The sequence below is a fragment of the Cupriavidus sp. FW305-46 genome, from assembly GCF_058787075.1.
This window is the reverse complement of the sequence record NZ_JBYSZI010000004.1, coordinates 28,121-83,706: the sequence shown is the minus strand read 5'-3', so window position 1 is coordinate 83,706 and position 55,586 is coordinate 28,121. Positions and strand designations below refer to the sequence as shown.

The following is a 55,586-nucleotide window of genomic DNA, read 5'->3' as shown; positions in this document are numbered from 1 at the left end:
GGGCCGACTTCGGGTCGCCGAAGAAGGCGTCCTTGCCGGTATCCTCGACGATGGCGCCGCCATCCATGAAAATTACGCGGCTGGCGACCTTCTTCGCGAACCCCATTTCATGGGTGACGCAGATCATCGTCATGCCCTCGCGTGCCAGTTCGACCATGACGTCCAGCACCTCATTGATCATTTCGGGATCGAGCGCCGATGTCGGTTCGTCGAACAGCATGGCGATCGGATCCATCGACAGCGCGCGTGCAATGGCAACGCGCTGTTGCTGCCCGCCCGAAAGCTGCCCGGGGTATTTCCGCGCATGCGCTTTCAGGCCGACGCGCTCGAGCAGGCGCATGCCGTTCTCCTGTGCTTCCTCTTTGCGGCGTTTCAACACTTTGACCTGCGCCAGGGACAGGTTGTCGAGAATGGACAGATGCGGGAACAGCTCAAAATGCTGAAACACCATGCCAACCCGCGCACGCAACTGGGCGAGCTTGATCTTCGGATCACCGACCATTACCCCGTCCACACTGATCCGGCCCTGCTGAAACGGCTCGAGGCCGTTGACCGTTTTGATCAGCGTGGATTTTCCTGATCCGGAAGGGCCGCAGATGACCACGACCTCGCCTTTTTCTACCTGGGTGCTGCACGCATCAAGCACCTTGAACTGACCGTACCACTTCGATACGCCTTCGAGCGCGATCATCGTTTTGTCTCCTACTTGCAGATTGCATTCTTCGGGTTTCCGACCCGTTAGATCAACGCGTCACAGGCAGTGTCAGACGCGCCTCGAGGCGTCGCTGTGCCCATGACAATCCGGTGCTGAACAGCCAGTAGATCGCTGCTACCGACAGATACAAGGGAAGCGGTTGGAACGTTGATGCGATGATTTCCTGGGACGACCTGAGCAACTCGGTCACGGTGATGACTGACACTAGCGACGTATCCTTGATCAGGCTGATGAGCGTGTTGCCGAGGCTTGGCACGGCGAGCCGCAGGGCCTGCGGGCAGACGATGTAACGCAGCGTCTGCAGATGGCCCAGCCCGAGGCTGTGCGCGGCGCTCCATTGCCCTCTGCCGATACCGAGAATCGCGCCGCGCATGCTTTCCGACAGGTACGCGCCGGCATTGGCCGTGAGGGTAAGAATGCCGGCGCTGGTGGGGTCCAGGGAAATGCCGAGGTCTGGCAGGCCATAGTAGACGACGAACATCTGGACCAGCAGCGGCGTCCCGCGCATGACACTGACATAGGCGCGCGCAATGCCGCCGAGGATTGGACTGGTGCTGATACCCATGATGGCGACCACGATCCCGACCAGCAGGCCGAAGACCATCGACGCCAGGGCAAATTTCACGGTGATCACTGCTCCGTGCAGGAGTACCGGCGATGCATGAATGACTAGATCAAGAGATTCCATGATTCGATCCGTAGAAGTGGCCGCGTGGCCGGCCAGGCCGAGGCCTGCAGCGATGGAAGGAGCCGGCCGGCGTGGCAGCGATTACTGGGCGACGGGTCTGCTGGCGTCGGTACCCAACCACTGGATGGACAGCTTGCGCAACGTGCCATCCTGCTGCAACGCGTTCAGTGCGTCGTCAATGGCTTTGGCAAACTTGGGATTGCCCTTGCGGAACGGGATTCCCATCTCAAGCTTCGTGCCAGCGAGCAGCGCGCCGGTGCGTAGCGGCATCTTGGAGTTCTTGATCAGGTATGGCAGCATCAGGCGGTCATTGAGGGCCGCATCGATGCGCCCGGCCGCCAGGTCACGCAGGTTTTCCGACGTACCCGGATAGGTCTGCACCAGGATACCCGGCACGGATTTCGCCAGTTCGGCATAGTTGCTGCCCAGCGTGACGCCGACGGATTTTCCCTTCAGCTCTTCAAGCGAATTGAACTCGCGCTTGTCATTGTTGCGCTGAAGTACCTGGACCGCGGAATAGACGTATGGCTGGGTAAAATCCAGAGCCTGGCGGCGCGCCGGCGTGATGCCCACCTGGTTGACGATGACGTCGAACTTGCCGGCTTGCAGGCCGGCAATGATGCCACTCCACTCGGTGGTGATGAACTGGACCTTGAGCCCCATCTTGTCGGCCACGGCTTTGGCTACGGCCACGTCAAAGCCGTCGAGCTGACCGTCGCCATTGCGATAGCCAAAGGGTGGGTAAGTGCCCTCCATGCCGACTTTCAGGACACCGCTGACTTTGACCGAATCCAGCAGATCTTCAGCGTGCACGGCGGGCGCCGTGACAATCAGGAGGGTCGCGATGCACGCGCTTTGCAACAGCAGCTTCAGGGATTTCATGTCTTGTCTCCAATGTAGGAATAGGTATTTTTTTGAGGGCACTGCTACTGCACGGCAAGTCTGCGGAACGCGGCTTCCAGGTCGGCGATCAAATCCTCCTTGGCCTCCAGGCCCACGTGCAATCGAAATGCCTGGCCGGCATACGGCCAGGCGGCTGCGGGGCGCTCCTCCCTGGGATCGAAGGGCATCACCAGACTCTCGAATCCGCCCCAGGAAAAGCCCAGGCGGAACAGCTTCAGGTCGTCGATGAAGGCACGGAACGCCTCACGCCCATATCCGGGCTTGAGCACGACGCTGAACAATCCTGAAGCCCCCGTGAAATCCCGACGCCAAAGGGCGTGGCCCGGCGCACCAGGGAGCCCGGGGTGCAATACCCGGGCCACCTCCGGGCGGCACGCCAGCCAATCGGCAATTGCCAGTCCGCTACGCTGATGCCGCTCAAGGCGCACGGCCATCGTCCGCAAGCCCCGCTGCGCGAGATAGACGTCGTCCGGGCCCGCGTGCTGGCCAGTGGCGAAGACATAGTCGCGCACCGTGTTCCATGACTCACGGTTGGTCGTGATCACACCCATCAAGGCGTCCGAATGCCCAACGATGTATTTCGTCCCCGCATGCACGGAGACGTCCACGCCGTGCTCGAATGGCTTGAAGAACAAGGGCGTGGCCCACGTGTTGTCGATGACGACGACCGCGCCATGCCGGTGTGCGACCTTCGCAATGGCAGGAATGTCCTGCATTTCGAACGTCTGCGAACCCGGTGACTCGGCGAACACGAGCGTCGTGGTCGGACGGAACAAGGCCGCGATGTCGGACCCAAGCGTGGGGTTGTAGAACGTCGCTGACACGTTGCAGCGGGCCAGTACCGTTTCGACGTAGTGGCGCGTCGGGCCATAGACGCTGTCGCTCACCAGAATGTGATCGCCGGCTTTGACGAATGCCATGATGGCGCTCGTACACGCCGCCAGGCCGGACGACACTAACAGCGAACGGTGCCCGCCTTCGAGCTGCGCGAGTGCGTTCTGCAACGCGAAGGTGGTCGGCGTGCCTTTGCGGCCGTACCACATGACATCCGTGTCGGCGCCCGACATGGCACGCCCGCGCGCTTCCATGTCGTCGAGATTGCGAAACGTCACCGTCGACGCATGGAAAACCGGCGGATTGACGACGCCGCCGAAATCGTCCGGATCGATCACGCCGTGCGAGAGGTAGGTATCGGGAGACATCCGGATTACCCTCGCCTCTCGCTGTTGACCATGTCGCCCAGGCGCTCCAGTCCCATGCGGAGATTGGGCTCGGGCGGGCCGAACGAAAAGCGCACCCAGCTTGCATCGATGTATTCGGTCGCGCGCTGGTTGCCCGGATTGACGTCGAAGAACCTGCCGGGCACGGTCATGACCATGCGCTTGAGACCCTCCGTAAAGAAGGTGTCCGCGGTGTTCAGCGGCGCGGGCAGCCGATGCACCCGGCCCCAGAGATAGAACGTGCCGTTGCCAGCGCATGGGATCTCGACACCCATGTCGGTCAGCGCGTCCAGCATGATGCGGCGCTTCCTGGCGAACATCTTCCGCAATGCGGACGTTTCCTGATCCGCACGGTCGCGTTGCAGTGCTTGCACGGCAAGCCGTTGCACGATCGTCGGCGGGCCGCCGTCGATGGCGCTTGCGGCACGGCTGATCATGTCGATCACCTCGGTCGGCCCCACCACCCAGCCCACGCGCAGGCCGGGGTAACGGTGATTCTTCGTCAAGCCGTCGACGATGACGACCGGGTCCGTTTCCACGTCCTCGACGAACTCGGCGGCAGATACCGGCTTGTCCGCGGGGGCATGGCCATCTTCGAACACGAAGTGCGAATAGAACTCGTCGAGCAGCATCCAGCAGCCCGTGTTGCGCGCCGCCGCCACATACTGTGCCAGTGCTTCCCCACGTACCACGGCCCCGGTGGGGTTGTTGGGATTGCTCCACAGCAGCGCGTCCAGCTCTTCCCTTGCGATCAGTCCTTCGAGCGCCTGCGCCGGGATGGCAAAGCCGTCTTCGGGCCCCACGGGCAGCGTGACCGGCGTGAAGCGATGACGGTGGTAAGCGATCAGATCTTCGTAGGCGGTGTAGTCGGGCACGACGTGGCCCAGACGAATTTCGCCCAGGGTGGCGAGCAGGCGCGACAGCGCAAGCCGCCCGCCGGACGCAATCGCGACATTGTCCTTCGTGTACTGCGATGCTTTGCCGCGACGATAGCGACGGTTGTAATCGTCCGCGACCGCCTGACGCAGCGCATCGATGCCGCCGACCGGCCCGTAGGCGCAATCTGCCACGTCGAACTGCAGTGAAGCCAGCCGTTCCGGCGCGCCTGCCATGGGCCCGATTTCAGGCTGCCCCTGGCCGAGGTTGCACCAGTCAGGATGACCGTTGCGGAAGCCGAGCTTGACGGCTTCGTGAACGACGTGGATCACGCCCATATAGGGGACCGGGCGTAGCAGGGAAGACGCTAGTGAGCTTGTCATGTTGTTGTCGAAGGGGGGCTTGTTTATCGGTGACGCGACGCCACGCGGTTGCGATGGGTGACCATGCGCTCATGCAGCCGGGAGATCGTGTTGCTGCCTGTGGCGACGAAGAGAAAAGGCAGCATGCCGTGCACGAGCGCCGCGATCGATGCGAACAGCATCGACGCGCCAAATGAAAACGACGACAACATATGCTGCAGATAGCTCTCGCCAACCGATGCCGGGTGCTCTTGGAAGAGCCGGAATATTGTTCTCATGGTGGGGGCGTCATCCGGTATTGCGCATCGTCCGATCCTGGATTGGAAAGCCGGCTTCGCGCTGTTTGTGAGAGAAATCATAGTGTTCGATTCCCGCAAAATGCTTCCATAAAAACCCGCCATATCGCTTCTAATTAGAAGAATTTTCTACTGGGATGGTGCAATGTAGAAATGCAGGCTCCGGCGTACTTTCCAGGTATCGCTGCGCGTCGAGCGCGGCCATGCAGCCCGTGCCGGCGCTGGTGATCGCCTGCCGATAGATGTGGTCCTGCACGTCGCCTGCCGCGAACACGCCCGGCACACTCGTGCCCGTGGCGTTGCCCGAGAGGCCGCCGTTGGTGACGATGTAGCCGTTCGTCATCTCGAGCTGGCCTCTGAAGAGATCGGTGTTCGGCTTGTGGCCGATGGCGATGAAAACGCCTTGGAGTGCGAGTTCGGTGGTCTCGCCGGTTTGCGCATGCCTGATGCGCAGGCCGGTCACGCCGGCCCCGTCGCCATTCACTTCGTCGAGCACGTGGTTCCATTTGATCTCGACAACACCTTGCTTCGCCTTCTCGAGCAGACGGTCGACCAGGATCGGCTCGGCGCGGAACTTGTCGCGGCGGTGGATCACCGTGACCTTCTTCGCGATGCCAGCCAGATACAGCGCTTCCTCGACCGCCGTATTGCCGCCGCCAACCACGGCTACATGCTGCTGCTGGTAAAAGAAGCCGTCGCAGGTCGCGCAAGCGGACACGCCGCGGCCCATGAAGGATTCCTCGGACGGCAGGCCGAGATACTGTGCGGACGCGCCTGTCGCGATGATCAGCGCGTCGCAGGTGTACTCGCCGGATTCGCCGATCAGGCGAATCGGCTTCCCGTCGAGCTTTGCCGTGTGGATGTGGTCGAACACGATCTCGGTGTTGAAGCGCTCCGCGTGATCGAGAAAGCGCTGCATCAGCTCTGGGCCCTGCACCCCTGTTGCATCCGCCGGCCAGTTTTCGACATCGGTCGTGGTCATCAACTGGCCGCCTTGCGCCAGGCCCGTGACGAGCACCGGCGACAAGTTGGCGCGCGCTGCATAGACGGCGGCGGTATAGCCGGCAGGGCCGGAACCGAGAATCAGGACCTTGGCGTGCTTGGGTGAAGACATTGGAGAATCCATAGCTTATTCAAGAGACTTCTGGCGATTGCCTGAAGCGATTGCTGAGCAGGTTCGAAGTCGAGGCCCGCCACGCATGGGCACCGCCAAGGTTGCGGCAGGCGATGCCGCCAATCGCAATGGTTGCGATCGGCGCGCGGGGCTGCATGGAAGGCCTCTTCACGCATGAGCCGGGCTGGCCTGTAGTCAGGAGGCGGGATGCGCCACACCGTACTGCGACGACAGGTATCGACGGATATGGTCGGGCGAATCGATAAAACGCGTCGGGCCGCTTACGTGAATCTCCACGCCGTCATCGACCGGCGCGCGCCCGGCGCCGAGCACCAGGACGGGGGCGGACTGGTTCGCCTCGCCGATCAGTTCGACAATTGCCATGCGAGGGCGGGACGCATCGATGTATTCGACATCCACTTCATTGCGCAACTGCGGGAAGAAGCCGAGCAGGCCTTCAACGGCAACGGAATCTCCACAATAGAACGGACCTTCCGAGCCTGAAAAAAAGCCGGGGCGAAGCATGAATAGTTTGTCTTTCACTTTCACTCTCTCTGCGGGTTGAAATTGCTGGCGGACGCGCGTCGCTTGCCGTATCGCGAACCACCGGCCACAGGATATGCAGCGCAAATTGAACCCACCAGTGGCACGAACGACAATTTGCGTAAAGATCGTGCCAACTTGATGGGAGTGGCTGCGATCAGGATCGCAGCCCACGCAACAGACATGGGGGAGAGTCTTGCGAGACGTAGAGCGGATGGGGCAAAATCAATCGCTGGTGGCATCAATGCCGGTTTCCGTCCTTATCGTGCCAAAGACCAAATCACAATCGTCTGCCAACGCAGGACTGGTTGCCGTCGTCGTGTATGACGGCCTGAGCCTCTTTGAATATGGCTGCGCCGTTGAAGTGTTCGGTCTGCCAAGACCTGAAATGGGTGACAGCTGGTATCGCTTCACGACCTGTTCCGCCGAATCGGGGAGGTTGCGCGGTTCGGGGGGCATCCAGGTACAGGCTGACGGTGGCCTCGAACTCCTGGCCAAAGCGAAGACCATCATCATTCCGGGGTGGCGCGGTATCGAAGCGGAGGTCCCGCCGGAACTTTGCCGCGCGTTGAGGAAGGCAAACAAACGCGGGGCGCGCGTCATGTCAATCTGCACGGGCGCCTTTGTCCTGGCGGCAGCGGGGTTGCTCGATGGAAAGCGTGCGACTACGCACTGGCGCCATGCCGCAGCACTCGCGGCGCGATATCCGGACGTCCACGTGGAAGCGGACGTGCTCTATGTCGATGCCGGCGATGTCCTCACGTCTGCCGGCAGTGCGGCGGGAATCGACTTGTGCCTCCACCTGATTCGCCGGGATCTTGGCCCGCGCGCTGCCAATCAGGTCGCACGCCGACTGGTCATGCCACCCCACCGCGAAGGCGGGCAGGCCCAGTATATCGACGAGCCGGTCTCAAAGCGTAGCGGCTCGTCGCTGGCACCCCTGGTGGACGCGGTGCGCGCAACATTGGACGAAGGCTGGTCGATTGTCAGAATGGCAAGGCAAACGGCGATGAGTGCCCGGACCTTTCAGCGGCACTTTGTCAGTACGATGGGGATGCCGCCAGGGGAGTGGCTGCTTACCGAGCGCCTGGGCCGGGCCAGGACGTTGCTCGAAGAGACCGATTTATCCGTGGATGAAATCGCGGTGCAAGTCGGCTTTGGTGCTGCAGCCACGTTGCGCAATCATTTCCGGACTCGGCTTGGAACCAGCCCGGGTTACTACAGGCGACGGTTCAGCGCATCCGAGGCACGCTGACTGGACTTTCTGATTGAGCAGCGCGAACAGCTTGCGCATGAGAGTCGAGGCAGCCGGACCCTTTAGCGCGATTTCGTTGGCACGTCAGCTGGCAGTATCTCGCGGGCGCGCAGAATTGCCGACATTGCGTTTGGCCATCCTGGTCGGCGGAGCGCGGACAGGGCGCTGGGCTGTCGCGGTGGCTTTCGCTGGCTATCGCCGGCCAGCGGAACAGGTTTGCGGTAGAAGTGGCGGTAGAACCCTGGGGCCGAATTAATGCCCTCCCGTTTTCAAGGGCAGCGAACGCCCGTCGATTTCCATTGATGGCAGCCCCAGGAGCGCGCGCGCCTGGGCCACTGTCGCCACGGGGCGCCCATATTCCTCGCACAAGGCTGCTACCTGGCTGACCAGCGCAGCGTTGGAGGGCGCCAGTGTCTGCTTGTCGAGCCGCACATTGTCTTCCAGGCCGGTGCGGCAATGGCCGCCCAGTTCGAGCGACCAGCGCGCCATCGTCAACTGGTCCCGGCCGATGCCAGCGCCGGTCCAGGTCGCATCGGGTGCCAGGCGCCGCAGGGTGTGCACGTAGAAGGCGAGCACCTCGCGATCGACCGGCATCGCATTTTTGATCCCCATCACGAACTGGATATGCAGCGCGCCGCCGATCTTGCCGGCCTGTTGCATGGCCACCGCCTGGAAGATCATCGACAGGTCGAAGGCCTCTATCTCGGGCTTGACGGCGTAGGCCTTCATTTCCGCGGCGAGCCAGTCCACCAGGTCTGGCGGATTGTCATAGACGCGGGTCGGGAAATTGACCGAGCCGGTGGCAAGCGATGCCATGTCCGGCCGCAGCGACAGCATCCCCCCTCGCTCCCTTCCCGCGCCGGAGCGGCCGCCGGTGGAGACCTGCGTGATGATTCCCGGCGCATGTTTGCGGATGCCCTCCAGCACGCGGGCAAAGCGGTCCGGCTCGGAGGAGGGCGTCTCGTCGTCATTGCGCACGTGCAGGTGGACTAGCGTGGCGCCCGCCTCGAAGGCGGCCTGGGTGGATTCGATCTGCTCGCTGACCGTGATCGGCACGGCAGGGTTGTCACGCTTGCGCGGCAGCGAGCCGGTGATGGCGACGGAGATGATGCAGGGCTGGGTCATGTCGGCTCCGGTAAGGATGTATGGCATCACGCCTGTGACAGGAAGCGGATCACCGCGTGCGAAAACGCCTCGGGCAACTCCCAGTTGGACAAATGCGCGGCGTTGAGCGCGAGGTATTCGGCGTCGGCAATGCCTTGCGCCAGCTCGCGGCCCTGTTCCGGCGTAGTGGCGGCATCCTGCACGCCCGCGATCACCAGCACGCGCGAGCGGATGCCTGGCAGCAGGCCGCGCAGGTCGGCATCGCGTACGGCGGCGCAGTTGGCGATATAGCCGTCGGGATCCGTGGGGGCGAGCATGGCGAGCACGGGCGCGATGTGCGCCGGATCGCCTGCCAGCGCGGCCGGCGTGAACCAGCGGGCCAGCACACCCTCGGCAATCGCCGCCATGCCCTCGTTGCGGACGCGCTCGATGCGCGTGTTCCAGCCGGACGCCGGGCCGATCAGCGCCGCGGTATTCGCCAGCACGAAGCGGCCGAAGCGTTCGGGATGATGGCGTGCCAGCCAGATGCCGGTCATGCCCCCCATCGACAGGCCGCAGAAGTGGGCGTGCTCGACACCGGCGTGGTCCATCACCGCCAGCACGTCGGCACCGAGCTCGGCCATGCCGAACGGCGCTGTCGGCACGCCGGAGGCGCCATGGCCGCGCGTGTCGTAGCGCAGCACGCGGAAGCGCTCCAGCAGCGCCGGCATCTGCGGGTCCCACATCGGCAGGGTGGTTCCCAGTGAGTTGGACAGGACCAGCACCGGCGCGCCGGCCGGACCGTGGAGTTCATAGTGAAGGCGAAGCCCGTCGCGGGTGGCAAAGCGCATGACGTGGGCTCCCTCAGCGGATCGATGAAGGATGCGGCGCCAGCGGCGTGACGGCGATCTTCATGTACGGGAACAGCGGCAGCCCCGACAGCAGCGTGTGCAGTGCCTCGTTGGACTCGACGTCGAACACGCTGTAGTTGGCATACTCGCCGACCACGCGATAGAGCTGCTGCCACTTGCCCTGGCGCTGCAGGTCCTGCGCATAGGTTTTCTCGCGCGCCTTGATGTCCTCCGCCTGCGCGGTGGGCATGTCGTGCGGCAGGTTTACGTCCATTCGTACCAGATACAGCATTGGTGTCTCCTCGCCTCGATTCTGATGGGGTCTGATTGCAGGGATTCAGGCGCGGTCGCGCCGGTAGTGGGCGAGCTTGTCCTCGTCCAGCGCCATGCCCAGGCCAGGGCCCTGCGGCAGGTGCAACGCGAAGTCGCGGTAGACGGGGCGCTCGGCCACGATGTCGTCCTTCAGCAGCAGCGGGCCGAACAGTTCGGTGCCCCACGCCAGTTGCGGCAGGGTCGCAAAGCCGTGGGCGGCGGCTATGGTGCCGATGCTGCCTTCGAGCATGGTGCCGCCATACAGCGCGATGCCGGCCGCATCGCCCACCGCGGCCGTGCGCAGCATGCCGAAGATGCCGCCCGACTTGGCGATCTTCAGTGCGAACACGTCGGCGCCGCCGATGCGGGCCAGTTCCATCGCATCCTCGGGCCCGCACACGGCTTCGTCGGCCATGATGGGCACGACGAAGCGCGCCGCCAGACGCGCCAGCGCGGCGCGTTGTTCGCGAGGCGTGGGCTGCTCGATCAGATCGATGCCGGCGGACTCCAGCATGGCAATGCCGGTGGCGGCATCCGCTTCGTTCCAGGCCTGGTTGACGTCCACCGTGACGCGCGCCCGCTCGCCCAGCGCGCGCTTGATCGCGGATACGTGCGCCACGTCCTCGCGCACGCTGCGCCGGCCGATCTTGAGCTTGAAGGTGTCGTGGCGGCGCTCGGCAAGCAGGCGCTCCGCCTCGTCGATGTCCCGCGCGGTGTCGCCGCTGGCCAGCGTCCACAGCACCGGCAGGGTGTCGCGTACGGCGCCGCCCAGCAGTGTCGCCAGCGGCACGCCGAGACGCTTGCCCTGCGCGTCCAGCAGCGCGGTCTCGAGCGCCGACTTGGCGAAGCGGTTACCGCGTGCGACCTTGCCGAGGCGCGCCATGGCGCCATGCACGTTGGCCGCATCCTGGCCCAGCAGCGCTGGTGCAAGGTAGCTGTCGATGGTCAGCTTGATGCCTTCGGGGCTCTCGTCGCCGTAGGAAAGACCACCGATGGTGGTCGCCTCGCCGAGGCCTTCGACGCCGTCGGCACAGCGCAGCCGGACGATCACCAGCGTCTGCCGCTGCATGGTCGCCATGGCGAGCTGGTGCGGCCGGATGGTCGGAAGATCGACCAGGATGGCCTCGATGGACTCGATGGCCGTGGTGCTTTGCTGCGTCGCCACTTTCATACCTTCCTGATGCAGTTGAACGTTGCACCGGAGTATGGAGGGCTATTTTTTGGGTGTCCAACACCGTTGGCGTCTGATTCCATACCTTCAGAGTATGGACCGCCCGTTGATCCCTAATCCTTCGGCGGCGGCAGGTAGGCCATGCCCTCATCCTCGTAGAGCTGGTAGATCATGTCCCGCAGCGAGCGCAGGTCGGCCGACTCGTCCAGCATGCGCGTGCTCATGATAATGGGCGACACCAGCTTGGGATCGTCCAGTTCCTTGTAGGTCACGTCGCCCCGCTTGAGCCCGTAGACGCTGCTCGGGACCACCGAGATGCCTTCGCCCATCGCCACCAGCCCGAGTGCGATCTGCAGCTCGCGCACCTCGTGCAGGCGGCGCGGCTTCAGGGCGCGGTCGTGGAAGGCGGCCAGCACCTGGTCGGCAAAGCTCGGGCGCGGCGCCTTGGGGAAGATGATGAGCGGCTCGCCGACCAGGTCGTGCAGCGCGAGCTCGGGCTTGGCGTCAGCCAGCGGATGGCCGACCGGAAGCGCCACGATCATGCGCTCCTCGCGCAGCACCACGCGCCGCACCGACGGGTCTTCGTGGCGAATGCGCCCGAAGCCCACGTCGATGCGCCCCTCCTTGAGCGCCTTGATCTGGTCCATGGTCGACATCTCGTGCAGGCTCAGTTCGAGATCGGCGTGCATCTGCCGGAAGCGCCGGATGATCCGCGGCAGCATCCCGTACAGCGTGGAGCCGACAAAGCCGACCGACATCTTGTGCTCGATCTTGCCGACCCGCTTGGTCATCGCCTGCAGTTCCGCGGTCTGGGCCAGCAGTTGCAGCGCGTGGGTATAGAAGAAGCGCCCGGTGTCGGTCAGTTTCAGCGGGCGCGAGTGGCGCTCGAAGAGTTGCACACCCAGGTCGTCCTCCAGTTGCTGGATCTGGCGCGACAGCGGCGGCTGTGCGATATGCAGCCGCTCGGCCGCCCGGGTGAAGTTGCGTTCCTCTGCCACGGCCACGAAGTAACGCAGGTGCCGCAATTCCACGACTATACCTCCTGAGTATCAAGCGGATACTAAATCAGTGTTGGACTGCTAAAACTGGCGTTGACTATGCTCCATCCATACCCGGAAGACAAGCTCAATACCTGCAAAGCATGGTCCGGGACCCAACCACAACTATGGAGACCCCCATGACTCACTCGGAAATCGACGCCCTGGTCCACAGCTTTATCGTCGCCACCGGCACGCAAGGCACCCCCGACCCGCGCGTGCAGCAGGTGGTAGTCCGCCTGACCGCGGACCTGTTCAAGGCAATCGAGGACCTCGACCTGAGCGCCAGCGAAGTCTGGAAGGGCATCGAGTACTTCGCCGAGGCGGGCGCCACCCAGGAGTTGGGCCTGCTCGCCGCCGGCCTGGGGCTGGAACGCTTCCTCGACGTCCGCGCCGACGAGGCCGAAGCCCGCGCCGGCCTGACCGGCGGCACGCCGCGCACCATCGAAGGCCCGCTCTACGTGGCCGGCGCCCCGGAAAGCACCGGCTTCGCCCGGCTCGACGACGGTAGCGACGACGGCAAGGGCGAGGTCCTGTTCATGCAAGGCACGGTGTTCGGCGCCGACGGCAAGCCGCTGCCCGGCGCCAGGGTCGAGGTGTGGCACGCCAACCTGATGGGCAACTACTCGTTCTTCGACAAGACCCAGTCGCACTTCAACCTGCGCCGCACCATCGTCACCGACGCCAATGGCCGCTACCAGTTCCGCAGCAACGTGCCCAACGGCTACGGCTGCCCGCCGCAAGGCACCACCCAGGGCCTGCTGGACCAGCTCGCGCGCCACGGACGGCGCCCGGCCCACATCCACTTCTTCGTGTCGGCGGACGGCCACCGCAAGCTGACCACGCAGATCAACATCGACGGCGACGAATACCTGTGGGATGACTTCGCCTTCGCCAGCCGCGAGGGGCTGGTGCCGGCGGTGACCCGCGTCACCGAAGCCGCAGCGCTCGACAAACACGGCGTGGACAAGCCGTTTGCCTCGATCGACTTCGATTTCCGGCTGCTGCCGGAGCAGGCCGGCGCCCCCGCCGCCGAGGTGGAGCGCCAGCGCGCCGCCGCCTGATTTTCCGTAGTGCCGCCCGCCGCGCGGGCCGGCAGATCCAGTCCGGGCGGCAGCGCCATGCGCAGGGCCGTCCAGCAGACAAGACATCGGCAGGAGACAACTCCATGATCCCCATCTATCCGGAGGGCAAGGCCCCCGTTCGCCCCAGCGCCGGGCGCCTCGACCTCGACGCCTTCCTGGTGGAAGACAAGGCAAGCGGCGACCACCGGCTGCACCGCGCGGCCTTCACCGACGAAGACCTGTTCGAACTCGAGATGAAGCACATCTTCGAGGGCAACTGGATCTACCTGGCGCACGAAAGCCAGATCCCGAACAACAACGATTACTACACCACCCATATTGGCCGCCAGCCGGTGGTGATCGCGCGCAACCGCCAGGGCGAAGTGAACGCTTTCATCAATGCCTGCAGCCACCGCGGCGCCATGCTGTGCCGCCACAAGCGCGGCAACAAGGCCACTTATACCTGCCCGTTCCACGGCTGGACCTTCAACAACAGCGGCAAGCTGCTGAAGGTGAAGGATCCCGAGAACGCCGGCTATCCCGACTGCTTCAACAAGGAAGGCTCGCACGACCTGAAGAAGGTGGCGCGCTTCGAGAACTACCGCGGCTTCCTGTTCGGCAGCCTGAACGCGGACGTGCCGCCGCTGCAGGACTTCCTCGGCGAAGCGGCGCGCGTCATCGACATGATCGTCGACCAGTCGGCCGACGGGCTTGAGGTGCTGCGCGGCTCGTCCACCTACACGTTCGAGGGCAACTGGAAGCTGCAGGCCGAGAACGGCGCCGATGGCTACCATGTGTCGGCGGTGCACTGGAACTACGCCGCGACCACCAGCCAGCGCAAGCAGAAGAATGCGCAGGAAGACAAGATCCGCGCCATGGACGCCGGCAAGTGGGGGCAGCAGGGCGGCGGCTTCTACGCCTTCGAGCATGGCCACATGCTGCTGTGGACGCGCTGGGCCAATCCGGAGGACCGCCCCAACTTCAGCCGCCGCGAGGAATTCGCCGAGCGCTGCGGCGCGGAGACCGCGGACTGGATGATCCAGAACTCGCGCAACCTGTGCCTCTATCCCAACGTCTACCTGATGGACCAGTTCGGCTCGCAGATCCGCCTGCTGCGTCCGCTGGCCGTCGACAAGACCGAGGTCACCATCTACTGCATCGCGCCAAAGGGCGAGTCCGACGAGGCGCGCGCGCGCCGCATCCGCCAGTACGAGGACTTCTTCAACGTCAGCGGCATGGCCACCCCGGACGACCTCGAGGAATTCCGCGCCTGCCAGCAGGGCTACGCCGGGCAGGCGTTGGCCTGGAACGACATGTGCCGTGGCGCGAAGCACTGGATCGACGGTGCCGACGAAGCCGCGCAGCGCATCGGACTCAAGCCCGTGATGAGCGGGGTGCGTACCGAGGACGAGGGCCTCTACACGGTGCAGCACCGCTATTGGCTGGATGTGATGAAGAAGGCCGTGGCAGAGCAATCCGCCGAAGCCGCGAATGAAGCCACCGACGCCGCCGCAGGGAGCGCAGCATGAGCGCCGCCGACACCACCCTCGACAAACCGGTCGACCTTGCCGCCATCCAGTCCTTCCTGTACCGCGAGGCACGGCTGCTGGATGACGAAGAGTGGGACGCATGGCTTGCGTGCTACCACCCCGACGCAAAGTTCTGGATGCCCTGCTGGGATGACGACGGCAAGCTGATCACCGACCCGCAGCGCGAGGTCTCGCTGATCTATTACCCGACCCGACAGGGCCTGGAGGATCGCGTGTTCCGCATCAAGACCGAGCGCTCCAGCGCCACCATTCCGGACACGCGCACCAGCCACAACCTGAGCAACGTCGAAGTGCTCGGGGTGGCGGGCGACACCTGCACCGTGCGTTTCAACTGGCACACGCTGAGCCATCGCTACCAGACCACTTACAGCTACTTCGGCATGTCGCGCTACACCCTCGACCTCTCCGGCGGGCAGCCGTGCATCCTGGACAAGTATGTCGTGCTCAAGAACGACTACATCAACCAGGTCATCGACATCTATCACATCTGATCCAGGCTGGAGGAACGCGCCATGGAACACACCATTGCCCTGCAATTCGAAGACGGCGTCACCAGGTTCATCACCTGCGGCGAGCACGAGACCTTGTCCGATGCCGCCTATCGCCAGCAGATCAATATCCCGCTGGACTGCCGCGACGGCGCCTGCGGCACCTGCCGCGGGCTGTGCGAGTCGGGCAGCTATGACCTGCCGGCGTCGAGCTATATCGAGGATGCACTGACCGCGGAGGAAGCTGCCGAGGGCTACGTGCTGGCCTGCCAGACCCGTCCGCGATCGGACTGCGTGATCCGCGTGCCCGCCTCGTCAGCCGCGTGCAAGACCGGCGTCACCACCTACCAGGGGACGCTGGCCGAGCTCGAACAGCTCTCCGATTCGACCATCGGCTTTTCCATCGACCTGGACGAGGCCGCTGGCCTGGACTTCCTGCCCGGCCAGTATGTCAATGTCGAGATCCCGGGCACCGGCCAGACGCGCTCCTATTCCTTCAGCTCCGCGCCCGGCAGCGCGCGCACCGGCTTCGTGGTGCGCAACGTGCCGGAAGGCCGGATGAGCACGTGGCTGACCAGCCGGGCCAGATCAGGCGAGCGCGTGGCGTTTTCGGGCCCCTACGGCAGCTTCTACCTGCGCGAGGTGGCGCGGCCGGTGCTGTTCCTGGCCGGCGGCACCGGCATCGCTCCCTTCCTGTCGATGCTCGATGTGCTGGCCGCCAGCGGCTGTGCGCAGCCGGTGCGCATGGTCTACGGGGTCACCAACGACATCGACCTGGTGGCGCTGTCGCGCATCAATGCGGCCCAGGGTGCCTTGCCCGGCTTCGAATACCGTACCTGCGTGGCTGACGCTGCCAGCAACCACGCCCGCAAGGGCTATGTCACAGCCCATGTGGAGCCGGAATGGCTCAACGGCGGTGATGTCGACATCTACCTGTGTGGCCCCGTGGCCATGGTGGAGGCCGTGCGCGGCTGGCTGCAGCAGAGCGGCATCACGCCCGCCGGCTTCTACTATGAGAAGTTCTCGGCCAGCAACGCGGCATGAGCGAGGAGCACGACAACATGAGAACTGCTACACGCTTTGCCGGCAAAGCCATGATCGTGACCGGGGCCGCACAAGGCATCGGCCGCGGCGTCGCACTGGCCGCCGCCGCCGAGGGCGCCTCGGTGGCGCTGGTCGACCGCTCGGCGCTGGTCGATGAAGTCGCGGCGCAGATCGTCGCCGCAGGCGGGCAGGCCATCGCAGTGCACGCCGACCTGGAGCGCTATGCCGGCGCCACGCAAATGGCGCAGGCGGCCGAAGCAGCCTTCGGCCGCATCGACATCCTCGTCAACAACGTGGGCGGCACAATCTGGGCCAAGCCCTTCCAGGCCTATGAGGAGGACCAGATCGAAGCCGAGATCCGGCGCTCGCTGTTCCCCACGCTGTGGTGCTGCCGGGCGGTGCTGCCCGGCATGGTCGCGCGCCGGCAGGGCGTCATCGTCAACGTGTCGTCGATTGCCACGCGCAGCATCCACCGTGTGCCCTACGCGGCGGCCAAGGGCGGCGTCAACGCACTGACGGCCAGCCTCGCCTTCGAGCATGCGCACGAAGGCGTGCGCGTCAACGCAGTGGCCACCGGCGGCACCGAGGCACCGCCGCGCAGGATCCCGCGCAACATGGCAGCGCAGAGCGAGCAGGAGGCCATCTGGTACCAGGCCATCGTCGACCAGACCAGGGCCTCGAGCCTGATGCACCGCTATGGCACGATCGACGAGCAGGTCCATGCCATCCTGTTTCTCGCATCGGACGAGGCTTCTTACATTACCGGCACGGTCTTGCCAGTTGGCGGCGGGGATCAGGGCTGACGGTGGCATCGATTGGAGCGCAGTCCAACCGCCGAGGGACTGCAGCGTGTTGCATTGTTCGGCTTACAGCTTACATTGGCAGATAGGAGTCAGATCATGAGCAAGCCCTCGATCATTCTGGTGCACGGCTTCTGGGGAGGTGCCGCGCATTGGGGAAAGGTCATCGTTGAACTGGCGCGAAAGGGGTATACGAACGTCCGCGCCGTTGAAATGCCGCTGACATCGCTTGCTGACGATGTCGAGCGTACCCGCAAGATGATTGCCCAGCAAAAAGGGCCAGTCCTTCTGGTGGGGCATTCGTACGGTGGTGCGGTGATTACCCAGGCGGGTGACCAGCCCAATGTGGTGGGGCTTGTGTATATCGCGGCGTTTGCGCCAGAAGCGGGGGAGAGTCCCGGTGGCATTACTCAGCAGCATCTTCCGGTTGCGGCTCCCAATCTCGAACCCGACAGCGACGGCTACTTGTGGCTCAAGTCCGATATGTTCCATGAGAGCTTCTGCCAGGATCTTTCGCCCGACGACGCGCTGGTGATGGCGGTGACGCAGAAGGCGCCGCTTGCAAGCACCTTCGGCGGCGTCATCACGGCGCCGGCCTGGAGAAAGAAGCCGTCCTGGTACCAGATTTCCAGCGAAGACAGAATGATCGCCCCCGAAAACCAGCTGAAGATGTCAGTCCGGCTCAATCCCCGGAAGGTCATGACTCTGGCGGCAAGCCATGCTTCGCTGGCTTCGAAGCCAGTCGAGGTTGCAGCGTTGATCGACGAAGCCGCGACCGACTCGGTCAAGGGATAACTCCCTGAACGCCGGCGCCCGCCGGGCCAGGCTGGGCAGTGCGCCGAACAGCGGAAAGCTGCGCGGGAATCAAGGGGAGCCCCCCGGCTACAGCATCGCTGAATGCAAATGATGCGGATTGTCGAGCGTCTCCGCGATGATCCGCAGCGACTCCTCGATCTCATCACGCTCGCCCGGGCCGCCCAGGCAGACGCGGATCGCATCGGGCGGGTTGCCGTCGGTCGAGAAAGCGGCGGCCGATACCGCGCCGATGCCGCGCGAGCGCAGATGCAGCGCCAGTTCCGACGGGCTCCACGCTGAAGCTGCCGGGATCGGCAGCCACAGGTGAAAGCCTTCCGGGTCTGCGTCATAGGCCAGGCCCTCAAGCACATGGCGCGCAATCAACTGCCGCGCCGCGCTTTCGGCGCGGATGGCCTTGAGCATGTCGTCTACCGTTCCGTCCTTGATCCAGGATGTAGCGAGCAGTGTGTTGATGGGGCTCGCCATCACCGTCGTTGCCCGCAGGGTGCCAGCAAGGCGCTGCGCCTGCCGGGCGGTGGGGGCGTGCAGGAACGCTATGCGCAACCCGGCGCCCAGGCATTTGGACAGGCCGGTGACGTAATACGTGAGTTCCGGGGCGAGCGCGGCAAACGTCCGCGGTGCCCGCAGCGGCAGCATGCCGTAGGCATCGTCCTCGATGATCGGCACGCTGTAGCGCAGCGCGACTTCGGCGAGCTGCTCGCGGCGTGCCTGCGGCATGGTGCGCGTGCTCGGGTTCTGGATGGTCGGGTTGCAATAGAGCGCCGCCGGCTTCTGTGTCTTGCACATGGCTTCGAAGGCGTGGGCGAACGGGCCATCCTCGTCGCCGGGCAGCGCCTGTAGCTGGATATTGAGCTGCGCGGCGATGGCCTTGATGCCGGGGTAGGCCAGCGCGTCGGCACAGATGGTCTGCGCCGGGCGCGCGAGCTGCGACAGCAGTGCGACCAGCGCGCTGTGGATGCCGGGCGTGACCAGCACGGTGTCCGCGCTGCATGCCGGCACCCAGCTGCGCAGCCATTTCGCGGCGACGGAGCGATCGGCCGGGGATCCGCCAAAGTCCTGGTAGCGCAGCAGCGAGTAGGGGTCGGCGGCCTCCAGCAGTTGCGCCATGGCGTCACGAAGCCGCCCCGTCATCGCGGGCGGCTCCGGCGGCATGTTCATGGCCATCTCCGCACCCGTGCCGCCGCGCAGCGGCATCGCGGGCGCACGTCCGCGCACGTAAGTGCCACTTCCTGTCTTGGTGTCGATCAATCCCCGCTTCCTCGCTTCGCTGTAGGCGCGCGCCACGGTGGTGTAGTTCAGTTGCAGCGCTTCGGCCAGGTCGCGCAGCGCCGGCAACCGGTCGCGTGAGCGCAGCTGGCCATCGGCCAGCGCCTCCTCGATCAGGTCCGGAATCAGCAGATAGGCAGGCTTGGCACTACCGGCGATACGTTTTAACCAATGGCTGGTCAGGTTGGACACCATGGTCTCCCGCTGCGCGATGCGATGGAATTCAGTGCCCTGAGGATAGCACTCGAATGATCGCTTACCAAGCCACGCAGGCGATCGCATCTGAAGTTCTCAATGATGGTGCGATATCAACGCTCATGCACCACGTGTGCGCACCCGGGCGGCTTGCTCCCGTTCAAAAACGTGCATTGTGGCAAAGCCGTCATGGCGTGCGCTGTGCGCCTTTGGTGGCATCCATGGCCAAAGCCGTTGCGATCATTGGGCCGATCATTTGGTCGCCATCGCTTTGATTGGAGATTGATCGCATGACTGCGGACATTGCGTGGCACATCGGTTGCGGATGTTGGCGTGTTCGGCCTGGCGCCGAACGGTCGATCGGCATGGGATCGATCGACCGCACTGCCTCATCAACGCAACGGAGAGAAGCATGCCTGCTGTCAGCAAACCGGCCCACAAGAAGGGCGATTTCCTGGTCGACTATGAAGAGAAGGTATTCGAGGACGTAAAGGCAGAAGCCGGCGAGAAGGCGCTGGTGACATTCCACACCGTCGCCTTCGAAGGCTCGATCGGCTTCGTCAATATGCTGCAAGCCACGCGGCTGCTGCGCAAGGGCTTCGAGACCTCGATTCTGCTGTATGGCCCCGGCGTCAACCTCGGCGTTCAGCGCGGCTTCCCGACGCTCGGCGATGAGGCGTTTCCGGGCCACATGAACTTCAACAAGCAGCTCACCAAGTTCATGGAAGAGGGCGGCAAGGTCTACGCCTGCCGCTTCGCCCTGCAGGCCCTGTACGGCCACGGCGAAGCCTCGCTGATCGAGGGCATTCGCCCGATCAGTCCGCTCGATGTGCTCGACCTCAAGCTGCTGCATCGCAAGGAGAACGCGCTGATCATCGACACCTGGACGGTCTGAGCAAAAGGGCAGGTGCCACCATGTCACAGAAACCCATTGTGCGCGCGGCCGCGGTTCAGATCGCGCCCGACCTCGAGAGCGGCGAAGGCACGCTGGCCAAGGTCTGCGAGGCGATCGACGAGGCCGCCGGGAAAGGCGTGCAGCTGATCGTCTTCCCGGAGACCTTCGTGCCGTACTACCCGTACTTCTCCTTCGTACGGCCGCCGGTGCACTCCGGCAGCGACCACATGCGGCTGTACGAGCAGGCCGTGGTGGTGCCCGGCCCGGTTACCGATGCCGTCGCCGGGCGCGCACGCCGGCACGGCATGGTCGTGGTGCTCGGCGTGAACGAGCGCGACCACGGCAGCCTGTACAACACGCAGCTTATCTTCGACACCGAGGGCAATCTCGCGGTCAAGCGCCGCAAGATCACGCCCACCTTCCACGAACGGATGATCTGGGGGCAGGGCGATGCGGCCGGCCTGAAGGTCGCGGACACGGCAATCGGCCGCGTCGGCGCGCTGGCGTGCTGGGAGCACTACAACCCGCTGGCCCGCTATGCGCTGATGACCCAGCACGAGGAAATCCACTGCAGCCAGTTCCCAGGCTCGCTGGTCGGGCCGATCTTTGCCGAGCAGATCGAAGTCACGATCCGGCACCACGCGCTGGAATCCGGCTGCTTCGTCGTCAACGCCACCGGCTGGCTGACCGAAGCGCAGATCGCCTCTGTGACCACCGATCCGGCGCTGCAGAAGGCGCTGCGCGGCGGCTGCAACACCGCAATCATCTCGCCGGAGGGGCAGCACCTGGCGCCGCCGTTGCGCGAGGGTGAGGGCATGGTCATTGCCGACCTTGACATGTCGCTCATCACCAAGCGCAAGCGAATGATGGATTCGGTGGGCCACTACGCGCGCCCGGAACTGCTAAGCCTGGCCATCAATGAGCGGCCGGCGGTGACGGCAGTGCCGATGGCAGGCGCCTTCTCAAACTTCCATGGGAGCATCCGCGATGACATCCAGCGCGACCGTGCCGGCTTCGAGCCGGCAATTGATGACTGAGCTGCAGTCCGTCGGGCTGCGCCTGGAAGACCCGAATGCCGGCGCGGCCAGCCGCCGCGGCGGGGCGGGTCCGTCCGACCACAAGGCGGTCACCATCGACGGCGTGACCATCATGGTGCCGGTGCATACCAGCACGGCGTGGCACTCGCCGTTCGTGGCGCAGGCGCCCGACGGAACGGGGCGCAGCGCGCTGATGCGCGGAACCATCCCGATTGCCAGCATCAGCTTTCCGAAGGCGCCGCGTTTCCATGCGCTGCAGACCCTGGAGGGCATTCCGTACTCGCATATCGCCACGCTGCATGGCGCCGACGTGCTGGCCACGACCGTCCTGCAGACCTGCATCCGGTACGAGAGCCGCAAGAAGACCTGCAAGTTCTGCTCGATCGGCCAGTCGCTGGCGGCAGGCCGTACGGTGGCGCGCAAGACGCCCGAGCAACTGGCCGAAGTGGCACGCGCCGCGGTGCTGCTCGATGGCGTCAGGCATATGGTGCTGACCACCGGCACGCCGCCGACGCCGGACCGGGGTGCGGCTATTCTTTGCGAGAGCGCCTTCGCCATCAAGGCGGCGGTCGACCTGCCGATCCAGGCGCAGTGCGAGCCGCCCGACGACGACCGCTGGTTCGAGCGCATGAAGGCCGCCGGCATCGACGCGCTCGGCATGCACCTCGAGGTCGTCACGCCGGCGCTGCGCGAACGCATCATGCCGGGCAAGGCGTCGGTGCCGCTGAGCCGCTACATGGAAGCCTTCAAGGCTGCCGTTGCCGTGTTCGGCAGGGGGCAGGTCAGCACCTACATCCTCGCGGGACTCGGCGACACCGCGGAAGCCATCCTGGCGATCTCGCGCGAGCTGATCGAACTCGGGGTGTATCCGTTCGTGGTGCCTTTCGTGCCGATCTCCGGCACGCCGCTGGAGGACCACCCGGCTCCCTCGCCGGCCTTCATGCAGTCGATCCTGCAGCCGCTCGGCGCCATGTTGGGCGCCGCCGGCATGCGCTCGTCCGATATCAAGGCGGGTTGCGGCAAGTGCGGCGCGTGCTCGTCGCTGGCCACCTACGAGCGCGAGGCGGCACTGGCGAGCGACGGAGCAACATTATGAAAGGCAATCTCTGCGTCGAGGTGCCGGGCATCCCGATGTTCCGCATCCGCTGGGCGGAGCACGTCTGGGAGGCGGAGCAGGCCTATCGCTTGCGCCAGGCCGTGTTCTGCGAGGAGCAGGGCATCTTCGCTGGCGACGACCGGGACGCGGTGGACGACGTGGCGCAACTGCTGGTGGCGGTGCGCTTCGAGCCGGAGTTGCCGGGCCATCCCGGCACCGTGGTCGGCACCGTGCGCATCCATGAAAGCGAGCCGGGCGTGTGGCTCGGCTCGCGCCTGGCGGTGGATGCGGCATACCGCAGCCAGGGCAAGATCGGCGCGACGCTGATCCGCCTGGCGGTGAGCAGCGCCCACGCGATCGGATGCCGGCGCTTCCTTGCGCACGTGCAGAGTCAGAACGTGCCCTTGTTCAGGCGCTTGCATTGGCACGTCCTGGCAGAGGAGACGCTGCTCGGGCGGCCGCACCACCTGATGCAGGCAGATCTGAACCATTACCCGCCTTGCCATACCCCGCACGCGGGCCTGATTACCGAAGGCAGGGCCATGCGATGAACCTCGATGATCTCGTACACACGCTGCGCAGCAGCCGCGGCTTTGCGCATAAGACCGATATCCCGGCCATGTTGTCGCCGCTTGGCGCCGCGGCCGCCGGACGCAACGCAGCCATGGCTGTCGATGTCGGGGACGACTGCGCGGCATGGCGGGATGGCGACGGCTACCTGCTGTTCGCCATCGAAGGACTGGTCAGCGATTTCATCCGCACGATGCCGTGGTTCGCCGGCTACAGCGCGGTCATGGTGAACGTCAGCGATATCTATGCGATGGGCGGCAGGCCGACGGCCGTGGTCGATGCGCTATGGAGCCATGGCGCCGCCGACGCCGCCGAAGTGCTCAAGGGTATGGCCGCGGCGTCCGTCGCCTATGGCGTGCCGATCGTCGGCGGTCACAGCAACGCGCGCAGCGAGCAAAGCCAGCTTGCGGTGGCCATCCTCGGCCGTGCGCGCAAGCTGCTGTCGAGCTTCGCCGCGCGTCCCGGCCAGCGCCTGTTGATGGCGGTGGACCTGCGCGGCGCATTCGCGGAGCCGTACCCGTTCTGGAACGCGTCGACGGGCGCACCGGGCGAACGACTGCGCGCGGATCTCGAACTCTTGCCGGTGCTGGCCGAAGACGGCCTTTGCGCGGCGGCCAAGGACATCAGCATGGCGGGTGCGCTCGGCACCACGCTGATGCTGCTCGAATGCTCCGGGGTGGGCGCCAGCATCGCGCTGAAGCGCATTCCCAGGCCCGCTGGCGTGCCGCTGGAGCGGTGGCTGACGGCATTCCCCAGCTATGGCTTCCTGCTGGCCGTCGATGACGACGAGGCGCAGGCGGTCGAACGCCGCTTCCTCGATCGCGGCATTGCCTGCGCCCAGATCGGCGCCATCGACGATTCCCGTGTCGCCACGCTCACGCACGCAGGCGAACGGGCCACGTTGTGGGACTTCCGCGAGGCGGGGTTCATCCTGCCGACGCGCCTGGCCACGCCGATCGATTCCCCAACCTGAGACCTGCCATGCCGGTTACCCATTTCCGCATCCGCTGGCCTGACCAGACCGAGATGGCCTGCTATTCCCCATCCTCCATCGTCACGAAGCATTTTGCCGCCGGGACGGCGTACCCGCTGGACGAGTTCGTCGAGCGCGCGCGTACCGCGCTGGGCGCCGCTTCCGAGCGGGTGTGTGCCAGGTACGGCTACGCCTGCTCCTCCGCGATGGACCAGCTCCGCATCCTGGAAATCGCCGCGCAGCGGTTCCAGGGTCGGGAGGACGCCACCGTCCAGTTTCTTGGCTTTGGCAGCTAGCCGATTTCCAAATTCCTCGCCTCAAAGGATCCAACATGTCCCACGTCATCAACACCAATCCGGGCCAGGCCGCAGAGCCCAAGCACTACGGCGTCATCATTGTCGGCGGCGGCCAGGCCGGACTATCGATGAGCTACTTCCTGAAGCAGGCCGGCATCGATCATCTGCTCATCGAGAAGCACACGGTCACGCACACCTGGCGCACGCAACGCTGGGATGCGTTCTGCCTGGTGACGCCGAACTGGCAATGCGCGCTGCCGGGCTATCCCTACCAGGGTGACGAGCCGCACGGCTTCATGAAGAAGGATGAGATCGCGGCCTATCTCGATGGCTTTATCCGGACGGTCGGCGCGCCGGTGCTCGAGCATACCGAGGTGCGGCAAGTGAAGGCGCGCGCGCCGGGGGGATTTTCCGTGGTGACGAGCCAGGGCGCATTCACCGCGGACCAGGTGGTGGTGGCCTCGGGCGGTTATCACACGCCGATCGTGCCGCGCATGGCCGAGCGCTTGCCGGCGTCGATCCGGCAGCTGCAATCGTCCGAATACAGGAATCCCGAGTCGCTGCCAGACGGTGCGGTGCTCGTGGTCGGCTCTGGCCAGTCGGGCGCGCAGATTGCGGAAGACCTGCATCTGGCCGGCCGCAAGGTGTATCTCGCCGTCGGCGAGGCGCCGCGTTGCGCGCGCTTCTATCGCGGGCGGGACGTCGTGGACTGGCTCGCGGACATGAAGTACTACGATCTGCCCGTCACCGAGCATCCGCTGCGCGAGGGCGTGCGCGACAACACCAATCACTACGTCACCGGGCGCGACGGCGGCCGCGATATCGACCTGCGCAAATTCGCCACCGAGGGCATGGAGCTCTACGGCGTGCTCGACGACTACCTCGACGGCCGACTGCGTTTTGCGCCGGACCTTCGTCACAACCTGGACGACGCCGATGCGACCTACAACCGCATCAACGCGAGCATTGACAAGTTCATCGCGGAGCGGGGCATCGAGGCACCGCCGCCGAGCGTCTATGAGCCCATGTGGACGCCCCCGGCCGAGCGCACCGAACTGGATCTCCAGGCAGCCGGCATTGGTTCGATCATCTGGTGCATCGGCTTCCGACCGGATTTCAGCTGGCTCGAAGTGCCGGTGTTCAACGGCCGCGGTTATCCGGGTCACGAACGCGGCGTGACCGCACACGCCGGCCTGTACTTCCTTGGCCTGCCCTGGCTGCACACGTGGGGGTCGGGGCGATTCTCCGGCATCGCCCGCGACGCCGAGTACCTGGCCGCCCTGATCGCCGCAGGCCGGGGCGACACCGCGCTGGCCGCCTGACATGGAAGCCGTCGTCTCGCGCCATGTGGCCGGCATGCCCCAGTTGGCATATACCGGCCTGTCAGAGAACTGGCTGCTGAAGACCTGCGGCGACCTGCACTGGCGCCTGCTGGCCGCCGGCGCCGGCCTGGGGGTGCCGGACTTCAGGGATGCCGGAGGCCATCCGGTGTATGCGGCGTTCACCGCGATCCGCGTGCGCGACGCCGCGCCGCAAACGATCGGCGAGCACGCCGAGTTCAGCATCGGCTCGCGCATCGTGCCAGCGGGCGGCGTGAAGCACCTCAGCGAACATACCGTCGACATGCAGGGGGACCGCCGCGCCAGCGTGACGATGCTGTCCACCTTCATCCGCCGCACGCGTGAGCGGGACAACCGCTCGGTCGTGCGCACCATGCCGACCGTGGCCGCGCAGTGGGCCGGCGCCGGCTCGTCGGCCCAGGCGGCGGAACTGTCGCTGCTGGCACGGCGTTTTCGCTGCGGCGATTGGGGTACGCATCTCGGGCTCGATCAGGCCCGGCATCGCGTCTGCCACGCGGCCGAATACCTGCCGTGCCCCTGCAACGACTTCAACGGCGCCGACCTGCTGTACTTCGCCAGCTTCCAGGCCATGGTCGATCGCGCGGAATGGCAATGGCGCCGCGACGCGGATCCGCCCACGGTGTTCGCGCGGGACCTGTTCTTCCATGGCAACGTCAATGTCGGCGAGTCGCTGGAGCTGACCTTTTCCGCGCTGCGCGAGGACGAGGAGGGATTGACGCACTGGTGTGAGATCCGACGCAGCCGCGACGGCGAGAAGATCGCCGATGTGGTCACGCAGAAGCGCTGGAGGCAGCGATGAACGCGAAACGGGATGACCCGGCAGGCGCCCTTGAGCTGAAGCCGGTCTACGGGCCCGGCGACCTGACTGGCCTTGGCCACCTGGGCGGCATGCCCGGCGAGGCCCCGTTCGTTCGTGGCCCCTATCCCTCCATGTACCGCGGCAGGCCATGGACCATCCGCCAGTACGGGGGATACGGCGACGCCGCGACGTCGAACCTCGCCTATCGCGAGGCTTTGAAGCAGGGCGCGCAGGGCTTGTCGGTGGCCTTCGACCTGCCGACCCATCGCGGCTACGATTCCGACGATCCACTGGCGCAGGCCGATGTCGGCATGGCCGGTGTGGCCATCGACTCGGTCGACGATATGCGGCGCCTGTTCGAAGGCATTGCGCTGGACCGTGTGTCGGTATCGATGACAATGAGTGGTGCGGTGCTCCCCGTACTGGCAGCGTTCCTGGTCGCGGCCGAGGAATCGGGCGTCCCGTTCGAACAGCTGCGCGGCACCATCCAGAACGACATCCTCAAGGAGTTCATGGTCCGGAACACCTGGATCCATGCGCCGCAGCCGTCGCTGCGCATCGCCACCGACGTGGTCGAATGGCTGGCGGCGCATGCGCCGAAATTCAATGGCATGTCGATCTCGGGCTATCACTTCCAGGAAGCGGGAGCCGATCCGGTGCTGGAACTGGCGCTGACACTGGCCAATGCCAGGACCTATGTCGGCCTGCTGCGTGAGCGTGGCCTTGATGTCGACGCATTCTGCGGCGGACTAAGCTTCTTTTTCGGCGTCGGCAAGCAATTCTTCATTGAGATCGCCAAGCTGCGCGCCGCGCGGCTCCTGTGGCACGACATCGTGCGCGAACTGGGTGGCACCAGCGCGCGCGCCATGGCGATGCGCATGCATTGCCAGACTTCGGGCTGGACGCTCGCCGCGCAGCAGCCGCTCAACAATATCGCGCGCACCACGGTCGAGGCGATGGCTGCGATCTTTGGCGGTACGCAGTCGCTGCATACCAACGGCTTTGACGAGGCGCTGGCATTGCCGGGCGCGCAGGCCTCGCGGCTGGCTCGCGATACGCAACTGGTCCTCCAGCATGAATTTGGCCTGTGCGAGGTGGCGGACCCGTGGGCGGGCTCCTACCTGATCGAGTCGCTGACCGGCCGCATGGTGACGGAGGTTCGCGCGGTGCTGGCGCACATCGATGCCCAGGGTGGCACCCTGGCAGCCCTCGAATCCGGCTGGGTGCAGCGGCGCATCCACCAGGCTGCGCTGCGGACGCAGGCTCGGCTCGATGCGCAGGAAGAGGTCGTGGTGGGTGTCAACCGCTACCAGGAGCCCGACGGCAATGGCCAGGAATGCCTGGAGATCGACGGTACCCGGGTGCGCGTGCAACAGGCACGCCGCCTGGACGCGCTGCGCAGCCGCCGCGATGACGCTGCGGTCAGGCATGCGCTGGCGGCGCTGACCGAGGCCGCCAAGCGCGGCGGCCCCAACCTGCTCGCCGGTGCAATCGACGCGATGCGTTGCCGCGCCACGGTCGGGGAATGTACCCGGGCGCTGCTCCAGGTCTGGCCGCGCCATACGGTGCGGGCGTCCTACGACGCTGCGCTGTACGGCACGGCTCGCGCCGGCAACAAGGAATGGCTGGCGGCCTGCGAGTGCGTCAGTGCGCTGCGCGAGCGGCTCGGCCGCGCGCCCCGGATCTTCGTGGCCAAGCTCGGCCAGGATGGCCACGACCGCGGTGCGAAAGCGGTGGCGGCCGGGCTTGCCGATGCCGGGTTCGTGGTCGAACTGACGCCGCTGTTCCAGTCCGCCGATGCGGTTGCGTCTGCCGCCTGCGATGGAGACTTCGATGCCATCGGCATCTCCACGCTTGGCGGCGCGCATCTGGATCTGCTGCCGGCGCTGCTACACGCCTTGCGGCAGCGCGACTCCGATGTGCCGGTCTTCGTCGGCGGCATTGTTCCGGCAGGCCACAGCCGCTTGCTGCGCCAGTGCGGTGTGCAGGGGATTTTCGGACCGGGCACGCCGATGGAGATCATCGTGAGCACCATCGTGGCTGCGCTCACGTTGTCGAGGATGCTTACCGCCGTCCGCGCCTTTCCATTGACGCCTCCCGTTTGCTATCCAGACCATGACGGTAAAAATCTCCTCATTGAGCTGAGTTTCTGCAGTTTTCCCGGGACCACGCGGCGGGATGCATGATCTGCGTACTGGCGCCGATGCACTTCCTGGGATCGGTGCTGGGAGCGGCAAGCGCGAAAACGCCAACAGAAACCTCAGATAAGCGTGACGTCCTCGATCGCCACGTCGCCCACCAGCATGTAGCCGGGCGCATGCGTGATACACAGCGGCAGCCGCGTCTGCACGGCCGCGGCCTGAGGCGTCACGCCGCAGCCCCAGAATACCGGGATCTCGCCTGGCAGGATGGCGGTGGGCTCGCCTTCGTCGGGACGGTTGACGTCTGCAATGCCGATCGCTGAGGGATCGCCGGCATGCACCGGTTTGCCATGCGCTGCCGGCAACGCTGCGCAGATCTCGCTGGCGCGCGCGGCCTGTGCCGGCGTATAGGGGCGCATCGACACTACCATCGGCCCGCGGAACGGCCCCACCTGCGTGGTCTTGATGCTGGTGCGGTACATCGGCACCACCTTGCCTTCATCGACATGCCGCACGGCCAGGCCGGCGCGCTGAAGCGCATCTTCGAAGGACAGCGAGCAGCCCAGCACGAAGCCGACAAAGTCGTCCCGCCACAACGCGCCGATGTCGCCGCACTCTCCGGCCAGCTTGCCATCGCGCCAGATCCGGTAGCGCGGCAGGTCGGTGCGCAGGTCGATATCTTCGCCCAGCCCCGGCACCAGCGGCGAGCCAGGCTCGGTCATGCCGATCAGCGGGCAGGGCACGGGGTTGGCACGGCAGTAGCCGAGGAAATCGTCGGCGCACTGGCGTGGCAGGATCATCAGGTTGCCCTGCACGCGGCCGGGCGCCATGCCGGCAGTGTGCCCGTGCCAGGCACCGCTGCGGATGGCGGCGCGCGCGGTGGCCGGGCTGGCTGCCCAGCCGGGCAGCGCAACGGTAGCGTCATGCATGTCAGGTCGCTCCAGGCCGGTGGCGCATTAGCGCAGCGCCTCGCGCGAGGTTTCCCTGACGCGCAGCAGCCCAAGCAATGCGATGCCCGAGCCGCCCATCAGCAGGTACGCGGGCGAGAGCAGGTTGCCGGTGGCGCCGATCAGCGCGGTAGCCACATATGGCGTCACGCCCCCGCCGAGGATGGCGCCAAGGTTGAAGCTGAAGGCCATGCCGGAATAGCGCACGCGGGTCGGGAACTGCTCGGCGTAGGTGGGATAGCCGACGGACTGCACAATCGGCATCGGCAGCGCCACGATCAGCATGGCGAGGAAGGCCAGGCCGATATTCTGCTGGTCCATCAGCGCCATCATCGGCACCACCAGCACGATGTAGCCGACAAAGCCGATGGCGAGCACCTTGCGCCGGCCCAGGCGGTCGGAAAGGGCGCCCCAGAACGGCATCAGCACCGCCATGGTGAGGCTGACGAAGGCCATGATCCAGTAGATGCTGGCCTTGTCGTACTTGAGGTAGGTGGTCATGTAGATGTTCATGAACACCAGGCCCACCCAATAGCCCACATTCTGCCCGAAGGACAACACCAGCACCTTGAGCACCGCGGGCGTGTGCTGGCTGAACACTTCCTTCAGCGGTGCCTTGGGCGGTTCGTTGTGTTGCTGGAAATGCTGGAATGCCACCGACTCTTCCACGCGCTTACGCACCAGGAACGAGATCATCACCATCGGGATGGCGCTCAGGAACGGGATGCGCCAGCCCCATGCCGTCATGGCTTCGCTGCCGAGGATGGAGGTGGTCAGCCCGCACACGGTTGCCGCCAGTGCGCCGCCGATGGCCACACCCACCGGCGTGAACGAGCCGAAGAAGCCGCGCCTGCCGGATGGTGCCGATTCGGCGACGTATGCCGCCGCGCCCGTGACTTCGCCGCCGGCGAAGAACCCTTGCACCAGCCGGATCAGCAGCAGCAACAGCGGCGCCGCAAGTCCCGCGCTCGCGGCAACGGGCAGCACGCCGATGGCGGCAGTGGCAACGCCCATGCCGATCACGGTGACCAGCAGCACGGCGCGTCGGCCGATGCGGTCGCCGAGCCGGCCCAGCACGATGCCGCCGATCGGGCGCATCAGGAAGGCGCTGCCGAAAACCGCCAGGATCGCCAGCAGCGACGCGGTGGCGTTGTCGCCCGGAAAGAACAGCGGCCCGATGGTGGCGGCCAGGTAGCCATAGATGCCGAATTCGTAGTACTCGATGGCTGTGCCGGCAGCGGCGGCCACCGCGGCCTTGCGGGCCACGGCGACATCGCCGGTGACTGGGGCCGAGATGGGGGCCGAGGCAGGGGCATCCGCCAGCGGCAGCGTGGAAGTGGGGGCGTTGGACATGATCACGTTTCCAGAAACAGGGTGAAAGAAGCCGCGCCGGCTGCCGGTGGCATCCTGCGGGTCCCGGGGTCTGAGCATGAATACCGGTACGCTGCGCCGCTGTAACCGCGGCTGCGTACCTGTTGTTAATGGACTGCCTGCTTTGTCAGGTCAGTCCTTGCTGCATTCACAGCGTTAATGCACGCATGGAAGCTCTGTTTTTTCAGCAACAAACGTGCCAGTCAAAATCAACTGTGAAATTCCGTGGGAATAAGCGCGACTTGTCCTGGTCGGTGATGACCATCCATTTTGCTGTCTCCTTTTATTCGGTTGCGCCAGAATGAACTGGCTGGGTGCATGCCGTGTTCTCTTGCGGGGCACGGCATGCACTGCTGCCGCCGTATTACTGCCTGTTCATTGCTTCAGTACGGGCAGCTCATTAATGAGGTAATTCGCGTGCTCCCGTTCAGATAACGCATCAACAGCTACTGTCATTCCCGCGAAGGCGGGAATGACGGTGGTTAAATCAGCCCGCGGGAATAAACGCGCCCAATACCTGCCCTTCCTCGACTGGCTCACCCTCACCAACCAGGTACTCAGCCACATAACCGTCGGCGGGCGCTTCCACGGGAATTTCCATTTTCATGGATTCAATAATCACCAGCGTGGCATCGCGCGCTTGCGCAACATTTGGCACGGCCACGATCTTCCACAACGTACCGGTGGTCTCCGCGACGATGGGCAAGGCGTTCGGTTGGTCTGGCATGGGGGCTCTTGATTTGTTGATCCGGATTAGGGAGGGAGGCAGTCAGCGAACCGCCGTGGTACGCGGGGCGCGGACCGTGATGCCTTCGGCCTCCAGAGCGGCGCGAATATCGCGCGCGAAGCCGGCCGCGCCGGGCTGATCGCCATGGATGCACAGCGTGTCGGCGCGCACCGGCACGTCGGTGCCCTGCTGCGAGCGCACCACGCCGTCGCGGACCATGCGCAGCACCTGCGCCACCGCGGTGCCGACGTCGGTGATCATCGCGCCGGGCTGTCCGCGCGGCGTCAGCGATCCGTCCGCCTGGTAGCTGCGGTCGGCAAATACTTCCTCGGCGACCGCCAGGCCGGCCGCCCGCGCGGCGCGCACCATTGCCGAGCCGGCCAGGCCAAAGAACAGCAGGGCAGGGTTGACGTCGCGCACGGCTTCAGCAAGGGCGCGCGCCATGCCGTCGTCGCGCGCCGCCATGTTGTACAGCGCGCCGTGGGGTTTTACATGGGCGAGGCAACTGCCGGCGGCGCGGGCAAAGGCCTGCACTGCGCCGACCTGGTAGACGGTCAGGTTGTAGATCTCGCCTGCCGACAGCGTCATGGCGCGGCGGCCGAAGCCCTGCAGGTCGGCAAAGCCGGGATGCGCGCCCACCGCCACGCCCCGGGCCACCGCGGCCCGCACCGTTGCGGCGATGGTCTGCGGATCGCCGGCATGCAGGCCGCACGCGATGTTGGCGGAGCTGATATGGTGCAGCACCGCCGCGTCATCGCCAAGGCGGTAGATGCCAAAGCTTTCGCCCAGGTCGCTGTTGAAATCGATCTTAGCCATGGCCGCGCTCCAGCGCCGCGAAGGCCGCATCCTGCAACTGCGCGAGCCGTTGCGCTTCCTCCAGCTCGACCACGGTGAAGCGCACGCTCTCACCGGGCATGCGCTGCGCCAGCCGCGGCAGGTCCACGGCGCAGACATGGGCGATCTTGGGATAGCCGCCCGTGGTCTGGCGGTCTGCCATCAGCACGATCGGCTGGCCGTCGGGCGGCACCTGGATCGTGCCGAATGCCACCGCTTCGGACCACATCTCGCGCGGCGAGGACAGGGCCAGCGCCGGCCCTTCGAGGCGGTAGCCCATCCGGTCGGACTGCGCACCGATACGGAACTCCGCGCTGGTGAATGCCGCCTGCGCGGCGGCGCTGAAGTCATCCCACTCGCGCCCGCGCACCACGCGCAGCGGGGCCTCGGGCGCTGCCACGATGCCGGCGGCGAAGCGCGCCTGCGGCAGAGCCTCGGGCAGCGCGGCACGCGGGGCGCACAAGCCGATCACATCGGCCTTGCGCAGCGGCTTGCCCTGCAAGCCGCCATATCCGCCACGCACGAAGGTGCTGTGGCTGTTCATGACCGGATCCAGCGCAAAGCCGCCTGCCACTGCCAGGTAGGCGCGCAGCCCGCTCTTGCGCTTGCCGAAGCTCAGCGTCGCGCCGGCCGGCACCACGCATGCCTGCGCGGTGGGCAGTGGCGTGCCGTCGATGCTTGCGTCGAGATCGGCGCCGCAGACCCCCACGGCAGTGGCCGCGTCAAAGCGCAGCGTGGGGCCCATCAGTGTGATCTCCAGGGTCGCGGTGTCCTGCGTATTGCCGACCAGCGCATTGGCCAGCCGATGCGCGCGCTCGTCCATGACGCCGTTGGCGGGCACGCCGAGCTGCTGGTAGCCGACGCGGCCGAGGTCCTGGAACGTGCTCAGCGCACCGGGCTTGATCACCTCGATGGCGGCGCCGGTTGGTTGTACCGGTGTAGTGGTCATCGAATCGCTCCATGGGCCGGTGAGGGGGTGCCTTGCGACGCGGCAATGTCGTCGAACTGTGCGGTCGAGACCGGCACGAAGCGCACCTGGTCGCCTGCATTGAGCAGACAAGGCGCATCGCGGTGCGGATCGAACAAGGCCAGTGGCGTGCGCCCGATCAGGTTCCAGCCGCCGGGCAGCACCATCGGATAGATCACGGACTGGCAGTTGGCCAGCCCGATCGAGCCGGCGGGCACGGCGGTGCGCGGCGTGGTGCGCCGTGGCGGGGCCAGGCGTGCGTCGAACTTGCCCACATACGGGTGGCCGGGCGCGAAACCCAGCATCAGCACTTCGACCGGCGCCGCACTATGCAGCGCGATCACAGCATCGGGCGCGAGCCCGCAGCTTGCGGCCACCTCCTCAAGATCAGGCCCGTGGTCGCCGCCGTAGCAGACCGGGATCTCGACCACGCGAGCGGAGGCGGTCAAGGCGCCGAGTGGCTCGGCAAGCAGCACGGACAGCGCTGCGCTCAGCGCCTGGAACGGTGCCGTGCCTGGCGCGGCGCTAACGGCGGACGGACGGTAGTGGATGCCCACGGTCGCCAGCGCGGGCACGATATCGGTCACGCCCGGCAATGCGGCGGCACCAATGCGCGCCGCCGCGGCGCAGGCTCGTCGATTGGCAGTGCTCAATGCGGTGGCATCACGGCCGGCCTCGAATGCAACCACGAGCAGGCGATCGCCCGACGGTTCGATGCGCCACGGGATGGCCGCGGCGGGTGCCATGTCGAGAGGCAGCGCGTTCATGGTTGCACCTCGGGCTGCACCTCGCTGGCGACGGCAGGCGCAGCCGCGTGCGGCGCCGCGCTCGCGCCGATCAGCCGGGCGCTCTCGCGCGTGACGAAGCCGGTATCGACCTGGCCCGCGCGGAAGTCGGGGTGCGCCAGCACGTCGCCAAGGAACTCGACGTTATGGCGAATTCCTTCGATGCGCGTCTGCGCCAGCGCGTCCAGCATCGCCTGGCGCGCAGACTCGCGCCCGGCGCCGTGCGTGATCAGCTTGGCGATCATCGGGTCGTAGTAGGGCGTGATGGTGTCGCCCGCGCGCACGCCGGTGTCGACGCGCAACGCCGGCATCGCTGGCAGCGCGAAGGCCGACAGCTTGCCCGGCGACGGCATGAAATGGCGAGCCGGGTTTTCGGCATATAGCCGGCACTCGATCGCCGCGCCCTGGCGGCGGATGTCGGCTTGCGCAACCCGCGCGAGGGTGCCGGCTGCAAGCCGGATCTGCGCCTGCACCAGGTCCCAGCCGGTGACCGCCTCGGTGACACCGTGCTCGACCTGGATGCGGGTATTCATCTCGAGGAAGAAGAACTCGCCGCTGTCGGCATCGACGATGAACTCGACCGTGCCGGCACCGCGGTAGCGTTGCGATTCGGCCAGCGCGACGGCCGCGGCAGTCATGCGTGCCAGCACCGCGGGCGGCAGGCCGGGTGCCGGGCTTTCTTCGATGATCTTCTGGAAGCGGCGCTGCACCGAGCATTCACGCTCGAACAGATGCACGGCCGTGCCGTCGCCATAGCCGAATACCTGGACTTCGATATGGCGTGCGCGCGCGACGTAGCGCTCCAGGTAAACGCTGCCGTCGCCGAAGGCCTTGAGCGCGAGCGCCTGCGTGGAGGCCGCCGTGGCTGCCAGCGTGTCGGGGCTATCGACGCGTTTCATGCCGATGCCGCCGCCACCGCCTGCGGCCTTGACCAGCAGCGGATAGCCGACTTGCGCGGCAGCGTCTTCCAGGCCAGCCAGCTCACCGGGCAGGAAGCGGATGCTGCCCGGCAGGACCGGCACCCCGCAGGCGGCTGCGATCTCGCGCGCGCGGTTCTTGTCGCCCATGTTCTCGATCGATTCGACCGAGGGCCCGATCCAGCGCATGCCGGCGGCCTCGGCGGCCTGGGCAAAGGCAGTGTTCTCGGAGAGGAATCCGTAGCCCGGATGCACGCCGTCGGCGCCATGCGCCAGGCCGGCTGCCAGGACGGCTTCGGTATTCAGATAGCTTTGTGCCGCTGGGGCGGGGCCGATGGACATGGCCACGTCGGCCATCTGGCAATGCAGTGCACCGGCGTCGGCCTCGGAATACACGGCCACGGTCTTGATGCCAAGCGCCTGCGCGGCGCGGATGATGCGACAGGCAATCTCGCCGCGATTGGCTACCAGGATTTTTTGCATGTCAGGCTCTTGCTGCTTGGGGCGGACACGCGGCGCTGGCTTCGGCGCCGCGTGGAGTGCCGGCCTGCGGGCCGGTCGGGGCGCGGCGTGGCCGCGCTTTTATTGACTTACTTGGCGAACAACGAGGCGATATTGGCAAACGCCTTCAGCTCCAGCGCATTGCCCGACGGATCCAGGAAGAACATGGTGGCCTGCTCGCCGACCTCGCCCTTGAAGCGGATATGCGGTTCGATGATGAATTGCATGCCGGCGCCCTTGAGCTTGTCGGCAGCCGCCTGCCAGTCGTGCATCGGCAGCACCACGCCGAAGTGGCGCACCGGCACGGCATCTCCGTCCACCGCGCTGGTCTTGCGGTGGCCGCATTCTTCCGGCGCCAGGTGGGCCACGATCTGATGGCCGTAGAAATTGAAGTCGACCCAGTCTTCCGAGCTGCGGCCTTCGGGGCAGCCCAGCAGCTCGCCATAGAATTCGCGCGCGCTGGCGATGCTGTGGACCGGGAAGGCCAGGTGGAACGGGGGCAGGACTGCGGTGGATTCGCTCATGGTGTGGAGACTCTTGGCAATGGATGTGTAGTGGGGACGTGCGGCGCGTGGCAACGCACCGTCCTGGAACCAAAGTCTATGCATGGCAAAAAATTAATAAAAGCGATATATTTTTGATCTTAGCTCCACGAAAATTGATGAATCGACATGTTGCGAGAACTGCGCACCTTTATCGCCGTCGCCCGCCACGGGACCTTCGCCAACGCCGGCGCACATATTGGCCTGACACAGTCGGCCGTCAGCGCGCAGATCCAGCGGCTGGAGTCAGAGCTCGGTTTCGCGCTGTTCGACCGCACCGGCCGTTCAGCGCGCCTGAACCCCGCCGGGCGCGAAACGCTGGCGCTGGCCGAGGAGCTGGTCGTGCTTTACGAGCGGATCGGCCACCAGGGCCTCGACATCCAGGGCTCGGGCATGGTGCGCATCGGTGCCATCGCCTCGGCGCAAGCCACCTTCCTGGCCGATGCCATTGCCGCGTTCCGGGCCGAACTGCCCGGCTGCCGTGTGCGGATGGTGCCCGGCGTTTCGCTCAACCTGCTCGGCCAGGTCGACGCCGGCGAGATCGACATCGCCGTCATGATCCGGCCGCCCTATGCGTTGCCCGCCGAACTGGAATGGCGCCCGCTGCTGGAAGAGCCCTTCGAACTGCTGGCGCCCGCCGCGCGGGCCGGCATGGACTGGAGGGACGCAATTTCCACGGCGCCCTTTATCCGCTATGACCGGGCTTCGTTCGGCGGCAGGCTGGTCGACCAGTTCCTGCGCAAACAACGAATCGCGCCTCAGGAAGCCATCGAGCTCGACGAACTCGAAGGCATCGTGCAACTGGTGGCGCGCGGGCTCGGCGTGGGCCTGTTGCCTCGCATGCTTGCCGGTGGCGCGCGGCCGCCGGGCGTGACGGCACTACCGCTTGGCGACGACACGTTCTATCGCGAGGTGGGACTCGTCGAGCGCGCGCGGCACAGCCGGCAGCCAGTCGCGAGCCGCCTTGCCGACCATATCGGCAAGGCGGCGCAGGCGATGGTGGCGTCGGATCGAAGCGATCGGCCCTGACCTGCAGCGCAGGTTCCGTGTCTTCGGGCGCGGCGGGGCGATCTTCTATGGGCTGTCGGTGCTCGACATCGCCCTGTCGGACATCTCATTCTGCACGGAGAGCAAGGGAATTCTGCTCAGTGCGCCTTCCCACGAAAGTCCAGCGGCACCGGCTGGGTCAGCGTCTCGGGGCGCAGGATGCGGTCGAGCTCCTCTTTCGACAGCAAGCCCTTGCGCAAGACGATTTCATAGACGCTGCCGCCCGTGGCGTGCGCTTCCTGCGCAACGGCGGTCGCGTTCGCATAGCCGATGTAGGGGTTGAGCGCCGTCACGACGCCGATCGAGTTCTCGACCGTGGCGCGCAGCCGGTCGGCATTCGCGGTGATGCCTTTGACGCAGCGCTCGGCGAGCGTCAGGCAGCCGTTGCGCAGATGGCTGACGCTCTTGAACAGGCTGTGCGCGATGATCGGCTCGAACGCATTGAGCTGGAGCTGGCCGGCCTCGGCCGCAAAGCTGACAGTGACGTCATTGCCGATGACTTCGAAGGCGATCTGATTCACGACTTCGGGGATCACCGGATTCACCTTGCCGGGCATGATGCTCGAGCCGGCCTGCATCGGCGGCAAGTTGATCTCGCCCAGGCCAGCGCGTGGACCGCTGGATAGCAGCCGCAGGTCGTTACAGGTCTTCGACAGCTTCACGGCAACGCGCTTCAACACGCCGGAGAGCTGCACGAAGGCGCCGCAGTCCTGCGTGGCCTCGATCAGATTGGGTGCGGTCTCCAGCGGGATGCCGGTGATCTCGCGCAGGCGCCGCAGCACCACCGGCGCATACGACGGATGCGCGGTGATGCCGGTGCCGATCGCGGTGGCACCGAGGTTGATCTCGCAGATCAGCATCGCGGCTTCGCGCAGGCGCGCCTCGTCCTCTCCGAGCATCACGGCGTAGGTGCTGAATTCCTGGCCGAGCGTCATCGGCACGGCGTCCTGCAGCTGAGTGCGGCCCATCTTGATGATGTGGGCGAACTCGTTGGCCTTCGCCTCGAAGGCCCGTCGCAGCACCGCCATGGCGTCCACAAGACCGGCGATACCGAACCACGTAGCGACCTTCAGCGCGCTCGGGTAGACATCGTTGGTGCTCTGGCCGATGTTGACGTGCTCGTTCGGGTGCAGGTGCTGGTACTCGCCCTTCTGATGGCCGAGCAGTTCGAGCGCGCGGTTGGCGATCACCTCATTGGCGTTCATGTTGGTCGAGGTGCCGGCGCCGCCCTGAATCACATCGACGACGAACTGGTCGTGCAGCTTCCCGGCAATCAACTCCTGGCAGGCGCCGACGATTGCGTCGCAGCGCGCCTTGTCGAGCAGGCCCAGCTCATGGTTGGCCTGCGCCGCGGCCTGCTTGATCGCCGCCAGCGCCTTGATCAGCTCCGGGTAGATGGAGATCGGGGTGCCTGTGATAGGGAAATTCTCGACGGCGCGCAACGTATGCACGCCGTAGTAGGCCTGGACCGGGACTTCACGGTCACCCAGGAGGTCATGTTCGGTTCTGAAGAGTCCGGCAGTCATGGTTACGCCCCTCGCGCAAATTGGGTTCAGCACTGTTGGCGAAGTCTATGGAATCGGCCGCGCCTGCACCACGTTCGATGCCAAGATTTCATGGGTTGTCGGGGCGCAATGCATGGTTATGCAGAAATGGCATAACCGTGGATTCGGTTCTGCCGGTCGCCTTCGCACCTGCTAGGGCAATCTGATGGCAAGTTACGTAAGCGGCGTATTTTGCGTGATGACTTGGGGGAGGCCCCGAGCGGGTGCCCGGTATTGCCCGATGTTGCCGCGGCTCACCGGGGCTTTCCTACTCGTGCCGCCTGGATGGCGATGCTTCCGCTTGCTGAGATGTCCGACAACCGGGTCGCGACCTTCCCGCGTTTCGTATTTGCACCAGAACCTTCGCCCTACCGCGTGGCGAACGCCAGCCGCGGTGGCGCTTCTGGCACCGCGCAGCGAACGCGCCGGTCGCGCTCCGGCAGTGTCAGCTGGGTATGTGGCGGCGCGGCTCGCCGCACGCCGAGGATTTCCGCTACATTGGCTTGCGGGCGGAGCAGCGGCCGCAGCAGCGAGGCGGGTCCTGTGAGCAGCGGCGTCACGCCCGGGCCGTGCCCGCTGACCGTGCTGTCGCCGTGCACCACGACGCCGATGGTCACGCGGTCATTGGCGTAGCGCGGCCCCCGCCGCGTATCGGCGCCGATGATCGCCACCATATCGCCGAAGCGCAGGCTGCCCAGACGGTAGCGCTCACGTGCCTGCCGGTCCGACAGCTGGATATCGTAATCCCCGCGCCATGCATTGTTCTTTCCCAGCCCGGAGCCCATGACGCGCGCCGGCACCAGATGCGTGACCGGCGCATGGAGCTGGCCATCGCGCTCCAGCAGGCCCCATCGCGCCAGCAGGCGCGGCGAGCAGTTGAGGACTTCGATTCGGGGGTGGTCGCGGAGTCGTAATCCCAGTCCATGCGAAAGAATCTGGATGCGGTCGCCGATGCAAAGGCGCACCAGCACCTCCGTGGGAAAGTCCACCAGCACGTGGTTGACGCCGCCGTGCTTGCCCGTCACCACACCAGTCCGGCCCGCGCACGCTCCGTTGACCACACGGGCCGGATTGCCGACGCAGGCATAGGTCAGCAGGGCGCTGTTGGGTCCGTCGCGTGGGCCGACGATCTCGCGCCCGTTGTTGTGCAGGGCGACCCCCGGCTCGATATGGTCGCCCGCCAACCCGACGCAAGGATCGCCGATGCGCTTATTGACCACGATGCCGCCGGTACCTGGCAGGACGCGCGGCACGCCGTCGTAGCCAATGCGGTAGGGCGAGGCGCGCCCCACGGGATGGGCGATCTGCCCAAGGACGGACACCGCCACGAGTTCGTCGGCATTGATTCGGGGAACGGGGCGTGCACCGTCGCGGCCGGCCGGACGGGACAGGGCTTGCTGGACGAGCGGAATCGGGCGGGACATGGGAGCCATCTCCTATCGCATCCTGCGCACCACGGTGGCGGCGACCTGCGGCTGTCTCGGCGCGCGCCGGTTCTCGGCCGCGACGGTGTCGTAGACGGTGTGCGCGATATGGTGCAGCTCCGCATCGGTCACGCGTCCGCTGACCTGATAGAACAGGCGCACGCGCTGCGGCAGCCCGGGCACGGCGCTGGTCCGAGACTGGCGCATATGGCGCCGCACCTGGTCCACGTCGCGCACCACCTGTCGCGCAAGATGGCCCAGGCGTAGCCGTCCGTTGGCGTCGCGGTAATCGGTTGCGTGTAGCAGCTTGCTTTCGAGGCCGGCCGGCAGGCGCTTGGGGGCAGCCGGCATCGGCGTGAGATCGAGCACCGAGCCGCCCCTGCGCGGGCCGATGCGGAGCTGGTTGCGCACATCGAAGCCGCGCAGGCACAGGCGTTCGACCAGGATCTGCTCGGCGCAACGGCCACGCAGGTTATTGATGACGATGAGCGCCGGACGCTGCCCGCGCGGCCGGGCCTCAGCGGCGGCCAGATCACGGCATGCCAGATGCCGGGCGCGCGAGGCCGGCAGGCATTCGTTGCGGCCGACGGCAGGGTCGGCATCCCCGGCGCGCCCGCGCTCGCGCGTCCAGTGCCGAACGGCATCGTCAAGCATGGCGTCGACGAACTGGTCGATTGCTGCGCTCATGCTTCGGCTCCTTGCGGGGCCGGTGTGCCGATCGCCGGCGTGGGGCAAAGGGGATACCACCAGGCGGTGGCTTGCTGCCAGGGGTCGGCATGATGGCCGGTCCCGACCAGCGGGCCATCGACGCAAGCATGGTGCGGCGACGACGCCATCACATGCAGCGCGGCCAGCCTGGGCAGGCGTTCGGCGAGCCCGGCCACGCCTGCCGCTGCCAGTGCGTCGCGCAGCAGCGAGCGCTCGGCGCCGAACAGGGATTCGGAAGGCAGCGGGTCCAGATGCCGCACGTCGACGCCGCTTCGCCACAGGGCATCCACCGGCCACGGAGCGCCGTCACCATCAAGCGTGGTCAGCACGATGGCGGCATCGAGCGTGGCGGAGAGTGCGAGCGTGTCGAGGGCGATGGCGAGCGGATCCCACCAGGGGGAGGGCATTGGGCCGAGCGCCGGCCTTGCTCCCTCGCAGCGGCGCAGCAGGGCGTCGAGCAGGACCTCGTAGCGCTCGACCACGGCATGGTCGGCAGCGTCGCCAAGCTGGGAACCGGCCACGTTGTCTCCGACCCAGCGAAACGGCCACGACGCGGCATCGGTGCAGTCGCGCATCGCGATCCACGCAATCAGAGCGGGTTCGAGCGGCGGCGGCACGGCGCCGCCGCTGTCCAGTGCGGCGCCGTTGGCCGAGAGGCTCGGCAGTACCATCTCGCTCGCATCGATGACCTGCCAGAACGCGCGCGTGAGCCAGGGCTCCAGCACCCGCGTGAGCCGCAACGCCAGGCTCGGCCCCCAGGGCGACCCGAGCACCAGCGCGGGATCGAGGATGCAGGCGAGCTTGCGTTGCCGTACCGATACGATCATGTCCTCAGCATGCATGGCGGGGCGTCTCCGTGTCAGCCGCGGTCAGGGATGCGCAAATGTACGGCGCGCCACGGTCAGGCCGCAGCCTGCGGCACGCCGAGCACGCTGTTCAGCGCGTGTGTCACGCCGGGGAATCCTCGGCCCTCGGGCGTCATCCGGTACGCGGCGACCCACGCTTCCGCGTGCGCGCCCATGGGCCGCACCACGCTCTGGAACAGGATCGGATCGGTTGCGGTCTTGAAATCATTGTCCGCAACAAACTGCAGGATCCGCCGGCCGCTTTCGGCCATCTTGGCCCGTTGCGAGGGCTCGGCCACCCCGCCGAGATAGCGATTCGAGACGATCTCGACCACATCCCACTTGGTGTTGGCGTCAAAGGCCTTCTTGATGTCGGGCGAATCCAGCAGCTTGAGCACCTGGATCAGGTAATGCCCGGTTTCCATCGCGAGCGCGAAGATATTGCCGTAGGTGGACCGGTCCAGCGCATAGCGCAGGTCGAGTCCGATGCGCTGGATGGTGCCGACGCTGCCGAAGGGACGCTGGTCGATCAGCTGTCCGCCCCGGATGACTTCGCCGATCAGCAGATCGCGGAAGTACTGGCCCATCGCCACCATGAAGCCGACCATCTGGCGATGGAAATTGCGGTTGACCACTGCGCCGGCCGGGGCCTGCGCGGTGCCATAGTTGAAGGCGCGCCGATAGGCCACCATGCGGTCCTGCCGGGTGTAGCGCAGTGGCCGCCATTTTTCGAGCAGATAGAGTCCGCGCGCGCCGGGGCCGCGCTGGATGCGCATCTTCCCCAGGCGGAACAAGCGCAGCAGGGTCTCCACCACCTCAAAGATCTTCATGCGCTCGTGCTGATAGATAAAGTACAGCTCGGCAGCCGCATGCAACTGGCTCGGGATGATTGAATCGTCGAAGTCAGGCTGTACATAGGGATAGCCGATCTTCTCGAAGCCGACTGCCCCCTGCGGACCGAGGCCGAGCAGATCGAAGAAGCCTTCCTCCCCGCTGCCATTGGGTTTGGACAACAGTTCAGAGTAACGCTGCTCGAACTGCGACGCGAAGGCGTCGCGCTGGTCGGGCGGCAGGCTGGCCAGCTGCTCCTGCAGAAAGGTCTCCCACAGGCGCTGAATGGTTTCGGTGGTCTGGAAGTTCATGATGCGCTCCGTCGTCGGGGGTCAGGCCTTGGCAGGGCCGCCGTCGGGACCCGCAGGGCCCGCTCCGGTACCGTCGGCGCCAGTACCTTCGGCGCCGTCGAAGGCATCAGCCGCACCGGGAGTGAGAGGGGCGGGGGCAGCGGCGGGCGGCACGGCGGACGTGCCCGGCGTAAGGAGTCGCCGGCGATTCCGTTCCCCCAACTCGTGCGCGATACGATCGATCGAGCCGTCCGGATGCGGCGGAATCTGCGGGGCGTGCTCGCGATAGTCGCGGTTGCGCCGGTGCCACTCGGGCACGCGCTGCTCGATCATCATCAACGCGCCGCGCTGGTATCCCGGCAGCATTCCGATATTGCCAAAGGTCCCCATATGTGGCGGACTGTGATAGACGGGGGCGAGCGTCGCATCTGCAAGCACATCCGAGGCCGGAATGCAGCCGGATGTCATCTGTTCGACGATGGGCCGCAGTGCGCGCTCGGCCTGCAGCTGGAGCACAAGCTCGCCATGCATCAGCCAGGCGAGCGGTGTTGGTCCTGCCGGCCCTGTCAGATCGAAGTGATCAATGGTGTGCTTGTCCCATACACCCCATTGGGGCGCGGGGATGACCGGATCCTGCAGGGCGGCGAAGCTGACCCCTGCCGGGATCAGCAGTGCGGCCATTTCCGACAGCATTGCGCCCGTCGGGTTGTCGGGATTGGTGATGTCCTTCATCGGTGCAGCGGCATCGAGCCAGACATTGGGGTAACGCAGCGCCAGCGCAAAGATGGCGTGGGCGGCGGCACGCTGTTCCGGCATGCCAAACTCTTCGGTGCCGTTGGCGTAGAGATCGATTGCGCGGTCGAGATCGTGCAGGACGCGGTCAAGCAGGACCTGCAGCTTGAGCGTATCGGGGTCGCAGTCGCAACGGGTGACACAGTCGATGGTCGAAGCAAATCTGCCGCGCAGACTGACCAGATTCATCAGGCGGTGCTCGGCAAAGGTGGTGCCGCTCCCTCCGTAAAGGCCATACATCAGTACGCTGGGACGCGCAATGCGCAGGAGGCGCAGGCCGCCGGAAGCCTGGAAGCCGTCCACGAACAACTGCAGGGCGTCCTGGAACGCCAGCAGCGGTGGCGCGTCGCGGACCGGCAGGTGCAGCGTCACCTGCACGAAGCGCGAGAACCGCCCGAGCATGTTCCATGCGGTCGCGCCGACCCGGCGCAGCCCGTCGCTCGAGCCTCCCGCACACAGCTGGATCATTTCGTCCATCGCACGGGAAAGGTCGGCTTCGTGGAGCAGTGCCCGCAGGTCCGACTGGCCATGCGCTTCGAGACTGGCGTGCAGGCCGCGATAGGCGGCCAGGCCTCGCGGCATCGTGTTCTGGTCCAGCGATTCCTGGGCCACGCCCGACATATTGCGCAGGCACACCAGCACCTGGTCGCGCCGCGCCTGCAGTTCAGAGTAGGGCACGCGCAGTAATGTGCGCCCGCCCTGGAAGCCTGTATTGGCGAGCGCCTCGCCCATCAACACCAGAAGCACCGCAGCCACTTCGTCGAGGCTCTGCCCGAGATTGCGATAGCTTTCGTTCAGCTCGGTGGACAGCGCGCCCACCATCCGCGCCAGCCTGGCATATTCGCCCAGGCGCCGCCGTGCGGCGAAAGCCCGGTCCCGGCTGTAGGGGTCGAGGGACTGGCGTGCCGCCGCGACGCCATCGTCGATGGTGAGGGACAGGGTCTGATGCCACCCCTCCAGCTCTGGCCGGATGTCCTTGGTCAGGTTGCTCGCGATCAGTTGCTGCAGATCCTGCTCCACATCCGCCCGGGCCTGATCCAGATCCAGATTGGTCGCGGTCGCCTCCGGCGCAGCGATGGCCGAGGGCCGTGGAGCCGCGGTATTCAGGAACGGTAGTCCCTGAGCCTCGCCGCCGATACCCTGCGCGCGCGCGTCGGACTGGTAACGGTCCAGCAATGCTCTCGCGATCTGCTGGGCGTCGTTGGGATCTCCGATCTTCAGTTCGCGCCGCAGCAGGGTATCGAAGGCGAGTCGCTGGCTGTTTCCGATGCTCGTGGGTTTGCCGTCGGAGCCGGACGGAACCGGTTGGGGAATCGCGGGATAGGCCATGGTGATCCTCTGTTGCGTTGAACGGCGTGATGCGTGTTGTCGTGCGCGCCTACGACACCAGGTGCAATAGCGCAGGTTGCGGCTCGTACGGCGCTGCGCGCGGGCGTCGCGAGGCCATGCGCGCGCTCAGCTGGCCGATCACGCAGTGCGCGAGGCGCCTCGGCGGGATGCGCCCGTCCACTATCGCGTAGTGCGCGGCGCTCACGAGGTGGCGGGGAGGCAGTCCGGTTTCACGTTCGGACGCAAGCAGCCGCGCGCCTTCGCGAATGGCCGCCTCGTCGTCACGCGAGAAGGGAATGATGTCGGCCAGGGCGCGCTGGGCGAGGTTGCGGCGCGTCTGGAACGCAATCTCGTCGACGACGTCCGGGACGATGCGCGGCACGCTCTGCATCAGCGCGGCGGGTATGCGGTGCCCGGCGGAGGGCTGGTACAGGTTTTGCCAAACCCGTAACAGCCGTGCGGCGTCGCGCGTGAAGCCGAGCCGGCGTAGCATTTCGGCCAGCAGGTAGACACGCAGGTAGGCGGTGGGATGCGCGCCGCCGGGCCGGTAGGTCATGGTGCGCGGCTGGGGGTGCGCGAGGAAATCCGCCATGCCCCAGGCCGCCGCCGGGCCACCGAGCAGGATGGCCGCGAGGTCCGCGAAGATCTCCTTGTGCCAGCGGCCGTAGACGGTGGCGAGAAAGGGATCGCGCGTCTTGCCCATGGTGCGCCTGAGTACGGCCTGGCGGTTCTCCCTCCAGATGCCGAGGTCGGCCTGCAGGTTGTGTGCGACTTCATGCAGGAAGACCGATTGCCATGGCTGGTCTCGGTCCCAGGGTATGCGGATCAGCGGAAAGGGATTGGTCTCGCCGAGCAGCCGCGACAGCGCCACGCCACGGCGCATCGTCGCGGGAGAATAGCCGTGCTCCATGTAGCAGACCGGCTTGAGCAGCGGGCCATCGAAGACGCGCGGCGCGGCGCGTCGAACGGCGCGGTAGCAGTCTTCGGCGATGACGTCGTGCGCGGCGAGCGACGGGCCGAAGCTCGTGCCCCGCTGCGCGAACACTTCGTAGAACATGCCGAACAGCCGCCGCGCGCGGTCAAGTTCGCGCTCGACCAGCGCCACCTCGATCAACACCCGTTGCGCAGGCCTCTGCTGCCAGTCCGGCAGCATCTGATCGAAGCGCGCGCGGATGCGTTGCTCGGCCTGGGCCAGCCGCGCGTTGGCCGTGTCGAAATGTTGCTGCGAAGGCGCATGGGGCATGTCTTGCGGGCGCAGTCCGACAAAGGCGTTGTCGACCCGGGCCAGCCGCGACAGGCGCGCGGACAGGCCGCGAATCTTTGCGCTCAGGAATCGCTGCAGGTTCATGGCCGGCCCCCGTTCCGATCGGTGTCACTGGCGACGATTCATGCGCCACGGACGATGATGGTCACCGGCCCGCGCACATGCATGCGACGGCCGCCGCAGTGTGGGCAGCCGACGCCATGGCCGCCATAGTTGCGGGACTGGGCGCGCGGGCCGGTTGCCGCGACACGGCGCGCTAACGGCGCTATCGTGCGCGCGGCGGCCTGCGCGCCGCGGCCGCGCGGCGTGGCCCGGCGCGCCGCAGGCACCAGCGGCTGCGACAGCTGGCGCGCCGCCTGGGGTCGCCGTGCCACGGCTTGCGCGGTGCGGGTGGCGGTACGCACAGCGGCGCGCGGCGGCAACTGGCGCGCCTGCACTGTGCGTTGCGTGGCGCGCACCGCGCGTGCAACCGCGCGTGCCGCGGGGGCGCCGCTGGTGCGGGTGGCCGTTCGCACCGCCTGGGCCACGCCGCGCACCGCGGCGCGACGCACGGCGGGCGCGGCGCGCGCGACCGAGGGGAGGGCGCGGCGGAGCACCATGCCGGCCAGCACCGGCGCGGCGGCGTCGATCGCATCCTCGTCGAGTCCATCCACCAGTTCGTCGAAGGTCTCATACTCGTCGGCGCCGTCGGCGAGCATGCGCCCGGCCACATTGGCGATGCGCCCGATCAGCTGCGCTTGTGGAAGAGGAATCATGCTGGCGATCGGTCCCACCACACGCGCGGCCTGCCCAATGCCTTGCCCCACGCGGCGCGCGACATTGACCGCGCCGCTCGCCATGCGCCGCAGGCGGCGGAAGAACTCGTCGGCGTCACCGGCTTCCATGGCATCGGCCACGGCGTCCTCCATGCCGTCCAGTTCGTCGTAGGCGGCCTCGTATTCGTCGACGGAGTCGATGCCGTCCACGTCCTCGTAGGTATCGCCCTCGTCCTCGCCTTCGTCATACTGGGTCGCGCCGCCTGCGAGCACGCGGCCGACGAAGTTGTCCTCGCCTTCATCCCATTCGTCGTAGCTGTCGTTGCCCTCGTCGGATTCGTCGTACCCGTCGTCGTGCATCAGGTCCATCGCGCTGCCTCGAGTGGGGCCCTCGGCGGCTTCATCCATCAGCTCGTCCATTACATCGGCCTCGAATCGGTCCATGGTGTGCTCCTTGGTGTGCGGATCAAGTTGATTGGCTCAGCGGGGTGCGACCGTCAGCGTCACAGGTCCGCCGAAGTGGAAGGTCCGGGCTCTTCTCTGCCGGATGGTGCGCACGCCGCGGCCGATGCCTGTGGGGCGGGCCATCGGCGCAGGGGGAGCGGGTTGCGCCAGGCGATCGAGCATGCGGGGATTGGCGACGACGCGGCGCGCGGCCTGGGGCAGCCCACGGCGCAGCGCCCGTGCGGCCTGGTTCGGCGGTTGCTGGCGTTGGCGTGCGACGCGGGTGGCGGCGCGCGCCAGCGGTGCCAGGGCGCGTGTGGCCCCGGGTCCGCCTGCGCGCACCAGTTCGCGTGCCGCGCTGGCGACGCCGCGCACGAGTTGCCGCCGGCCCGCGGCCGATAGTTGCGCCACATTTGACAGGCCGAGTCCGCGCGCGGCGGCGCGCGTGGCGAGCGCCACCGCTGCGGGCAGGGCCTCGTCGATGCCGTCGTTGGCATAGAGATCGATCATCGCGTCCATGCCTTGGCTCGCGCTGGCCTGCGAGGCGAGCAGTTGGCTGATCTGCGCGAGCATGTCCTGCGTGCCGCCGCCAAGGGTGCCGAAGGTGCCCGCCTGCCGGCGCGCCTGGCGCGCCGCGTGGCTGACGTCCCCGGCAAGGCGGCCAGCGGTTTGCAGGCCGCGCGCAAGGTTCGGCGTGCCCAGCATGCGCGCAAGGGCGGCCGCCGCGTTGGCGGTGGGGGAAGCAGCCTGCGCCACCCGGCCCACCTGTCCCGCCACGCGGCCCGCCCTTCGTGCGACGCCCTGCATGCGTCCGGCCTGGCGGCTTATCACCCCGGCCGCGCGGCCGAGGCCGCCCAGCAGGCGGCCGAGAAATTCGTCGTCGTCGGCGGCGTCGAGGCCGTCGGCTACTTCTTCCTCGAAGGCGTTCCATACGGCCATCTGGTCGATGTGGTCGCCGATGTCGGTGTCTTGCGCGGCCGCCATATCGGCCGAATCTGTCTCGTCCGTGAAAGCATCGTCGCCCCCGTCCTGGTCAAACGGGGACGCGGTCCGCGCGAAGCCCGATTGCAGCCCGGCATGATCGGCGGCGTCGTCGGCCGTGTCGCCGTAGTCCGTGCTACTGGCGTATTCGTCCACGCCGAGGTCTTCCATCAGGTCATTGTCGAATTGGTCGCTCATCGCATGCCTCCACGCGGCCGTGTGTCATGCCGCTGTCATGGCCACTCTAGATGCGGCGAGGTGCCCGCCGCATCGCCCGATGCCTCTGGCACGGCGGGATTCGCGCGACCGGCCGGGCGCGACAGGACCGGCGCATCGGGGTACGGCACAACGGGCCCGCAAGGCGGGGCGTGCCGACTTGCCGTAGCCGGAATGGGGTAGCCTGCTTGCGCTCTCGCTTTTTCCTTGCAAAGTCACCGGCCATATGCCAAAACAAAGAAGTTTCGAGCGGCCTGTGTCAGGGACAAGTGCAGCGGGGGCACTGCAGCATGACTCAGGGAACGCAGCTTGTCAGCGCGCATGGATACGAATGCGGACTCGAAGCCGGCAGTTGAGCTGTGCCGTCATGCGGGCATCCGGCGTGCCGTTCGCTCGTCGTCGTGTTGCCAGGCGGAACGACAAGAAGGAAAAACCATGCTTCACAGATTCCGCCGGGGCGCGCTGCTGGCACCGTACAGCGCATTAGGGGATTTGCCCACGGCCGGGTACGGGGCGGCGGCAATCCGGTCGGGCAGTTGGGGGAGAGAGGTCTGCGAGGTCGAACTGGGCGGCCGGCGATGTCGGTTGCTGCAGGTAGGCGGCCTGCGTGCGCCACGCGGGGGGGCGTACGGGGAAGGCGAGATTACCCAGTTCGAGTTCGAGGGGAACTATTACGCCCTGATCGCTGATCCGGTGGCCGTGCCGGCGGCCGCGCCGCTGCCGGCCGGCGAGCCGCGTCCCGCCGTCCCCGATGTGCGAAGCGTGTTGACCGTGCGCGAACTGCAGATCGTGCAACTCGTCTGCATGGGCTATTTGACTAAGCAGATCGCGGGCCGGCTTCATATCAGCGAATTTACCGTCCGCTCGTATCTCAAGACGATCTACTGCAAACTCGGCGTCCGTTCGCGCGCGGCGATGGTGTTCTGCTATATGCAGGCATGCGCTGGAGGCGCGGACGGCGCCCAAACCTGACAGCGGTCCGGTATCGGCTAACCGGAAGGGACGACACGATTTTTCAGGCAGACATCGAGGGGTGCACGAAAGACTGCATTCACAGGAACCCGATCGAGAACCAAGGCACCAGCGTCAGCAGCAGCAAGGCCACCAGCAGCGCCGCCATGTGCGGCCAGACCCGCGGCATGGCCACGTCAGGCGAAACCCGCCCGATGGCGCAGGCCGCGTAGAAGCCGACGCCGAACGGTGGCGCAAACAGGCCCAGGCCCATGGCGAAGATCACCACCATGGCGTAGTGGACTTCATGCACGCCGACGATCTTTGCGATCGGGAACAGCAGCGGGCCGAACAGCACGATGGCCGGGATGCCTTCAAGCAGGCTGCCGAGCAGGACGAATGCCAGCGCCGACACCAGCAGGAATCCGGTCTTGCCGCCCGGCACGGCGGACATGATCTTCACCAGGTCGTCGGCAAAGCCCGATTGCGTCAGTGCCCACGCCATGGTGGTGGCGCAGCCGACGATCAGCAGGATCGCGCCGGACAGCGCAGCGGTATCGACCAGCATCGGGTAGATGCTGCGCCAGTGGAAGCGCCGGTAGACGAAGATGCCGGCGAGCACTGCGTAGAAGATGCCGATGGTGGACACTTCGGTCGCGGTGGCCACGCCTTCCACTACCGCGGTGCGGATGATCACGGGCAAGGCCAGGGCCGGCAGGGCCACCAGCAGCGATTTCACGATCACGGCGCGCGTAGGGCGTACCACCGTGCTCATGTCTTCCTTGCGCGCCTGGAACCAGACCACGCAGGCCATCATGACCAGGCCCACCGCCGCCGGCATCAGGCCGCCGATGAAGAGCGAGGTGATCGACACGCCGGTGACCGATCCCACCGTGATCAGCACGATGCTGGGCGGGATCGTTTCGGACATCGCGCCGGACGCCGACAACAATCCGATCAGGTCGCCGTCCCTGGCGCCGCGCTGCTTCATTTCCGGGAACAGCGCGGGCGCGACCGCGGCCATGTCGGCTGCCTTTGCGCCGGAGATGCCGGACACGATATACATGGCGCCGAGCAGCACGTACTGCAGGCCGCCGCGTACATGCCCGATCAGGTTGGCGAGGAAGCTGATCATTGCGCGCGCCAGTCCGGTCATCTCGATCAACGCGCCCAGGAAGACAAAGAGCGGCACGGCGAGCAGGATCAGGTGCGACATGCCTTCCTGCATGCGGTTCGGGACGATCGACAGCGGGGTCGTGGTGGTGAAGGCCAGGTAGCACATGGTGGCCAGGCCGAAGGCAAAGGCGATCGGCACGCCAATGGCGACGCATGCCACCAGCATCAGCAGGAAGAAGATCACCAGGTTGATGTTGCCGAGTTCTGCCAGCACCGGGGACAAGGCCCACAATATTGCCCCGATCACGCCCACCGCCACGCCGCTGACGAGAACCCGCTTCCAGTCGGCCTGCGCGACCAGCCGGATGACGGCCGTCGCCAGCATCAGCAGCGCGCCGGCGAGCACCGCCGCGGAGCGATAGCCTTCACTGATCTCCAGCGTTGGCGACGAGACCTCGATGTGTTCACTCAGGTGCTCGTAGGCCGGCCAGACCAGCATCAGCAGGAACGCCACTACCAGCCACATGCCGAAGGCATCGAGCCACGCGCGCCTGGCCGGTGCCAGGTCCTTGATGAAGGTGGTCAGCTGCATGTGCGCGCTGCGCTGCAGCGCAATGATGGCGCCCAGCATTGCCAGCCAGAGGAACAGCATGCTGGCCAGTTCATCGGTCCAGGGGATGGGCGCATGCAGGACATAGCGCGCGAACGCACCACCGCCCAGGATGGCGATCTCGGCAAGCACGATCAGCGCGGCCGGAATCTCCACGACCCAGCGCATGGCGCGGCCCCAGAAGGCAAGGGCGGCGCCTGGTTCCTGCGGTGCGGCAGCGAAGGTTTCGGCAGTGTGCTCCATCGTCGTGTCTCCATGCGGCACGCGCTGAGGCGCGGCTTCTCGTTCAGTGTGGTGGTATGGCGTCAGGCCAGGCGGCCCGCGTATTTCTCGAGCCTGGCCCAGGCTTCGTCGCCGTACTTCTTCTTCCACTCGGTGTAGAAGCCGGCGCTTTGCAGCAACTGGCGGAAAGGCGTGGGATCGGGCCGGTTCAGCGTGATGCCCAGCTTGCCCAGTTCCGCTTGCGCATCGACATTCAGCCTGGCGATGTCTTCACGCTGGCGCAGCGCCGCGCTGTTGAAATGGTTGGCGATGGTCGCCTGCACTTCCTTCGGCAGCGCCTGGAATTTCCTGGCGTTGCCGAAGATGAAGTGGCCATCCCAGGTATGCGCGGTGAGCGAGCAGAACTTCTGGACTTCATAGAGCTTGGCGCTGCGGATCAGGGCGAGCGGGTTTTCCTGGCCGTCCACCACTCGCGTCTGCAGCGCGGAGTAGAGCTCGCCGAACGGAATGGCGGTCGGCGAGGCGCCAAGCGCCTTGAACATCGAGATCCAGAGCGGGATGCCGGGCACGCGGATCTTGAAGCCCTTCAGGTCCGCAGGGGTCTGAACCGGCCGGCTGGCCGAGGTGATATTGCGGTAGCCGTTGTCCAGGCACTTGTCGAACACGTGCAGGTTGACCTTGCCCAGCGCTGCCCGCACGTGCGCCCCGACGTCGCCATCCATGGCCGCCCAGACCGTGGCGTAGTCCTTGAAGGCAAAGGCGACGCCGTTGATGCCGGCGGTCGGCACCAGCGTCTGCAGGTTGGTGCCGGCAGTGGACATGAAATCCATGGCTCCGGCGCGGGTCTGCGAGATCATGTCGGGCTCGCTGCCCAACTGGCTGGCGGGATACACCTGGAGATCCACCTTGCCGCTGGTGTCCTTGCGGATGGCCTCTGCCGCTTCCTTGATGCGCAGTGTGCCCGGGTGGTCCGCAGGAAACGCCGTGCCGTATTTGAGCCGGATGCTGGCGCCCTGGGCAAAGCCGTGACGTACCGGCAATGCGAGCGCGAGACTGCCGGCGGCCAAGGCGCCGAACTGGCGGCGTGTCAGGGAGAAGGTCATGGTGATGTGTGCTCCTGTATCGAAAGATCTGGCGCCTTATTGGCGCGGCGGCATGGACAGCAATGCCGCCGCGCCGCGGTTTGCCAGTACCGCCAGGTAAGCGGCAAGGCGGGCGGCAAGGGGCGCAGGCCACGGCGTGGTGCCAAAGACGGCGGCATGGCCGAGCGCCTGGCGCACGGCATCGGCGTCGCAGCCTGCGCTGCGCAGGCGCTCGGCCAATGCGCCGGCGCCGGGGTCGCTGATCGCAAGTACCTCGCCGTGGTCGCTGCGGCCGGTTCGCAGGTAATGCAGCCACATCGCCAGCGCACGCTCAAGGAATTGCCGTTCGACGCCCGCGCTGCAGCTTTCGCGCAAGGCGGGCAGCCAGCGCACGGGGATCTTCTGCGTGCCATCCGTCGCGATCTGCGCGGTCAGGTGGGCGAGGGCGGTATTCTCGAAGCGATGCAGCAGGTCGCGACAGTAGCGGTCGACGTCATAGCCTGGCGGCGCCGCAACGGTGGCGCGCAAGTCTTGCATCACGCCCCGCGCGAATGCGGCGGCAGCGGGATTCGCCATGACGTCTGCGATGCTGGCAAATCCTCCAAGCTGACCGGCATAGGCCATTGCCGAATGGGTGCCGTTGAGCAGGCGCAGCTTCATCGCCTGGTAAGGCCGGACATCGGTCGTCAGCAGCGCGCCACCGGCTTCCCATGCGGGCCGTGGCCCCGCAAAACGGTCTTCGATGACCCATTGCGTGAAGGGCTCGCACACGACGGCGGCTTCGTCGCGCACGCCGAGCAGCCGGCTGGCCAGGTCGAGCGATGCTGTGCTGGCGGCCGGCACGATCCGGTCGACCATCGAATTGGGCAGTGCGATCTCGTCCTCGATGCGCCGTGCCAGGTCTGGATCGGACAGCGCCGCGAACTGTGCAAGCAGCCGACGCAAGGTGTCGCCGTTGCCCGCCATGTTGTCGCAGCACACCACGCTGAGCGGGGCGCCGCGCGGCCGGCGGCGTATGCCCGCCGCAAGGATGCCGAGGGTGCTGCGGGGGCGCTCCGGGTTGGCCAGGTCGTGGCGGATGTCTTCATCGCCGAGGTCGAGCCCGGTCGTGGACGGATGCTGGCTGTAGCCTTTCTCGGTCACGGTGCTGGTGACGACGGTGACGGCCGGGTCAGCGATGGCGTCGATCACCTGCTGCAGGGCCTGCGGCGCATACAGCGATGCAACCACGGCACCGACGATCCGTGTGTGGCTGGCATCGCCATGGCGCTCGGTGACCGAATAGAGATGGTCCTGGGCTTGCAGCGTGTTGCCCGTGGCGGGGCTGCGCAAGCTGACGCCGATGATTCCCCACCGGGTATCGCCCTGCGCCAGGGCGGCTTCGGTGTACAGCGCCTGGTGGGCGCGGTGGAATGCACCCAGACCCAGATGCACGATGCCCCGGCCCAGGCCGGAGCGATCGTAGCGAGGACGCTCGACCCCGGCACGCACCTTGAGAAGGGCTTCTTGTGAGAGGCGCTGATGGCGTGCTGCCGTGGCGGAAATGGGCTGCATATCGACAAAGGATCACATCTCTATGTTTACTGCCATGGTAGTGCGGCGGTTTTGTGCACTGTAGCGTCGAGTAACTGGCGAATCCATGCGGGTTTACGCCGAACCATGGGGAAAACGTCGACGTGCTACCATGGCAGTAACACACAAATAACCGACCCCAAATGCGCGCCTCCCGTATCTCGCTTGTTCGCGAAAATTCCCAGGAAGCCTTCAATGCCGAAGAGGTCCTGGCCCGTGCACTGGCTGGATTCCAGCTGGAAAAGGACCGTTCCTACACCGCCCAGGTCCATGCGATGCTGCAGCGAGCCATCGTGCGCGGCACGCTGCCCCCGCGCATGGCGCTGTCGGAGGCGGCGATCTCCCAGGCGATCGAAGTCAGCCGCACGCCGGTGCGTGAAGCGCTGGCCATGCTGGCCGACGAGCAGCTGGTGCAGATCTACCGGCAGGTCGGCACCATCGTCGCGCCGGTGCGCACTTCGCTGATCGAAGAGGGGCGCTTCGTGCGCTGCACGCTGGAGTGCGCCAATCACGTGCAACTGGCGCTGTCCATCACGAGCGAGCAACTGGCGGAATTCGGCAGCATCGTCGAGCGCCAGCGCGCCGCCGTCGCCAGCAACCAGACCGATTTGTTCTCGGAGCTGGATGAACTGATGCACCGCAGGCTGTTCGAGTTTGCGGGCAGGCACAACGTGTGGGCCATGCTCGAGCCCATCAAGCGGCATTTCGACCGGGTGCGCTGGCTGCTGCTGGGCCGGGTGGCCGACCACGCCAGCCGCGCGCTGCAGGAGCACGAGCAGATGCTGGCGCAGATGGCGGCGCGCGATGTCGCGGGCCTCGGGGCCAGCGTCGCTGCGCACATCAACCACATCACCGAGCATCTCCAGGCGTTGCGCAAGCAGGCGCCGGAGAGCTATTTCACTGACTGACCTCGCGGGGGAACGCGACTTGAAGATCGAATCTGTACAGACCATTGTCACCTGTCCGGGACGCAACTTTGTCACCGTCAAGGTGATGACGGATGAAGGCGTCCATGGCCTGGGCGATGCCACGCTCAACGGACGGGAACTGGCGGTCCAGGCCTATCTGGACGAGCACGTGATCCCGTGCCTGATCGGGCGCGATCCCCGCAACATCGAAGACATCTGGCAATACCTGTATCGCGGCGCCTACTGG

General features: G+C 66.2%; 54 protein-coding genes and 1 pseudogene (1 of these 55 cut by a window edge). 21 read left to right on the top strand and 34 right to left on the bottom strand.

Annotated elements, in window-relative coordinates; translation table 11 throughout:
* The 8 genes from AC3WON_RS03135 to AC3WON_RS03100 form a co-directional block, all read right to left on the bottom strand.
* Nucleotides 1-691: the 5' portion of an amino acid ABC transporter ATP-binding protein gene (locus tag AC3WON_RS03135; RefSeq protein ID WP_492317824.1), read on the bottom strand. Its footprint begins 35 nt before the window's first position; 691 of the gene's 726 nt are visible here — the first part of the coding sequence; its start codon is at nt 689-691; the stop codon falls past the left edge of the window.
* Nucleotides 692-743: 52 nt separating this feature from the next.
* On the bottom strand, nt 744-1,403 hold the full coding sequence (locus AC3WON_RS03130; protein WP_492317823.1) for an amino acid ABC transporter permease: 660 nt from the start codon (nt 1,401-1,403) through the stop codon (nt 744-746).
* Nucleotides 1,404-1,484: 81 nt separating this feature from the next.
* Complete coding sequence (locus AC3WON_RS03125; RefSeq protein WP_316149854.1) at nt 1,485-2,285, bottom strand: transporter substrate-binding domain-containing protein; 801 nt, start codon at nt 2,283-2,285, stop codon at nt 1,485-1,487.
* Between the two features lie 44 nt (nt 2,286-2,329).
* Nucleotides 2,330-3,508, bottom strand: a complete 1,179-nt coding sequence (metC, locus tag AC3WON_RS03120) for a cystathionine beta-lyase (protein WP_492317822.1) — start codon at nt 3,506-3,508, stop codon at nt 2,330-2,332.
* 5 nt (nt 3,509-3,513) lie between these two features.
* Nucleotides 3,514-4,740 (bottom strand): pyridoxal phosphate-dependent aminotransferase, encoded by a 1,227-nt coding sequence (locus AC3WON_RS03115; protein ID WP_492351125.1) that lies wholly within the window; start codon nt 4,738-4,740, stop codon nt 3,514-3,516.
* A gap of 68 nt (nt 4,741-4,808) precedes the next feature.
* A complete protein-coding gene (locus AC3WON_RS03110; protein WP_492344790.1) occupies nt 4,809-5,042 on the bottom strand; it encodes a DUF6356 family protein in 234 nt (77 codons plus the stop codon).
* Between the two features lie 130 nt (nt 5,043-5,172).
* The gene (trxB, locus tag AC3WON_RS03105) at nt 5,173-6,174 is read right to left on the bottom strand and encodes a thioredoxin-disulfide reductase (RefSeq protein WP_492351124.1); all 1,002 of its coding nucleotides are present in this window, start codon (nt 6,172-6,174) and stop codon (nt 5,173-5,175) included.
* Nucleotides 6,175-6,369: 195 nt separating this feature from the next.
* Nucleotides 6,370-6,717, bottom strand: coding sequence for a DUF3088 domain-containing protein (locus AC3WON_RS03100; protein WP_492351157.1), 348 nt, complete (start codon nt 6,715-6,717; stop codon nt 6,370-6,372).
* A 244-nt stretch (nt 6,718-6,961) separates the two neighbouring features.
* On the opposite strand from AC3WON_RS03100, the gene ftrA reads away from it, so the two are divergent.
* A complete protein-coding gene (gene ftrA, locus AC3WON_RS03095; protein WP_492351156.1) occupies nt 6,962-7,972 on the top strand; it encodes a transcriptional regulator FtrA in 1,011 nt (336 codons plus the stop codon).
* A gap of 252 nt (nt 7,973-8,224) precedes the next feature.
* On the opposite strand, the gene AC3WON_RS03090 is transcribed toward ftrA, so the two are convergent.
* The 5 genes from AC3WON_RS03090 to AC3WON_RS03070 form a co-directional block, all read right to left on the bottom strand.
* Nucleotides 8,225-9,097, bottom strand: a complete 873-nt coding sequence (locus AC3WON_RS03090) for a 3-oxoadipate:acetyl-CoA acetyltransferase (RefSeq protein ID WP_492351123.1) — start codon at nt 9,095-9,097, stop codon at nt 8,225-8,227.
* Nucleotides 9,098-9,123: 26 nt separating this feature from the next.
* Nucleotides 9,124-9,906, bottom strand: coding sequence for a 3-oxoadipate enol-lactonase (gene pcaD / locus AC3WON_RS03085; RefSeq protein WP_492351122.1), 783 nt, complete (start codon nt 9,904-9,906; stop codon nt 9,124-9,126).
* A 13-nt stretch (nt 9,907-9,919) separates the two neighbouring features.
* Nucleotides 9,920-10,198: a muconolactone Delta-isomerase gene (gene catC, locus AC3WON_RS03080; protein ID WP_492317815.1), complete on the bottom strand. Its 279-nt coding sequence runs from the start codon at nt 10,196-10,198 to the stop codon at nt 9,920-9,922.
* A gap of 45 nt (nt 10,199-10,243) precedes the next feature.
* The gene (locus tag AC3WON_RS03075) at nt 10,244-11,389 is read right to left on the bottom strand and encodes a muconate/chloromuconate family cycloisomerase (protein ID WP_492317814.1); all 1,146 of its coding nucleotides are present in this window, start codon (nt 11,387-11,389) and stop codon (nt 10,244-10,246) included.
* Nucleotides 11,390-11,502: 113 nt separating this feature from the next.
* On the bottom strand, nt 11,503-12,420 hold the full coding sequence (locus AC3WON_RS03070) for a LysR family transcriptional regulator (protein WP_492317813.1): 918 nt from the start codon (nt 12,418-12,420) through the stop codon (nt 11,503-11,505).
* A gap of 146 nt (nt 12,421-12,566) precedes the next feature.
* On the opposite strand from AC3WON_RS03070, the gene catA reads away from it, so the two are divergent.
* The 6 genes from catA (at nt 12,567) to AC3WON_RS03040 (ending at nt 18,167) form a co-directional block, all read left to right on the top strand.
* On the top strand, nt 12,567-13,490 hold the full coding sequence (gene catA / locus AC3WON_RS03065; RefSeq protein WP_492317812.1) for a catechol 1,2-dioxygenase: 924 nt from the start codon (nt 12,567-12,569) through the stop codon (nt 13,488-13,490).
* 104 nt (nt 13,491-13,594) lie between these two features.
* Nucleotides 13,595-15,019, top strand: a complete 1,425-nt coding sequence (benA, locus tag AC3WON_RS03060; protein ID WP_492351121.1) for a benzoate 1,2-dioxygenase large subunit — start codon at nt 13,595-13,597, stop codon at nt 15,017-15,019.
* A complete protein-coding gene (benB, locus tag AC3WON_RS03055) occupies nt 15,016-15,531 on the top strand; it encodes a benzoate 1,2-dioxygenase small subunit (RefSeq protein WP_492351120.1) in 516 nt (171 codons plus the stop codon). The genes benA and benB overlap by 4 nt, the downstream gene beginning before the upstream one ends.
* A 21-nt stretch (nt 15,532-15,552) precedes the next feature.
* A complete protein-coding gene (benC, locus tag AC3WON_RS03050; protein ID WP_492317809.1) occupies nt 15,553-16,572 on the top strand; it encodes a benzoate 1,2-dioxygenase electron transfer component BenC in 1,020 nt (339 codons plus the stop codon).
* Nucleotides 16,573-16,589: 17 nt separating this feature from the next.
* Nucleotides 16,590-17,375, top strand: coding sequence for a 1,6-dihydroxycyclohexa-2,4-diene-1-carboxylate dehydrogenase (locus tag AC3WON_RS03045; RefSeq protein WP_492317808.1), 786 nt, complete (start codon nt 16,590-16,592; stop codon nt 17,373-17,375).
* A gap of 96 nt (nt 17,376-17,471) precedes the next feature.
* On the top strand, nt 17,472-18,167 hold the full coding sequence (locus AC3WON_RS03040; protein ID WP_492351119.1) for an alpha/beta hydrolase: 696 nt from the start codon (nt 17,472-17,474) through the stop codon (nt 18,165-18,167).
* Nucleotides 18,168-18,254: 87 nt separating this feature from the next.
* Here AC3WON_RS03040 and AC3WON_RS03035 read toward each other — a convergent pair whose 3' ends face one another.
* Nucleotides 18,255-19,646, bottom strand: a complete 1,392-nt coding sequence (locus AC3WON_RS03035) for an aminotransferase-like domain-containing protein (RefSeq protein WP_492351155.1) — start codon at nt 19,644-19,646, stop codon at nt 18,255-18,257.
* Between the two features lie 56 nt (nt 19,647-19,702).
* Between AC3WON_RS03035 and AC3WON_RS03030 the strand changes: the two genes are divergently transcribed.
* The 10 genes from AC3WON_RS03030 (at nt 19,703) to scpA (ending at nt 28,862) form a co-directional block, all read left to right on the top strand.
* The gene (locus tag AC3WON_RS03030) at nt 19,703-19,924 is read left to right on the top strand and encodes a hypothetical protein (RefSeq protein WP_492351118.1); all 222 of its coding nucleotides are present in this window, start codon (nt 19,703-19,705) and stop codon (nt 19,922-19,924) included.
* Nucleotides 19,925-20,061: 137 nt separating this feature from the next.
* Complete coding sequence (locus tag AC3WON_RS03025) at nt 20,062-20,544, top strand: MSMEG_0572/Sll0783 family nitrogen starvation response protein (protein WP_456806965.1); 483 nt, start codon at nt 20,062-20,064, stop codon at nt 20,542-20,544.
* A gap of 20 nt (nt 20,545-20,564) precedes the next feature.
* Nucleotides 20,565-21,581, top strand: coding sequence for a Nit6803 family nitrilase (locus tag AC3WON_RS03020; RefSeq protein WP_492317806.1), 1,017 nt, complete (start codon nt 20,565-20,567; stop codon nt 21,579-21,581).
* Nucleotides 21,574-22,677 (top strand): MSMEG_0568 family radical SAM protein, encoded by a 1,104-nt coding sequence (locus AC3WON_RS03015; protein ID WP_492351117.1) that lies wholly within the window; start codon nt 21,574-21,576, stop codon nt 22,675-22,677. Before AC3WON_RS03020 ends, AC3WON_RS03015 begins: the two co-directional genes overlap by 8 nt.
* On the top strand, nt 22,674-23,228 hold the full coding sequence (locus AC3WON_RS03010; RefSeq protein WP_492351116.1) for an MSMEG_0567/Sll0786 family nitrogen starvation N-acetyltransferase: 555 nt from the start codon (nt 22,674-22,676) through the stop codon (nt 23,226-23,228). Before AC3WON_RS03015 ends, AC3WON_RS03010 begins: the two co-directional genes overlap by 4 nt.
* Nucleotides 23,225-24,220 (top strand): sll0787 family AIR synthase-like protein, encoded by a 996-nt coding sequence (locus AC3WON_RS03005; protein ID WP_492317803.1) that lies wholly within the window; start codon nt 23,225-23,227, stop codon nt 24,218-24,220. The genes AC3WON_RS03010 and AC3WON_RS03005 overlap by 4 nt, the downstream gene beginning before the upstream one ends.
* 8 nt (nt 24,221-24,228) lie before the next feature.
* A complete protein-coding gene (locus AC3WON_RS03000; RefSeq protein WP_492317802.1) occupies nt 24,229-24,516 on the top strand; it encodes an MSMEG_0570 family nitrogen starvation response protein in 288 nt (95 codons plus the stop codon).
* A gap of 35 nt (nt 24,517-24,551) precedes the next feature.
* Nucleotides 24,552-25,838 (top strand): MSMEG_0569 family flavin-dependent oxidoreductase, encoded by a 1,287-nt coding sequence (locus tag AC3WON_RS02995; protein WP_492351115.1) that lies wholly within the window; start codon nt 24,552-24,554, stop codon nt 25,836-25,838.
* A 1-nt stretch (nt 25,839) separates the two neighbouring features.
* A complete protein-coding gene (locus AC3WON_RS02990; protein WP_492351114.1) occupies nt 25,840-26,676 on the top strand; it encodes a Pnap_2097 family protein in 837 nt (278 codons plus the stop codon).
* Complete coding sequence (gene scpA / locus AC3WON_RS02985; RefSeq protein ID WP_492317799.1) at nt 26,673-28,862, top strand: methylmalonyl-CoA mutase; 2,190 nt, start codon at nt 26,673-26,675, stop codon at nt 28,860-28,862. The genes AC3WON_RS02990 and scpA overlap by 4 nt, the downstream gene beginning before the upstream one ends.
* A 74-nt stretch (nt 28,863-28,936) precedes the next feature.
* Here scpA and AC3WON_RS02980 read toward each other — a convergent pair whose 3' ends face one another.
* The 8 genes from AC3WON_RS02980 to AC3WON_RS02945 form a co-directional block, all read right to left on the bottom strand.
* Nucleotides 28,937-29,746, bottom strand: a complete 810-nt coding sequence (locus AC3WON_RS02980) for a putative hydro-lyase (protein ID WP_492351113.1) — start codon at nt 29,744-29,746, stop codon at nt 28,937-28,939.
* A 27-nt stretch (nt 29,747-29,773) separates the two neighbouring features.
* Nucleotides 29,774-31,117 (bottom strand): MFS transporter, encoded by a 1,344-nt coding sequence (locus tag AC3WON_RS02975; RefSeq protein WP_492351112.1) that lies wholly within the window; start codon nt 31,115-31,117, stop codon nt 29,774-29,776.
* 505 nt (nt 31,118-31,622) lie between these two features.
* Nucleotides 31,623-31,862: an acyl-CoA carboxylase biotin carboxyl carrier protein subunit gene (locus AC3WON_RS02970; protein ID WP_492317796.1), complete on the bottom strand. Its 240-nt coding sequence runs from the start codon at nt 31,860-31,862 to the stop codon at nt 31,623-31,625.
* Between the two features lie 42 nt (nt 31,863-31,904).
* A complete protein-coding gene (locus AC3WON_RS02965) occupies nt 31,905-32,678 on the bottom strand; it encodes a LamB/YcsF family protein (protein ID WP_492351111.1) in 774 nt (257 codons plus the stop codon).
* The gene (locus tag AC3WON_RS02960; RefSeq protein ID WP_492317794.1) at nt 32,671-33,645 is read right to left on the bottom strand and encodes a 5-oxoprolinase subunit C family protein; all 975 of its coding nucleotides are present in this window, start codon (nt 33,643-33,645) and stop codon (nt 32,671-32,673) included. Before AC3WON_RS02960 ends, AC3WON_RS02965 begins: the two co-directional genes overlap by 8 nt.
* Complete coding sequence (pxpB, locus tag AC3WON_RS02955) at nt 33,642-34,430, bottom strand: 5-oxoprolinase subunit PxpB (RefSeq protein ID WP_492351110.1); 789 nt, start codon at nt 34,428-34,430, stop codon at nt 33,642-33,644. The genes AC3WON_RS02960 and pxpB overlap by 4 nt, the downstream gene beginning before the upstream one ends.
* Nucleotides 34,427-35,848, bottom strand: a complete 1,422-nt coding sequence (locus AC3WON_RS02950) for an acetyl-CoA carboxylase biotin carboxylase subunit (RefSeq protein WP_492351109.1) — start codon at nt 35,846-35,848, stop codon at nt 34,427-34,429. The genes pxpB and AC3WON_RS02950 overlap by 4 nt, the downstream gene beginning before the upstream one ends.
* 107 nt (nt 35,849-35,955) lie before the next feature.
* The gene (locus tag AC3WON_RS02945) at nt 35,956-36,390 is read right to left on the bottom strand and encodes a VOC family protein (protein ID WP_492351108.1); all 435 of its coding nucleotides are present in this window, start codon (nt 36,388-36,390) and stop codon (nt 35,956-35,958) included.
* 147 nt (nt 36,391-36,537) lie between these two features.
* Here AC3WON_RS02945 and AC3WON_RS02940 point away from each other — a divergent pair, with 147 nt between their 5' ends.
* The gene (locus AC3WON_RS02940; RefSeq protein WP_492317790.1) at nt 36,538-37,437 is read left to right on the top strand and encodes a LysR family transcriptional regulator; all 900 of its coding nucleotides are present in this window, start codon (nt 36,538-36,540) and stop codon (nt 37,435-37,437) included.
* A 116-nt stretch (nt 37,438-37,553) separates the two neighbouring features.
* Here the strand turns inward: AC3WON_RS02940 and aspA are convergent, their stop codons facing one another.
* The 9 genes from aspA to AC3WON_RS02895 all read right to left on the bottom strand — a co-directional run bounded on the left by aspA (nt 37,554) and on the right by AC3WON_RS02895 (nt 48,860).
* Nucleotides 37,554-38,981 (bottom strand): aspartate ammonia-lyase, encoded by a 1,428-nt coding sequence (aspA, locus tag AC3WON_RS02935; RefSeq protein WP_492351107.1) that lies wholly within the window; start codon nt 38,979-38,981, stop codon nt 37,554-37,556.
* A 386-nt stretch (nt 38,982-39,367) separates the two neighbouring features.
* A complete protein-coding gene (locus tag AC3WON_RS02930) occupies nt 39,368-40,423 on the bottom strand; it encodes a DUF4438 domain-containing protein (RefSeq protein ID WP_492317789.1) in 1,056 nt (351 codons plus the stop codon).
* Between the two features lie 12 nt (nt 40,424-40,435).
* The gene (locus AC3WON_RS02925) at nt 40,436-41,110 is read right to left on the bottom strand and encodes a hypothetical protein (RefSeq protein WP_492317788.1); all 675 of its coding nucleotides are present in this window, start codon (nt 41,108-41,110) and stop codon (nt 40,436-40,438) included.
* Nucleotides 41,107-41,973, bottom strand: a complete 867-nt coding sequence (locus AC3WON_RS02920) for a hypothetical protein (RefSeq protein ID WP_492317787.1) — start codon at nt 41,971-41,973, stop codon at nt 41,107-41,109. The genes AC3WON_RS02925 and AC3WON_RS02920 overlap by 4 nt, the downstream gene beginning before the upstream one ends.
* Before the next feature lie 59 nt (nt 41,974-42,032).
* Nucleotides 42,033-43,118 carry a hypothetical protein gene (locus AC3WON_RS02915; protein WP_010811754.1) on the bottom strand — a complete coding sequence of 362 codons (1,086 nt, stop codon included), beginning with the start codon at nt 43,116-43,118 and terminating at the stop codon, nt 42,033-42,035.
* Nucleotides 43,119-43,139: 21 nt separating this feature from the next.
* The gene (locus AC3WON_RS02910) at nt 43,140-45,218 is read right to left on the bottom strand and encodes a hypothetical protein (protein WP_492351106.1); all 2,079 of its coding nucleotides are present in this window, start codon (nt 45,216-45,218) and stop codon (nt 43,140-43,142) included.
* Nucleotides 45,219-45,267: 49 nt separating this feature from the next.
* Complete coding sequence (locus AC3WON_RS02905) at nt 45,268-46,566, bottom strand: hypothetical protein (RefSeq protein ID WP_492317785.1); 1,299 nt, start codon at nt 46,564-46,566, stop codon at nt 45,268-45,270.
* A gap of 38 nt (nt 46,567-46,604) precedes the next feature.
* Nucleotides 46,605-47,681, bottom strand: a complete 1,077-nt coding sequence (locus tag AC3WON_RS02900) for a serine/threonine-protein kinase (protein ID WP_136227771.1) — start codon at nt 47,679-47,681, stop codon at nt 46,605-46,607.
* Nucleotides 47,682-47,717: 36 nt separating this feature from the next.
* Nucleotides 47,718-48,860 carry a hypothetical protein gene (locus AC3WON_RS02895; protein WP_492351105.1) on the bottom strand — a complete coding sequence of 381 codons (1,143 nt, stop codon included), beginning with the start codon at nt 48,858-48,860 and terminating at the stop codon, nt 47,718-47,720.
* A 453-nt stretch (nt 48,861-49,313) separates the two neighbouring features.
* Between AC3WON_RS02895 and AC3WON_RS02890 the strand changes: the two genes are divergently transcribed.
* A complete protein-coding gene (locus AC3WON_RS02890; RefSeq protein ID WP_492317783.1) occupies nt 49,314-49,850 on the top strand; it encodes a response regulator transcription factor in 537 nt (178 codons plus the stop codon).
* A 79-nt stretch (nt 49,851-49,929) separates the two neighbouring features.
* Here the strand turns inward: AC3WON_RS02890 and AC3WON_RS02885 are convergent, their stop codons facing one another.
* The 3 genes from AC3WON_RS02885 to AC3WON_RS02875 all read right to left on the bottom strand — a co-directional run bounded on the left by AC3WON_RS02885 (nt 49,930) and on the right by AC3WON_RS02875 (nt 54,413).
* Complete coding sequence (locus AC3WON_RS02885) at nt 49,930-51,798, bottom strand: TRAP transporter large permease (protein WP_492317782.1); 1,869 nt, start codon at nt 51,796-51,798, stop codon at nt 49,930-49,932.
* Nucleotides 51,799-51,860: 62 nt separating this feature from the next.
* On the bottom strand, nt 51,861-52,880 hold the full coding sequence (locus tag AC3WON_RS02880) for a TRAP transporter substrate-binding protein (RefSeq protein ID WP_492351104.1): 1,020 nt from the start codon (nt 52,878-52,880) through the stop codon (nt 51,861-51,863).
* A 36-nt stretch (nt 52,881-52,916) separates the two neighbouring features.
* Entirely contained in the window at nt 52,917-54,413 is a 1,497-nt protein-coding gene (locus AC3WON_RS02875) for a mannitol dehydrogenase family protein (protein ID WP_492351103.1), read from the bottom strand.
* Between the two features lie 161 nt (nt 54,414-54,574).
* On the opposite strand from AC3WON_RS02875, the gene AC3WON_RS02870 reads away from it, so the two are divergent.
* Nucleotides 54,575-55,339, top strand: coding sequence for a GntR family transcriptional regulator (locus AC3WON_RS02870; RefSeq protein ID WP_492351102.1), 765 nt, complete (start codon nt 54,575-54,577; stop codon nt 55,337-55,339).
* A gap of 19 nt (nt 55,340-55,358) precedes the next feature.
* A pseudogene (locus AC3WON_RS02865) lies at nt 55,359-55,586 on the top strand (bifunctional D-altronate/D-mannonate dehydratase); the annotation flags it as partial.

Bases quoted from the DNA above. Each gene is read 5' to 3' on its own strand.
- AC3WON_RS03130 (WP_492317823.1), bottom strand. From the start codon at position 1,403: ATGGAATCTCTTGATCTAGTCATTCATGCATCGCCGGTACTCCTGCAC.
- AC3WON_RS03125 (WP_316149854.1), bottom strand. From the start codon at position 2,285: ATGAAATCCCTGAAGCTGCTGTTGCAAAGCGCGTGCATCGCGACCCTC.
- metC (WP_492317822.1), bottom strand. From the start codon at position 3,508: ATGTCTCCCGATACCTACCTCTCGCACGGCGTGATCGATCCGGACGAT.
- AC3WON_RS03115 (WP_492351125.1), bottom strand. From the start codon at position 4,740: ATGGGCGTGATCCACGTCGTTCACGAAGCCGTCAAGCTCGGCTTCCGC.
- AC3WON_RS03110 (WP_492344790.1), bottom strand. From the start codon at position 5,042: ATGAGAACAATATTCCGGCTCTTCCAAGAGCACCCGGCATCGGTTGGC.
- trxB (WP_492351124.1), bottom strand. From the start codon at position 6,174: ATGTCTTCACCCAAGCACGCCAAGGTCCTGATTCTCGGTTCCGGCCCT.
- ftrA (WP_492351156.1), top strand. From the start codon at position 6,962: ATGCCGGTTTCCGTCCTTATCGTGCCAAAGACCAAATCACAATCGTCT.
- AC3WON_RS03090 (WP_492351123.1), bottom strand. From the start codon at position 9,097: ATGACCCAGCCCTGCATCATCTCCGTCGCCATCACCGGCTCGCTGCCG.
- pcaD (WP_492351122.1), bottom strand. From the start codon at position 9,906: ATGCGCTTTGCCACCCGCGACGGGCTTCGCCTTCACTATGAACTCCAC.
- catC (WP_492317815.1), bottom strand. From the start codon at position 10,198: ATGCTGTATCTGGTACGAATGGACGTAAACCTGCCGCACGACATGCCC.
- AC3WON_RS03075 (WP_492317814.1), bottom strand. From the start codon at position 11,389: ATGAAAGTGGCGACGCAGCAAAGCACCACGGCCATCGAGTCCATCGAG.
- catA (WP_492317812.1), top strand. From the start codon at position 12,567: ATGACTCACTCGGAAATCGACGCCCTGGTCCACAGCTTTATCGTCGCC.
- benA (WP_492351121.1), top strand. From the start codon at position 13,595: ATGATCCCCATCTATCCGGAGGGCAAGGCCCCCGTTCGCCCCAGCGCC.
- benB (WP_492351120.1), top strand. From the start codon at position 15,016: ATGAGCGCCGCCGACACCACCCTCGACAAACCGGTCGACCTTGCCGCC.
- benC (WP_492317809.1), top strand. From the start codon at position 15,553: ATGGAACACACCATTGCCCTGCAATTCGAAGACGGCGTCACCAGGTTC.
- AC3WON_RS03045 (WP_492317808.1), top strand. From the start codon at position 16,590: ATGAGAACTGCTACACGCTTTGCCGGCAAAGCCATGATCGTGACCGGG.
- AC3WON_RS03040 (WP_492351119.1), top strand. From the start codon at position 17,472: ATGAGCAAGCCCTCGATCATTCTGGTGCACGGCTTCTGGGGAGGTGCC.
- AC3WON_RS03030 (WP_492351118.1), top strand. From the start codon at position 19,703: ATGATCGCTTACCAAGCCACGCAGGCGATCGCATCTGAAGTTCTCAAT.
- AC3WON_RS03025 (WP_456806965.1), top strand. From the start codon at position 20,062: ATGCCTGCTGTCAGCAAACCGGCCCACAAGAAGGGCGATTTCCTGGTC.
- AC3WON_RS03020 (WP_492317806.1), top strand. From the start codon at position 20,565: ATGTCACAGAAACCCATTGTGCGCGCGGCCGCGGTTCAGATCGCGCCC.
- AC3WON_RS03015 (WP_492351117.1), top strand. From the start codon at position 21,574: ATGACTGAGCTGCAGTCCGTCGGGCTGCGCCTGGAAGACCCGAATGCC.
- AC3WON_RS03010 (WP_492351116.1), top strand. From the start codon at position 22,674: ATGAAAGGCAATCTCTGCGTCGAGGTGCCGGGCATCCCGATGTTCCGC.
- AC3WON_RS03005 (WP_492317803.1), top strand. From the start codon at position 23,225: ATGAACCTCGATGATCTCGTACACACGCTGCGCAGCAGCCGCGGCTTT.
- AC3WON_RS03000 (WP_492317802.1), top strand. From the start codon at position 24,229: ATGCCGGTTACCCATTTCCGCATCCGCTGGCCTGACCAGACCGAGATG.
- AC3WON_RS02995 (WP_492351115.1), top strand. From the start codon at position 24,552: ATGTCCCACGTCATCAACACCAATCCGGGCCAGGCCGCAGAGCCCAAG.
- AC3WON_RS02990 (WP_492351114.1), top strand. From the start codon at position 25,840: ATGGAAGCCGTCGTCTCGCGCCATGTGGCCGGCATGCCCCAGTTGGCA.
- scpA (WP_492317799.1), top strand. From the start codon at position 26,673: ATGAACGCGAAACGGGATGACCCGGCAGGCGCCCTTGAGCTGAAGCCG.
- AC3WON_RS02980 (WP_492351113.1), bottom strand. From the start codon at position 29,746: ATGCATGACGCTACCGTTGCGCTGCCCGGCTGGGCAGCCAGCCCGGCC.
- AC3WON_RS02975 (WP_492351112.1), bottom strand. From the start codon at position 31,117: ATGTCCAACGCCCCCACTTCCACGCTGCCGCTGGCGGATGCCCCTGCC.
- AC3WON_RS02970 (WP_492317796.1), bottom strand. From the start codon at position 31,862: ATGCCAGACCAACCGAACGCCTTGCCCATCGTCGCGGAGACCACCGGT.
- AC3WON_RS02965 (WP_492351111.1), bottom strand. From the start codon at position 32,678: ATGGCTAAGATCGATTTCAACAGCGACCTGGGCGAAAGCTTTGGCATC.
- AC3WON_RS02960 (WP_492317794.1), bottom strand. From the start codon at position 33,645: ATGACCACTACACCGGTACAACCAACCGGCGCCGCCATCGAGGTGATC.
- pxpB (WP_492351110.1), bottom strand. From the start codon at position 34,430: ATGAACGCGCTGCCTCTCGACATGGCACCCGCCGCGGCCATCCCGTGG.
- AC3WON_RS02950 (WP_492351109.1), bottom strand. From the start codon at position 35,848: ATGCAAAAAATCCTGGTAGCCAATCGCGGCGAGATTGCCTGTCGCATC.
- AC3WON_RS02945 (WP_492351108.1), bottom strand. From the start codon at position 36,390: ATGAGCGAATCCACCGCAGTCCTGCCCCCGTTCCACCTGGCCTTCCCG.
- AC3WON_RS02940 (WP_492317790.1), top strand. From the start codon at position 36,538: ATGTTGCGAGAACTGCGCACCTTTATCGCCGTCGCCCGCCACGGGACC.
- aspA (WP_492351107.1), bottom strand. From the start codon at position 38,981: ATGACTGCCGGACTCTTCAGAACCGAACATGACCTCCTGGGTGACCGT.
- AC3WON_RS02930 (WP_492317789.1), bottom strand. From the start codon at position 40,423: ATGTCCCGCCCGATTCCGCTCGTCCAGCAAGCCCTGTCCCGTCCGGCC.
- AC3WON_RS02925 (WP_492317788.1), bottom strand. From the start codon at position 41,110: ATGAGCGCAGCAATCGACCAGTTCGTCGACGCCATGCTTGACGATGCC.
- AC3WON_RS02920 (WP_492317787.1), bottom strand. From the start codon at position 41,973: ATGCATGCTGAGGACATGATCGTATCGGTACGGCAACGCAAGCTCGCC.
- AC3WON_RS02915 (WP_010811754.1), bottom strand. From the start codon at position 43,118: ATGAACTTCCAGACCACCGAAACCATTCAGCGCCTGTGGGAGACCTTT.
- AC3WON_RS02910 (WP_492351106.1), bottom strand. From the start codon at position 45,218: ATGGCCTATCCCGCGATTCCCCAACCGGTTCCGTCCGGCTCCGACGGC.
- AC3WON_RS02905 (WP_492317785.1), bottom strand. From the start codon at position 46,566: ATGAACCTGCAGCGATTCCTGAGCGCAAAGATTCGCGGCCTGTCCGCG.
- AC3WON_RS02900 (WP_136227771.1), bottom strand. From the start codon at position 47,681: ATGGACCGATTCGAGGCCGATGTAATGGACGAGCTGATGGATGAAGCC.
- AC3WON_RS02895 (WP_492351105.1), bottom strand. From the start codon at position 48,860: ATGAGCGACCAATTCGACAATGACCTGATGGAAGACCTCGGCGTGGAC.
- AC3WON_RS02890 (WP_492317783.1), top strand. From the start codon at position 49,314: ATGCTTCACAGATTCCGCCGGGGCGCGCTGCTGGCACCGTACAGCGCA.
- AC3WON_RS02885 (WP_492317782.1), bottom strand. From the start codon at position 51,798: ATGGAGCACACTGCCGAAACCTTCGCTGCCGCACCGCAGGAACCAGGC.
- AC3WON_RS02880 (WP_492351104.1), bottom strand. From the start codon at position 52,880: ATGACCTTCTCCCTGACACGCCGCCAGTTCGGCGCCTTGGCCGCCGGC.
- AC3WON_RS02875 (WP_492351103.1), bottom strand. From the start codon at position 54,413: ATGCAGCCCATTTCCGCCACGGCAGCACGCCATCAGCGCCTCTCACAA.
- AC3WON_RS02870 (WP_492351102.1), top strand. From the start codon at position 54,575: ATGCGCGCCTCCCGTATCTCGCTTGTTCGCGAAAATTCCCAGGAAGCC.